52 protein-coding genes (2 of these 52 running past the window's edge) are annotated in these 57,145 nt (G+C 72.0%); 32 read left to right on the plus strand and 20 right to left on the minus strand.

Features of this window, described 5'->3' with window-relative positions; all coding sequences use genetic code 11:
- A protein-coding gene (locus Plo01_RS04630; RefSeq protein ID WP_203889215.1) for a bifunctional phosphoglucose/phosphomannose isomerase crosses the window boundary here: on the plus strand, positions 1-798 show its 3' portion. 309 nt of this gene lie to the left of the window's left edge; the window shows 798 of its 1,107 coding nt (coding positions 310-1,107); the start codon falls outside the window, past its left edge; its stop codon occupies positions 796-798.
- A gap of 44 nt (positions 799-842) precedes the next feature.
- Positions 843-1,781: a cation diffusion facilitator family transporter gene (locus Plo01_RS04635; protein WP_203889216.1), complete on the plus strand. Its 939-nt coding sequence runs from the start codon at positions 843-845 to the stop codon at positions 1,779-1,781.
- 75 nt (positions 1,782-1,856) lie between these two features.
- Here Plo01_RS04635 and Plo01_RS04640 read toward each other — a convergent pair whose 3' ends face one another.
- Genes Plo01_RS04640 through Plo01_RS04650 form a run of 3 tightly spaced genes read right to left on the minus strand, consistent with a single transcriptional unit; the run spans position 1,857 to position 4,218 of the window.
- On the minus strand, positions 1,857-2,537 hold the full coding sequence (locus Plo01_RS04640) for a response regulator (protein WP_203889282.1): 681 nt from the start codon (positions 2,535-2,537) through the stop codon (positions 1,857-1,859).
- A 53-nt stretch (positions 2,538-2,590) separates the two neighbouring features.
- The gene (locus Plo01_RS04645; protein ID WP_203889217.1) at positions 2,591-3,772 is read right to left on the minus strand and encodes an ATP-binding protein; all 1,182 of its coding nucleotides are present in this window, start codon (positions 3,770-3,772) and stop codon (positions 2,591-2,593) included.
- Between the two features lie 41 nt (positions 3,773-3,813).
- Positions 3,814-4,218, minus strand: a complete 405-nt coding sequence (locus Plo01_RS04650) for a MerR family DNA-binding transcriptional regulator (protein ID WP_239315880.1) — start codon at positions 4,216-4,218, stop codon at positions 3,814-3,816.
- Between the two features lie 102 nt (positions 4,219-4,320).
- On the opposite strand from Plo01_RS04650, the gene ahcY reads away from it, so the two are divergent.
- On the plus strand, positions 4,321-5,748 hold the full coding sequence (ahcY, locus tag Plo01_RS04655; RefSeq protein ID WP_203889218.1) for an adenosylhomocysteinase: 1,428 nt from the start codon (positions 4,321-4,323) through the stop codon (positions 5,746-5,748).
- Positions 5,749-5,941: 193 nt separating this feature from the next.
- A complete protein-coding gene (locus Plo01_RS04660) occupies positions 5,942-7,183 on the plus strand; it encodes an adenosylhomocysteinase (protein WP_203889219.1) in 1,242 nt (413 codons plus the stop codon).
- A 120-nt stretch (positions 7,184-7,303) separates the two neighbouring features.
- Here the strand turns inward: Plo01_RS04660 and Plo01_RS04665 are convergent, their stop codons facing one another.
- Positions 7,304-7,948: a DUF305 domain-containing protein gene (locus Plo01_RS04665; protein ID WP_203889220.1), complete on the minus strand. Its 645-nt coding sequence runs from the start codon at positions 7,946-7,948 to the stop codon at positions 7,304-7,306.
- 311 nt (positions 7,949-8,259) lie between these two features.
- On the opposite strand from Plo01_RS04665, the gene Plo01_RS04670 reads away from it, so the two are divergent.
- The gene (locus tag Plo01_RS04670; RefSeq protein ID WP_203889221.1) at positions 8,260-9,648 is read left to right on the plus strand and encodes an LVIVD repeat-containing protein; all 1,389 of its coding nucleotides are present in this window, start codon (positions 8,260-8,262) and stop codon (positions 9,646-9,648) included.
- A 64-nt stretch (positions 9,649-9,712) separates the two neighbouring features.
- Here the strand turns inward: Plo01_RS04670 and Plo01_RS04675 are convergent, their stop codons facing one another.
- Positions 9,713-10,579: an RDD family protein gene (locus Plo01_RS04675; protein ID WP_239315881.1), complete on the minus strand. Its 867-nt coding sequence runs from the start codon at positions 10,577-10,579 to the stop codon at positions 9,713-9,715.
- A 79-nt stretch (positions 10,580-10,658) separates the two neighbouring features.
- Here Plo01_RS04675 and Plo01_RS04680 point away from each other — a divergent pair, with 79 nt between their 5' ends.
- The gene (locus Plo01_RS04680) at positions 10,659-11,651 is read left to right on the plus strand and encodes a stage II sporulation protein M (RefSeq protein WP_203889223.1); all 993 of its coding nucleotides are present in this window, start codon (positions 10,659-10,661) and stop codon (positions 11,649-11,651) included.
- Between the two features lie 104 nt (positions 11,652-11,755).
- Here Plo01_RS04680 and Plo01_RS04685 read toward each other — a convergent pair whose 3' ends face one another.
- From Plo01_RS04685 to Plo01_RS04705, 5 genes are read right to left on the minus strand one after another with little or no spacing between them, the layout of a single operon-like run.
- Positions 11,756-13,078, minus strand: coding sequence for a DUF58 domain-containing protein (locus Plo01_RS04685; RefSeq protein WP_203889224.1), 1,323 nt, complete (start codon positions 13,076-13,078; stop codon positions 11,756-11,758).
- Positions 13,078-14,106, minus strand: coding sequence for an AAA family ATPase (locus Plo01_RS04690; protein ID WP_203889225.1), 1,029 nt, complete (start codon positions 14,104-14,106; stop codon positions 13,078-13,080). The genes Plo01_RS04685 and Plo01_RS04690 overlap by 1 nt, the downstream gene beginning before the upstream one ends.
- A 2-nt stretch (positions 14,107-14,108) precedes the next feature.
- Positions 14,109-15,356, minus strand: a complete 1,248-nt coding sequence (locus Plo01_RS04695; RefSeq protein ID WP_239315882.1) for a DUF4350 domain-containing protein — start codon at positions 15,354-15,356, stop codon at positions 14,109-14,111.
- On the minus strand, positions 15,353-15,982 hold the full coding sequence (locus tag Plo01_RS04700) for a DUF4129 domain-containing protein (protein ID WP_239315883.1): 630 nt from the start codon (positions 15,980-15,982) through the stop codon (positions 15,353-15,355). Before Plo01_RS04700 ends, Plo01_RS04695 begins: the two co-directional genes overlap by 4 nt.
- Entirely contained in the window at positions 15,979-17,397 is a 1,419-nt protein-coding gene (locus tag Plo01_RS04705; RefSeq protein WP_203889226.1) for a DUF7847 domain-containing protein, read from the minus strand. The genes Plo01_RS04700 and Plo01_RS04705 overlap by 4 nt, the downstream gene beginning before the upstream one ends.
- A gap of 341 nt (positions 17,398-17,738) precedes the next feature.
- Here Plo01_RS04705 and mtrA point away from each other — a divergent pair, with 341 nt between their 5' ends.
- From mtrA to Plo01_RS04735, 6 genes are all read left to right on the plus strand, one after another.
- Positions 17,739-18,416, plus strand: coding sequence for an MtrAB system response regulator MtrA (mtrA, locus tag Plo01_RS04710; RefSeq protein WP_030509347.1), 678 nt, complete (start codon positions 17,739-17,741; stop codon positions 18,414-18,416).
- A gap of 31 nt (positions 18,417-18,447) precedes the next feature.
- Positions 18,448-20,187, plus strand: a complete 1,740-nt coding sequence (mtrB, locus tag Plo01_RS04715; protein ID WP_203889227.1) for an MtrAB system histidine kinase MtrB — start codon at positions 18,448-18,450, stop codon at positions 20,185-20,187.
- Positions 20,177-21,982, plus strand: a complete 1,806-nt coding sequence (locus Plo01_RS04720; protein ID WP_203889228.1) for an LpqB family beta-propeller domain-containing protein — start codon at positions 20,177-20,179, stop codon at positions 21,980-21,982. Before mtrB ends, Plo01_RS04720 begins: the two co-directional genes overlap by 11 nt.
- A 77-nt stretch (positions 21,983-22,059) precedes the next feature.
- Positions 22,060-22,764 (plus strand): ComF family protein, encoded by a 705-nt coding sequence (locus Plo01_RS04725; RefSeq protein ID WP_203889229.1) that lies wholly within the window; start codon positions 22,060-22,062, stop codon positions 22,762-22,764.
- A gap of 518 nt (positions 22,765-23,282) precedes the next feature.
- Complete coding sequence (gene hpf / locus Plo01_RS04730; protein WP_203889230.1) at positions 23,283-23,948, plus strand: ribosome hibernation-promoting factor, HPF/YfiA family; 666 nt, start codon at positions 23,283-23,285, stop codon at positions 23,946-23,948.
- A gap of 96 nt (positions 23,949-24,044) precedes the next feature.
- Positions 24,045-24,749: a response regulator gene (locus Plo01_RS04735; RefSeq protein WP_203889231.1), complete on the plus strand. Its 705-nt coding sequence runs from the start codon at positions 24,045-24,047 to the stop codon at positions 24,747-24,749.
- 117 nt (positions 24,750-24,866) lie between these two features.
- Here Plo01_RS04735 and Plo01_RS04740 read toward each other — a convergent pair whose 3' ends face one another.
- Both Plo01_RS04740 and Plo01_RS04745 read right to left on the minus strand, forming a co-directional pair.
- Positions 24,867-26,048, minus strand: coding sequence for a winged helix-turn-helix domain-containing protein (locus Plo01_RS04740; protein ID WP_203889232.1), 1,182 nt, complete (start codon positions 26,046-26,048; stop codon positions 24,867-24,869).
- Between the two features lie 193 nt (positions 26,049-26,241).
- A complete protein-coding gene (locus Plo01_RS04745; RefSeq protein WP_203889233.1) occupies positions 26,242-26,493 on the minus strand; it encodes an HGxxPAAW family protein in 252 nt (83 codons plus the stop codon).
- Positions 26,494-26,748: 255 nt separating this feature from the next.
- On the opposite strand from Plo01_RS04745, the gene secA reads away from it, so the two are divergent.
- A complete protein-coding gene (secA, locus tag Plo01_RS04750; protein ID WP_203889234.1) occupies positions 26,749-29,547 on the plus strand; it encodes a preprotein translocase subunit SecA in 2,799 nt (932 codons plus the stop codon).
- A gap of 184 nt (positions 29,548-29,731) precedes the next feature.
- Here secA and Plo01_RS04755 read toward each other — a convergent pair whose 3' ends face one another.
- The 3 genes from Plo01_RS04755 to Plo01_RS04765 all read right to left on the minus strand — a co-directional run bounded on the left by Plo01_RS04755 (position 29,732) and on the right by Plo01_RS04765 (position 32,660).
- Complete coding sequence (locus Plo01_RS04755; RefSeq protein WP_239315884.1) at positions 29,732-30,313, minus strand: Rv3235 family protein; 582 nt, start codon at positions 30,311-30,313, stop codon at positions 29,732-29,734.
- Between the two features lie 233 nt (positions 30,314-30,546).
- Positions 30,547-31,884 carry a PTS transporter subunit EIIC gene (locus Plo01_RS04760; RefSeq protein WP_203889235.1) on the minus strand — a complete coding sequence of 446 codons (1,338 nt, stop codon included), beginning with the start codon at positions 31,882-31,884 and terminating at the stop codon, positions 30,547-30,549.
- 35 nt (positions 31,885-31,919) lie between these two features.
- Positions 31,920-32,660, minus strand: a complete 741-nt coding sequence (locus Plo01_RS04765; protein ID WP_068921462.1) for a GntR family transcriptional regulator — start codon at positions 32,658-32,660, stop codon at positions 31,920-31,922.
- A 161-nt stretch (positions 32,661-32,821) separates the two neighbouring features.
- On the opposite strand from Plo01_RS04765, the gene Plo01_RS04770 reads away from it, so the two are divergent.
- The 9 genes from Plo01_RS04770 (at position 32,822) to Plo01_RS04810 (ending at position 40,880) form a co-directional block, all read left to right on the plus strand.
- Positions 32,822-33,856 (plus strand): SIS domain-containing protein, encoded by a 1,035-nt coding sequence (locus Plo01_RS04770; protein ID WP_203889236.1) that lies wholly within the window; start codon positions 32,822-32,824, stop codon positions 33,854-33,856.
- 128 nt (positions 33,857-33,984) lie between these two features.
- Entirely contained in the window at positions 33,985-34,221 is a 237-nt protein-coding gene (locus Plo01_RS04775) for a PTS sugar transporter subunit IIB (RefSeq protein ID WP_203889237.1), read from the plus strand.
- A 43-nt stretch (positions 34,222-34,264) separates the two neighbouring features.
- Positions 34,265-34,711 (plus strand): PTS sugar transporter subunit IIA, encoded by a 447-nt coding sequence (locus tag Plo01_RS04780; protein WP_203889238.1) that lies wholly within the window; start codon positions 34,265-34,267, stop codon positions 34,709-34,711.
- A 254-nt stretch (positions 34,712-34,965) separates the two neighbouring features.
- Positions 34,966-35,223 (plus strand): HPr family phosphocarrier protein, encoded by a 258-nt coding sequence (locus Plo01_RS04785; RefSeq protein ID WP_203889239.1) that lies wholly within the window; start codon positions 34,966-34,968, stop codon positions 35,221-35,223.
- Complete coding sequence (ptsP, locus tag Plo01_RS04790; RefSeq protein WP_203889240.1) at positions 35,220-36,902, plus strand: phosphoenolpyruvate--protein phosphotransferase; 1,683 nt, start codon at positions 35,220-35,222, stop codon at positions 36,900-36,902. The genes Plo01_RS04785 and ptsP overlap by 4 nt, the downstream gene beginning before the upstream one ends.
- Positions 36,903-37,065: 163 nt before the next feature.
- Complete coding sequence (locus Plo01_RS04795; RefSeq protein ID WP_239315885.1) at positions 37,066-38,358, plus strand: glycoside hydrolase family 3 protein; 1,293 nt, start codon at positions 37,066-37,068, stop codon at positions 38,356-38,358.
- 101 nt (positions 38,359-38,459) lie between these two features.
- Positions 38,460-39,698: a sensor histidine kinase gene (locus tag Plo01_RS04800; protein WP_203889241.1), complete on the plus strand. Its 1,239-nt coding sequence runs from the start codon at positions 38,460-38,462 to the stop codon at positions 39,696-39,698.
- On the plus strand, positions 39,689-40,333 hold the full coding sequence (locus tag Plo01_RS04805; protein WP_203889242.1) for a response regulator transcription factor: 645 nt from the start codon (positions 39,689-39,691) through the stop codon (positions 40,331-40,333). Before Plo01_RS04800 ends, Plo01_RS04805 begins: the two co-directional genes overlap by 10 nt.
- 88 nt (positions 40,334-40,421) lie before the next feature.
- A complete protein-coding gene (locus Plo01_RS04810) occupies positions 40,422-40,880 on the plus strand; it encodes a hypothetical protein (RefSeq protein ID WP_203889243.1) in 459 nt (152 codons plus the stop codon).
- 26 nt (positions 40,881-40,906) lie between these two features.
- Here the strand turns inward: Plo01_RS04810 and Plo01_RS04815 are convergent, their stop codons facing one another.
- Positions 40,907-42,151, minus strand: a complete 1,245-nt coding sequence (locus tag Plo01_RS04815; protein ID WP_203889244.1) for a WD40 repeat domain-containing protein — start codon at positions 42,149-42,151, stop codon at positions 40,907-40,909.
- A gap of 50 nt (positions 42,152-42,201) precedes the next feature.
- Positions 42,202-43,404: an acyl-CoA dehydrogenase family protein gene (locus Plo01_RS04820; protein WP_203889245.1), complete on the minus strand. Its 1,203-nt coding sequence runs from the start codon at positions 43,402-43,404 to the stop codon at positions 42,202-42,204.
- Between the two features lie 82 nt (positions 43,405-43,486).
- On the opposite strand from Plo01_RS04820, the gene Plo01_RS04825 reads away from it, so the two are divergent.
- From Plo01_RS04825 to Plo01_RS04840, 4 genes are all read left to right on the plus strand, one after another.
- On the plus strand, positions 43,487-44,131 hold the full coding sequence (locus Plo01_RS04825; protein WP_203889246.1) for an HAD family hydrolase: 645 nt from the start codon (positions 43,487-43,489) through the stop codon (positions 44,129-44,131).
- A 214-nt stretch (positions 44,132-44,345) separates the two neighbouring features.
- Positions 44,346-44,852, plus strand: a complete 507-nt coding sequence (locus Plo01_RS04830) for a DUF6912 family protein (protein WP_203889247.1) — start codon at positions 44,346-44,348, stop codon at positions 44,850-44,852.
- 65 nt (positions 44,853-44,917) lie between these two features.
- Positions 44,918-45,553 (plus strand): HAD family hydrolase, encoded by a 636-nt coding sequence (locus Plo01_RS04835; protein WP_203889248.1) that lies wholly within the window; start codon positions 44,918-44,920, stop codon positions 45,551-45,553.
- 82 nt (positions 45,554-45,635) lie between these two features.
- Positions 45,636-46,352, plus strand: coding sequence for an HAD family hydrolase (locus Plo01_RS04840; protein ID WP_203889287.1), 717 nt, complete (start codon positions 45,636-45,638; stop codon positions 46,350-46,352).
- 119 nt (positions 46,353-46,471) lie between these two features.
- Here the strand turns inward: Plo01_RS04840 and Plo01_RS04845 are convergent, their stop codons facing one another.
- A complete protein-coding gene (locus tag Plo01_RS04845; RefSeq protein ID WP_203889249.1) occupies positions 46,472-47,353 on the minus strand; it encodes an NAD(P)H-binding protein in 882 nt (293 codons plus the stop codon).
- Between the two features lie 113 nt (positions 47,354-47,466).
- Between Plo01_RS04845 and Plo01_RS04850 the strand changes: the two genes are divergently transcribed.
- Positions 47,467-48,426, plus strand: coding sequence for an AraC family transcriptional regulator (locus Plo01_RS04850; RefSeq protein ID WP_203889250.1), 960 nt, complete (start codon positions 47,467-47,469; stop codon positions 48,424-48,426).
- A gap of 102 nt (positions 48,427-48,528) precedes the next feature.
- Here Plo01_RS04850 and Plo01_RS04855 read toward each other — a convergent pair whose 3' ends face one another.
- The gene (locus Plo01_RS04855) at positions 48,529-50,172 is read right to left on the minus strand and encodes a penicillin-binding transpeptidase domain-containing protein (RefSeq protein ID WP_203889251.1); all 1,644 of its coding nucleotides are present in this window, start codon (positions 50,170-50,172) and stop codon (positions 48,529-48,531) included.
- Positions 50,173-50,279: 107 nt separating this feature from the next.
- On the opposite strand from Plo01_RS04855, the gene Plo01_RS04860 reads away from it, so the two are divergent.
- From Plo01_RS04860 to Plo01_RS04875, 4 genes are all read left to right on the plus strand, one after another.
- On the plus strand, positions 50,280-51,275 hold the full coding sequence (locus Plo01_RS04860) for a LysR family transcriptional regulator (RefSeq protein WP_203889252.1): 996 nt from the start codon (positions 50,280-50,282) through the stop codon (positions 51,273-51,275).
- A 14-nt stretch (positions 51,276-51,289) separates the two neighbouring features.
- Positions 51,290-52,162 (plus strand): serine hydrolase, encoded by an 873-nt coding sequence (locus Plo01_RS04865; protein WP_239315886.1) that lies wholly within the window; start codon positions 51,290-51,292, stop codon positions 52,160-52,162.
- A 223-nt stretch (positions 52,163-52,385) separates the two neighbouring features.
- Complete coding sequence (locus Plo01_RS04870; RefSeq protein ID WP_203889254.1) at positions 52,386-54,416, plus strand: acetoacetate--CoA ligase; 2,031 nt, start codon at positions 52,386-52,388, stop codon at positions 54,414-54,416.
- A 65-nt stretch (positions 54,417-54,481) separates the two neighbouring features.
- Complete coding sequence (locus Plo01_RS04875) at positions 54,482-55,945, plus strand: AAA family ATPase (RefSeq protein WP_203889255.1); 1,464 nt, start codon at positions 54,482-54,484, stop codon at positions 55,943-55,945.
- A gap of 45 nt (positions 55,946-55,990) precedes the next feature.
- Here the strand turns inward: Plo01_RS04875 and Plo01_RS04880 are convergent, their stop codons facing one another.
- Positions 55,991-56,344 (minus strand): winged helix-turn-helix transcriptional regulator, encoded by a 354-nt coding sequence (locus Plo01_RS04880; RefSeq protein ID WP_203889256.1) that lies wholly within the window; start codon positions 56,342-56,344, stop codon positions 55,991-55,993.
- 89 nt (positions 56,345-56,433) lie between these two features.
- Here Plo01_RS04880 and Plo01_RS04885 point away from each other — a divergent pair, with 89 nt between their 5' ends.
- A protein-coding gene (locus tag Plo01_RS04885) for an NAD(P)H-binding protein (RefSeq protein WP_203889257.1) crosses the window boundary here: on the plus strand, positions 56,434-57,145 show its 5' portion. Its footprint extends 278 nt past the window's final position; 712 of the gene's 990 nt are visible here — the first part of the coding sequence; it begins with the start codon at positions 56,434-56,436; the stop codon falls past the right edge of the window.

The raw sequence follows: 57,145 nt of genomic DNA on the forward strand, positions 1-57,145 counted from the left end.
GCCGTGTCCTGCTCGGGGACCACCGAGGAGACGATCGCGATGGCGACCGACGCGGTGCGCCGCGGGTGCCGCCTGCTGGCGGTGGGAGCCGCCGGCTCGCCGCTGGAGGAGGTCGCCCGGCAGGCGGGCGCGTCCTTCGTGCCCATCGCGACCAACGGGCAGCCGCGCGCCGGGATGTGGGCGCTGTCGGTCCCGCTGATCGTGGCGGCCGCCGGCATGGGCCTGGTCGAGGCGGACGAGTCCGTGTTCGAGACGACGGCCGCGCGCCTGGAGGAGATCGCCCACCGCTGCCGCCCGGCGAGCGAGTCGTTCATCAACCCCGGCAAGTCGCTGGCCGCGGAGATGGCCGAGACGGTGCCGATGATCTGGGGGTCCTCCCGGCTGGCCGCGGTCGCGGCCTACCGCTGGGCCTGCCAGCTCAACGAGAACGCCAAATACCCGGCGATCTGGGGCGAGATCCCGGAGGCCAACCACAACCAGGTGGTGACCTTCGACGGGCCGCTGGCCGAGCGGGACATCTTCGCCGACGAGGCGGGGCGGACGCTCCGGCTGTTCGTCCTGCGCGACCTGGAGGAGCACCCGCAGGCCGCCCGGCGGCGCGAGGTGTCGGTGCGGCTGGCGCAGGATCGGGGCGTGCCGGTCACCGAGATCACCGCGGAGGGGCTGCACCCGCTGGAGCGGCTGGCCACGCTGATCGGGGTGGGCGACTACGCGAGTACGTACCTCGCCCTCGGGTACGGCATCGATCCGACCCCGGTATCAGCGATCAATGAACTCAAGGCCAGAATCTCCCAATAGGATCCTGTCTTGATTTTTCCTGAATTGATGGAGTGGAGGCTGCCGTGAGCGCGAGCGGCGGTACAAAGGCGATCGTCGCGGCATTGGCCGCAAACCTGTCAATCGCCGCGGCGAAGTTCGTGGCCTTCGTCTTCACCGGTTCGTCGTCGATGCTCGCGGAGTCCATCCACTCCGTGGCCGACTCGGGCAACCAGGCGCTGCTGCTGCTCGGCGGCAAGCGGGCGGCCCGCGAGCGCACCCCCGAGCACCCCTTCGGCTACGGTCGCGAGCGCTACTTCTACGCCTTCGTGGTGGCGGTGGTGCTGTTCACCATCGGTGCGGTGTTCTCGCTGTACGAGGGCTGGCACAAGATCTCCCACCCGGAGAACATCAAGTCTCCGCAGTGGGCCTTCGGCGTGCTGATCTTCGCGATCATCGCCGAGACCATCTCCTTCCGCACCGCGATCAAGGAGTCGAACGCGGTCCGCGGCAACCAGTCCTGGATCGCGTTCATCCGGCGGTCGAAGTCCCCCGAGCTGCCGGTCATCGTCCTGGAGGACCTCGGCGCGCTGCTCGGCCTGATCTTCGCGCTGTTCGGCGTGACCATGGCCGTCGTCACCGAGAACGGTGTGTGGGACGGCGTCGGCACCCTGATGATCGGTGTCCTGCTCGCGGTCATCGCGGTCATCCTGGCGATCGAGACCAAGTCGCTGCTCATCGGCGAGGGCGCCGGCCCCGAGGTCGAGAGGAAGATCTGCGACGCCCTGCAGGGCGCTCCCGAGATCACCCGGATCATCCACATGCGCACGCTGCACCTGGGCCCGGAGGAGATCCTGGTCGCCGCCAAGATCGCGGTGGAGCACGACGACACGGCCGCCGACATCGCCCGCGGCATCGACGAGGCCGAGCGCCGCGTCCGCGAGGCCGTGCCGGAGGCCCGCGTCATCTACCTGGAGCCCGACCTGTACCGGACCGGCGCCACCGCCGGCTCCGGCCCCGCCTGACCTCCGGATCCTTCCGGCCGGACGCCGTACCGCCCGCGGGTGGTACGGCGTCCGCCGTCGAGGGGCCGCGCCGGTTCAGGAACGCGGCAGGACGAGGCCCGTCTCGTAGGCGTGGATCACCGCCTGGGTGCGGTCGCGCAGGCCGAGCTTGGCCAGCAGCCGGGCGACGTGGGTCTTCACCGTGTGCTCGGTGACCACCAGCGCGGCGGCGATCTCGGCGTTGGACAGGCCCTGGGCGATCAGGCGGAGGACCTCGCTCTCACGCGGGGTCAGGGGGTCGCCGTCCGCCCGGGGCCGCCGCCGCTGCCGGGCGAACTCCGAGATCAGCCGCCGGGTGATCCTCGGGGCGAGCAGCGCGTCGCCCCGGGCCACCGTGCGGACCGCCTCGGCCAGGTCGTTCGCCCGGACGTCCTTGAGCAGGAACCCGCTCGCCCCCGCGGTGAGCGCGTCATACACGTAGTCGTCCAGGTCGAACGTAGTGATCATGATGATCCTGGTCGCCTCGGTCTCCAGGATCCTGCGGGCCGCCTCGATCCCGCCCATCTCCGGCATCCGGATGTCCAGCAGGGCGACGTCCGGACGGGTGTCCCGGGCCAGCAGCACGGCCTGCGCGCCGTCCGGGGCGGTGCCCACCACGGTGATGTCGGGCTGGGCGTCGAGCACCGCCGCGAACCCGCGCAGCACGATCGGCTGATCGTCGGCGACGAGCACGCGGATCGGCCCGGCCGGAGCCCCGGGCCCCGCGTCCGAGCTCATCCCGGAGGCCGGGCGGCCGGCGGCGGATCCGGCCGGAGAACGGTCGGCGGCGGTCATTCCAGGGGGAGTCCCGTCTGGATCAGGAAGCCGCCGTTCGGGCCCGCTCCGGCGGTGAACCAGCCGCCGAGGGCGAGCGCCCGCTCGCGCATCCCGACCAGCCCGTGCCCGCCGTCGGTCTCCCCGGCCTTCTCGGAGGGGCCGGGGCCGTTGTCGGCGATGCGCAGGACCAGCAGGCCGGGGCGGTAGACCAGCTCGATGGAGACGCGGGCCCCGGGCGCGTGGACGCGGGCGTTGGTCAGCGCCTCCTGGACGATCCGGTAGGCCGAGACGTCCACGGCCTGCGGCACCTCGACCTGCTCGCCGACCACGTCCAGGTCGACCTCGCCGTCGTGCTGCCCGATCAGCTCGGGCAGCCGCGCCAGCCCCGGTTGCGGCGCGGTCTCCGGGGCGGAGGGGATGTCGGCGCGGAGCACGCCGAGCAGGCGGCGCATCTCGGTGAGGGTGCCGCGGGCGCTCGCCGCGATCTCGGCGAACTCCTGCTTCGCCCGCTCGTCGAGGTCGGGGATGGTGTAGGGCGCGGTCTCGGCCTGGACGGCGACCATCGAGATCGAGTGGGCCACGATGTCGTGCATCTCCCGGGCGATCCTCGCCCGCTCGGCCATCGCCGCCTGCTCGCGCAGGGTCTCCAGGTTGTCCGCCCGCACCTCCTTGATCTCCGTACGGCTCCGCCGCACGTCCGCCACGAGCGCCGTCGCCAGGGTCACGCTCAGCAGGACGATCACCATGAAGCCCAGGTCCCGCAGGGACGAATACGAAGCCGAGGAGAAGAACACGAAAACCGCGACGGCGCCGAGGAGGAGCACGCCGACGCCCGCCGTCAGGGCCCAGGCGGCCCCGCGGCCGATCCGGCGCAGGATCGTGTAGAAGGAGAGAACACCCGCGATCACGACGGCGACGGGAGGCTCGCGCACGCCCGTCAGCACCAGCCCGGCGGCCCCGATGAGGGTCAGCGTGACGGCCAGCCACGGCTGGGGGCGGCGGATCGCCAGCGGGGCCGTGGCCAGCAGGGCGGGCAGCGTGGCCAGGGACGAGTGGTCCGCCGCGACCTCCAGGAACGCGGTCATCGCGAGGGCGGCGGCCACGACGAGGTCGGTGAGCGGTGACGAGACGACGCGCCCGATGTCGAAGGCGGCCACCTGCTCTTCGGCCCGGCTCAGCTTGGTGGTGACGTTCATGGGATGAATCCTCCTGATTCCCCCGGAGGCTGTCGTCACTCCTAGGAGCGATCTGGCAGGCGGCGGTCCACGTGGCCGGCGGGCTCGGCGCCGTAGCCGGGCCGGACGGGGCCGGTGCGGCCCTGGAGCAGGCGCAGGGCCTTCTCCTTCTCGAAGTCCAGGGCGCGGCGCGGAGCCTGCAGGCGGCCGATCCGCAGGCCCAGATCCCGTACGGCCTGCGCGACGGCGGGCTCGCTCAGCACGCGCAGGGCGAAGGCCAGCTCACCGGGGGAGATGTCGAAGCGCCGCTCCAGCTCCACGCCCTGGGCCACGGCGGACAGCTCCTCGGAGCCGAACCGGCGGTGCGCCCCCTGCTCCCGGACCGGGGGGAGCAGGCCCAGCGACTCGCGGTAGCGCAGCATCCTGGGGGACATGCCCAGCCGCTTCGCGGCCTCGGTGATTCGCATTCTGACAATTCTATGTCAGTTTAGGCACGGGAAAAGTGCGTCCGGTGGTCCAGCGAGTTTAGACTCGCATGCGTCGACTTCCGGGTAGAGGGGTAATCACACATGGACTTCAAGGTCGCCGACCTTTCGCTTGCGGCCTTCGGGCGCAGGGAGATTCAGCTCGCCGAGCACGAGATGCCCGGTCTGATGGCCATCCGCAAGGAGTACGCCGCCGCGCAGCCGCTGGCCGGGGCGAAGATCATGGGCTCGCTGCACATGACCATCCAGACCGCCGTGCTCATCGAGACGCTGGTCGCGCTCGGCGCCGAGGTCCGCTGGGTGAGCTGCAACATCTTCTCCACCCAGGACCACGCGGCCGCGGCCGTCGTCGTCGGTCCCGAGGGCACCCTCGACGACCCCAAGGGCGTCCCGGTCTTCGCCTGGAAGGGCGAGACCCTGGAGGAGTACTGGTGGTGCACCGAGCAGGCCCTGAACTGGCCCGGCGGTGACGGCCCCAACATGATCCTCGACGACGGCGGCGACGCCACCCTGCTCGTCCACAAGGGCGCCGAGTACGAGAAGGCCGGCGCCGTCCCCAGCGCCGCCGAGGACGACCCGGAGGAGTGGCGGATCATCCTCGATCTGCTCCGCCGTACCGTCACCGAAGAGAAGAAGTGGACCGAGATCGCCTCGCGCATCAAGGGCGTCACCGAGGAGACCACCACCGGCGTCCACCGCCTCTACGAGATGTTCAAGGCCGGCACGCTGCTCTTCCCGGCGATCAACGTCAACGACTCGGTGACCAAGTCGAAGTTCGACAACAAGTACGGCTGCCGCCACTCGGTCATCGACGGCCTCAACCGCGCCACCGACGTGCTGATCGGCGGCAAGGTCGCGGTCGTGTGCGGCTACGGCGACGTCGGCAAGGGCTGCGCCGACGCGCTGCGCGGCCAGGGCGCCCGCGTGATCGTCACCGAAATCGACCCGATCTGCGCGCTCCAGGCCGCCATGGACGGCTTCCAGGTCACCACCCTGGAGGACGTCGTCGGGATCGCCGACATCTTCGTCACCACGACCGGCAACTTCAACATCATCACGGCCGACCACATGGCCCGGATGAAGCACAACGCGATCGTGTCCAACATCGGCCACTTCGACAACGAGATCGACATGGCCGGCCTGGCGAAGATCCCCGGCATCGTCAAGCAGGAGGTCAAGCCGCAGGTCCACACCTGGACCTTCCCCGACGGCCACTCCATCATCGTGCTCGCCGAGGGCCGCCTGATGAACCTGGGCTGCGCCACCGGCCACCCGTCGTTCGTCATGTCCAACTCGTTCACCAACCAGGTGATCGCCCAGATCGAGCTGTTCACCAAGACCGAGGAGTACCCGGTCGGCGTCTACGTGCTGCCCAAGCACCTGGACGAGAAGGTGGCCCGCCTCCACCTCGACGCGCTGGGCGTGAAGCTCACCGAGCTCACCAAGGCCCAGGCCGACTACATCGGCGTCCCGGTCGAGGGCCCCTACAAGCCCGACCACTACCGCTACTAGGCCGTCAGGCCGTAGCCGACACGAGACCGAATGCGCCGGGGCCCTCGCAGACCTTGCGGGGGCCCTCGGCCCATCCGAGGCGCGCGGGGCCCCACGGCCCTTCCCGGGCCGTTGCGGACCGCCGTCCCGGCCCACGGGTCCACCGGGACGGCGCAGGGCTCACAGGGCCGTCGAGGGCTGTCAGGGGGAAGACGTGGACAACGCGCTGAGGGAGGCCGGGGAGCGCCGGATCGACTGGGCGACGCGGGCGATGCCGGTGCTCACCGCGATCGGGGCGCGGTTCGCGGCCGACCGGCCGCTGGAGGGCCTGCGGATCGCCGCGTGCCTGCACGTGACCGCGGAGACCGCGGTGCTGATGGGCGCCCTGCGGGCCGGGGGCGCGGAGATCGCGCTGGCGGCCTCGAACCCCCTGTCCACCCAGGACGACGTCGCCGAGGCGCTGGGTGAGTACGGGATCGCCGTCCACGCCCGGGCGGGGGTCGACCGGGACACCTACTACCGGCACATCCACCGGGCGCTCGACATCGCCCCGGAGATCGTCCTGGACGACGGCTGCGACCTGGTGAACATCCTGCACACCGAGCGGACCGAGCTGCTCGACGGGGTCGCCGGGGGATGCGAGGAGACCACGACCGGCATCATCAGGCTCCGGCAGATGGCCGCGGAGAAGGCGCTGCGGTTCCCGATGGTCGCGGTCAACGACACCCGCACCAAGCGGATGTTCGACAACCGGTACGGCACCGGCCAGTCCACCCTCGACGGCATCATGCGCGCCACGAACACCCTGCTGGCGGGCAAGACCGTGGTGGTCGCCGGGTTCGGCTACTGCGGCCGGGGCGTGGCCGAGCGGGCCAGGGGGCTGGGCGCCCGGGTGGTGGTCACCGAGATCGACCCGGTCAAGGCCCTGGACGCCTCGCTGCAGGGGTACGAGGTGCGGCCGATGGCCGGGGCCGCGCCCGTGGGGGACGTGTTCGTCACGGTCACCGGGAACCGGGACGTGATCAGGGGCGAGCACCTGGCCGCGATGAAGGACGGCGCGATCCTGGCCAACGCGGGCCACTTCGACGTCGAGATCGACGTGCGCGCCCTGGAGGAGCTGGCGCAGGCCGTCCACCACGGGGTGCGCCCGAACACCGACGAGTACGTCCTGGCCGACGGCCGCAGGCTCCTGCTGCTGGCCGAGGGGCGCCTGGTCAACCTGACGGCGGCGGAGGGGCATCCGGCCGCGGTCATGGACATGTCCTTCTCCGCGCAGGCGCTCGCGGTGGCGTGGCTGGCCCGGGAGCGCCCGCGGCTGGAGGCCGGGGTCTACGACGTCCCCGAGGAGGTGGACGTGGAGGTGGCGCGCCTGAAGCTGGCGGCGACCGGGATCGAGGTGGACGAGCTGACCGGCGAGCAGGAGCGGTATCTCCACTCCTGGCGGGCCGGATCCTAGGATCCGCCTCCCGGCTGGGACCCGGCCCCGCCCGGCCGAGGCTCGGCCTCCGGCGAGGACCCGGCCCGGGTCTGGGCCCGGTCTCCGGTCAGGACCCGGTCCCGGCCGCCCGCACGGGGCCTACGACGCTCCCTGGATCTTGAGCATGCGGCGGATCTCGGCGGCCTGCGTGGAGCTGACGTCGTTCGCGAGCTCCCAGATCTTGATGTCCGACCCGCCGCCGATGACCTGCTGGGACATCGTGATCGCCCCCTGGTGGTGGGCGATCATCAGCTGGAGGAAGAGCCGGTCGAAGTCCTCGCCCGAGGCGGACTTCAGGGCCTCCATCTGCTCGGGGGAGGCCATCCCGGGCATGCTCCCGTGCCCGACGTGGTGGCCGGGAACCCGCTGTCCCTGCTGCTGCAGCCAGGAGGTCATGAACTGGATCTCCGGCGCCTGGGCGTCCTTGATGCGCGAGGCGAGACCCTTCAGCTCCGCCGACCCGGCGCGGGAGGGGGCCAGCAGCGCCATGTCCAGGGCCTGCCGGTGATGGACGATCATGTCCTGGACGTACTTCACGTCCACGGCGTTGACGACCTGGGCGGGCACGAGCGTGGCGGCCTCCTCGGGGGCGGCCGTCCGGGCGGGCTCGCCGGGCCTGCCGGGGACGAGGATCGGCGCGGTCGACCCGGCGGCGGGCCGCCGCTCGGGCTCGGCGGTGCAGGCGGACAGGGACACGACGAGCGAGAGGGTGGCGATGGCCACGGGGATGAGCGCCGCGCGCACCCGGCCTCCTTCGGGGTGGGGTCCGTGCCCTGCAACCTAACCCCAGAGGATCCGGCGGGTAAAGACGGGCGGTCCAGAAGGTTCCCGCGGCGGGGCGCCGACGGCGGACGCGGGCTCTGCCAGGGCTTCCCACGCCGCTCGGAGATCATCGTGTCGCGCGGCCGTAAACCGTATAACTGTCAACTGCCAGGGTAAAGGTGTCAAAGTAGATGTTTCTCCTTACAGGGTGATGTCTGGTTCTTCTGACGGGTGAGGCTGACAATTTGGGTCGTTTCTGCGCGCTTTTTCTCCTTTCTCCCAGGAGGCCCCGAGTGCTCACCCTCCGAAGAACCGGCCGCGCCCTCGTGACGGCCGCGGCCGCCATCGCGTTACTCGCGCCCGCCGTGCCGGCCCAGGCGGCGGAGATCCCGCCGCCGGACCAGATCGTCACCAGCCCCAACGTCTCCCACGTGAAGACGGTGGCCAAGCCCGAGGGGCTGACGACCACCATCAACACCGACATCGCCTTCCAGGACGGTTACGCCTACGTCGGCAACTACGGCGGCTTCGCCATCTACGACGTCCGCGACCCGAAGCAGGCCAAGGTCGTCAGCACCGTCGTCTGCCCCGGCTCGCAGATGGACGTGTCGGTCTACGGCGACCTCCTCTTCAGCGCCGTCGACTCCTCCCGCAACAACGACTCCTGCAGCAGCACCGCGCAGGACGCGTCGATCAAGGAGTCGTGGGAGGGCGTCCGGATCTTCGACATCAGCGACAAGGCCAACCCGAGGTACATCAAGTCCGTCGAGACCAACTGCGGCTCGCACACCCTGACCCTGGTCCCGGGCAAGGGCTGGGACCGGCGGCGCAACGTCTACCTCTACGTCTCCTCCTACCGGCCGGCCGCCAACTTCCCGGACTGCCAGCCGCCGCATGACAAGATCTCCGTCATCAAGGTGCCGCTCAGGAACCCGGAGGCCGCCGCCGTCGCCGCCACCCCCGTGGTCTTCCCCGACGGCGGCAACGAGACCCAGCCGGGCCTGCTGCTGCCCACCAGCGGCTGCCACGACATCACCGTCTACGCCGAGAAGGACATCGCCGCGGGCGCCTGCATGGGCGACGGCGTGCTCTTCGACATCTCCGACCGGCTGAACCCGGTGGTGACGGCCCGGGTCACCGACCCGAACTTCGCGTTCTGGCACTCGGCGACGTTCAACAACTCGGCCACCAAGGTCGTCTTCACCGACGAGCTGGGCGGCGGCAGCGGAGCCACCTGCAACGAGGCCACCGGCCCGAACCGGGGCGCCGACGCCATCTACGACATCGTCAAGGGCCAGCTCGTCTTCAAGAGCTACTTCAAGATCTCCCGCCACCAGGCCGACAACGAGAACTGCGTCGCCCACAACGGCTCGCTGATCCCGGTCAAGGGCAAGGACATCATGGTCCAGGCCTGGTACCAGGGCGGCATCTCGATCTGGGACTTCACCGACTCGACCAGCCCGAGGGAGATCGGGTTCTTCGAGCGCGGGCCGGAGACCACCCCCGGCGGGGGCGGCATCTGGTCGGCCTACTACTACAACGGTTACATCTACGGCAGCGACTTCCACAAGGGACTCGACATCGTCTCGATCAAGGACAGGCTCACCGACCCGGCGCGCAGGGTCCGCGTGAACCGGCTGAACGTGCAGACGCAGGAGTCCTACCACGGCCACCACTGGTAACCGGCCGCGGCGGACATGAGGGGGCGGCGGGCATCCCGCCGCCCCCTCGGCGTGCTCGCGGGTCTCAGGCGGGCGGCGCGAAACCCCCGCCCGCGGGGCCGTGCGGCCGGGCGGGCCGCCCGGGCACGGCGGCGTAGGACGGCTGGACGGGGAGGTACGGCGCCGCGGCGGCGGTGCGAGCGGAGGCGCGGCGCAGCAGCCGCTGCAGATGACGCTCGCGGCGCTCGGCCAGGACGGCCGAGATGTAGGCGTGCGGCGGCACACCCGGCGGCGGGGGCGGGGAGACGAAGGCGGCCATCCGGGCCGCGACCCGCGTCCCCATCTCGTGCTGGACGGCGGGGGAGAGATCGCGCTGGCGCGCGAGGTACTGCCGGGCGGTGTGGATCAGGTCCTCCGGCAGCTGGGACAGCTCCAGCCGCGCCGCCCACCCGGCCAGCTGCGGCGGCATCTGCGGGGGCGGGCCCGCGTTCCGCGGGCCGCGCTCGGAGATCACCATCGTCCCGGCGAAGACGTCGCCGAGCCGCTTGCCCTTGGGGGAGACGAGCGAGCAGATGACGGCCGGGCCGCCGCTCAGGGTGTAGACCTCGACGAATCCCGCCAGCGCCCGGAAGAGCGCCTGCCGGAACAGCTCGGGGCTGCCGTCGTCTCCCACCACCCGCAGCCCGAAGGCGAGCTTGCCCAGGGTGCGCCCGCGGGTCAGCGTCTCCGTCAGCACCGGGTATCCGACGAACACCAGCACCGTGAACAGGATCAGGAGCGCCGTCAGCAGCGCGGAGTCCACGACGGTGATGGTGCTGGACAGGAGGAAGTAGACGGCGATCATCGCCACCGTCTGGACGAGGAAGTCGAGCAGGAATGCCGCCACCCTGATCGGCAACTGCGCGATCTGCACATCGACGACGACCGCGTCACCAGTTACCAGATCGGACACACCGTCGACCTTACCGTCTGCCGCGAACCGCGGAGATGCCGCGTGGCGGTTTCCGGAGCGCGGACAATAGGCTCGGAACGTGGACATCGATGCATTCGTGACCGCCCATCAGCCGACATGGGACCGCCTGGAGCAGCTGGTGAAGCGGCGCCGGTCCCTCGACGGGGCCGAGATCGACGAGCTGGTCGAGCTCTACCAGCGGGTCGCGACGCACCTGTCCATCGTGCGCTCGTCGTCACGCGACCCTCTGCTGGTCGGGCGGCTCTCGTCCCTGGTCGCCAGGGCCCGCTCGGCCGTCACGGGGGCGCACGCCCCCGCCTGGCGGGAGTTCGCCAGGTTCTGGACGGTCTCCTTCCCGGTCGTCGCCTACCGGGCCTGGCGCTGGTGGCTGGGGGCGACGCTCGTCTCGACGGCGATCGCCGTGATCATGGGGGCGTGGGTGGTGAGCAGCCCCGAGGTGCAGGCGGCCGTCGGCACCCCCGAGGAGATCCGCCAGCTCGTCGAGCACGACTTCGCCGACTACTACAGCGAGAACCCCGCGGGCTCCTTCGCCGCGCAGGTGTGGGTGAACAACGCCTGGGTGGCGGCGCAGTGCATCGCGTTCTCCGTCCTGCTGGGCGTCCCCATCCTGTACGTCCTGCTGATGAACGCGCTCAACGTCGGGGTCACCGGAGGCGTGATGATCGCGGCGGGCAAGGGCGACGTCTTCTTCGGGCTGATCACCCCGCACGGACTGCTGGAGCTCACCGCCGTGTTCCTCGCGGCCGGGGTGGGCCTGCGGCTCGGCTGGACCGCGATCGATCCGGGACCGCGACCGCGCGGGCAGGCGCTGGGCGAGCAGGGGCGCGCGGTCGTGAGCGCCGCGCTCGGCCTGGTCGTCGTGCTGCTCGTCTCGGGCCTGATCGAGGCGCTGGTCACACCCTCCCCGCTGCCCACCTGGGCGCGCATCGGCATCGGGGTGGCCGCCGAGGTCGTCTTCATCGCCTACATCGTGTACTTCGGGCGCCGGGCCGCCCGCGAGGGGGAGAGCGGCGACGTCGAGCGAGCCCCGGACGTCGCCCCCGCGTCCTGATCGCGTCGTCCTCCGAGCATCAGCGCTTCAGAGCCGTCCCGCGGCCTGGCCGCGTCGTCCCCGACCTCGGCCGTCCCGCGGCGGACCACGTCGTCCCCCGGGCTTCAGAGCCGTCCCGCGGCCTTCAGCGCCAGGTAGGCGTCGGCGAGGGCGGGGGCGAGCTGCTCGGGGAGGGCGTCGACGACCTCGACGCCGTGCTGCCGCAGCCGCGCCGTCATCCGCCGCCGGCCGCTCCGCAGGTACTCGGCGGCGGCCGCGTCGTAGACCTCCTCCAGCGTCCCCCTGCCCTCGGCCATCGCGGCGACCCGCGGGTCGGAGACCGCGGCCAGCAGGACCAGGTGCCGGGAGGCCAGCTGCGGGAGCACCGGGAGCAGGCCCTCCTCCAGCGCCGCCGGGTTCAGGTCGGTGAGCACCACCACCAGGCAGCGGTGCGCCGCCCTGGCGATGATCGCCGCGACCATGTCCTCGGCGTCGGCCTCGACCAGCTCCGCCTCGATCGGCGCCATGGCGTTCACCATGACCGACAGCAGCTCGGTCCGGGACGCCCCGGAAACCCAGGAGCGGACGGTCCGGTCGTGGGCGAGGAAGTCCACCCGGTCCCCGGCCCGGGCCGCCAGCGCGGCCAGCAGCAGGGCGGCGTCCATCGACCAGTCGAGCCGCGGCCAGCCGGACGGGTCGCCGGAGGCCGGGTCCACCCCGACGCGCCCCGCCGAGGTGCGGCTGGTGTCGAGCACGATCAGCACGCGCCGGTCCCGCTCCGGACGCCAGGTCCGCACCACGACGTCGTTGCGCCTGGCCGTCGCCCGCCAGTCGATGGAGCGTACGTCGTCACCCGCCACGTACTCTCGCAGCGAGTCGAACTCGGTGCCCTGCCCGCGGATCAGGACGGGGTTGCGACCCTCCAGCTCGCGCAGCCGGGAGAGCTTGGCGGGCAGGTGGGTGCGGCTCAGGAACGGCGGCAGCACCCGGATCGTCCACGGCACGGCGTGCGAGCCCTGCCGCGCGGCCAGGCCCAGCGGGCCCACCGAGCGCACGGTGACCCCGGCGGACTCCCGGTCGCCCCGCCGCGACGGGGTCAGCGTGGTGACCACCCTGCGGCGCTCGCCGGCGGGGACGTCCAGGGCCTGCCGCCGGGGCTGCGCGCGGGCGCTGGGCGGCCAGGCGTCCCTGATGAGCCCGCGCACCCGCCGGCGCCCCGGGTTCGCCACGGTCAGCGTCACCTGGACCGCGTCGCCGAGCCGTACCCTGCTCTCTCCCGAGCGCTCCAGCCGCAGCTCGCGGACGCTCCCGGCGAGCAGCAGGTCCACCACGACCAGAGCCGCCAGGAGCAGCAGCAGTCCGGCCACGGCCAGGCCCGGCTCCGGGGCGAACAGCACCACGATCGCGCTCAGGGCCGCCAGCAGCCCCGTGCGTCCGGTGAGCGCCATCAGCGGGGGACGGCGACGGCGGCGAGGATGCCGTCGAGGATGCCGTCGGTGGTGGCTCCCTCCAGCTCCGCCTCGGGGCGGAGCTGGATCCGGTGCCGGAGGGCGGGCAGGACCAGCGCCTTGATGTCGTCCGGGGTGACGTAGCCGCGACCGGAGAGCCAGGCCCAGGCGCGGGCGGCGGCCAGCAGCGCGGTGGCGCCACGCGGGGAGACGCCCATGCGCAGCGACGGCGACTGGCGGGTGGCCCGGGCGATGTCCACCACGTAGCCGAGGACCTCCGGGCCCACGTGGACCTGGGCGACCGCGGCGCGGCCCACGGCCAGATCCTCGGCCGAGGTCACCGCCTCGACCCGGGACAGGTCCCTGGGGTCGAACCCGAGGGCGTGCCGCTCCAGCACCGCGATCTCCTGCTCGCGCGAGGGCAGCGGCACGGTGAGCTTCAGCAGGAACCGGTCGAGCTGGGCCTCGGGCAGCTGGTAGGTGCCCTCGTACTCGATCGGGTTCTGGGTGGCGGCCACGATGAACGGGTCGGGCAGCTTGCGGGCGGCGCCCTCGACGCTGACCTGCCGCTCCTCCATGGCCTCCAGCAGGGCGGCCTGCGTCTTGGGCGGGGTGCGGTTGATCTCGTCGGCGAGCAGCAGGTTGGTGAAGACCGGCCCCTGGTGGAACTCGAACTCCGCGGTCTTCGCGTCGTAGACCAGCGAACCGGTCACGTCGCCCGGCATCAGGTCCGGGGTGAACTGCACGCGTTTGAAGTCCATGGACAGCGCGGCGGCCATCGTGCGCACCAGCAGGGTCTTGGCGACGCCGGGGACGCCTTCGAGCAGCACGTGCCCCCGGCAGAGCAGGGCGATCACCAGGCCGGTGACCACGGCGTCCTGGCCGACGACGGCCTTGGCGACCTCGGCGCGCAACGCCCCGAGCGAGGCGCGGGCCGCGTCGCCGGCCGAGTTCCGCTCCGCGCCGGGCACGCGGCCGGGATACGCGATGGTCTGCTGGGGGCTCGGCTCAGCCCCCGGGCCGGGCATGCTCACGAGTCTCGTACCTGCCTTTCGAGGATGTCGAGGTCTCCGGCCAGTGCCACGAGCCCCGCGTCGTCCAGGGGCGCCGCACCGTACAGTACGGCTCCCGCCTGCTGAGCATCTTGCCCCGTCCGCATGGCGACGGCCGCCACGACCCCCGCGGGCGTGACCTCTCCCGCCAGCCCGAGGCGCGGCACGATCCGCTCCAGCGCCGCGGTCCGCAGGGCCGCCGCCGCCCGGTCGCGGGCCTTGCGGGACCGGTAGAGGCGTCCCCGCCCCTCCGCGGTCTCGGACGCGCGCACGACGACCGGGAGCCGCTCGGCCACCACCGGGCCGAGCCTGCGGCCCCGCCAGAGCGCCACCAGGAAGGCGGCGACGAGCAGGTGCAGGGCGGCCCACTTGACCCCGGCCGGGATCAGGTCCTGCAAGGAGGCCTGTTCTCCGTCCCACTGGAACTGCGGCGCCGAGGGCACCAGCCAGACCACCGCCGGCCGGCTCCCGGCCAGGTTCATGGCGAGGGCGGCGTCGCCGTCCTCGGCCAGCCGCCGGTTGGTCATGAACTCGCCGGAGCCCAGGACGGTGACCGTCCTGCCGTCGGCGGCGCCGGAGATCAGGCTGCCGTTGTAGCAGCCGGTCCAGCCCCGGGGCGGGTTGTAGGAGGTTCCGCCGATCATGACGGTGCCCGCCTTCACGGCGGCCGGGACCTCGCACTCCGGCGCCCGGGACTTCACGTCCGTCAGCGCGCCCGCCGAGACGCCGGGGGCGAGCTCCTGCAACGCCTGGGTCACGGGCTCGACGAGCAGCCGGTCGCCGGGCAGCGAGTCGATCTCCCGCAGCAGGTTCTCGTCGGCGAGGAACTCGGTCCGGCCCACCAGCAGCAGCGAGCCGGGCACGGCCAGGGCGCGGGCCTCGCCGACGGTGCGCGCGGGCCGTACGTCGACTCCCTGGTCACGCAGGAGCTGGACCAGCGCGTGCGCGCCGCCCGGCGCCGTGGCCTCGGGGTCGAGGTAGCCGCCGGGACGCGGCTGGGAGAGCACGACGGTCGCCGTGACGAAAACGATCATGACGGCCAGGACGCCCAGCGTCCCCCGCCAGCGCCGCCAGATGTCGGCCGCGCGCGGGGACGTGGACGCGCTCGCCGCGCCGCCGGCCGGCGGCGGGACGGGGGCGCCCGGCACGGCGGGGGAGGCCGAGGCGCCGGTCACAGGGGAGGCGGAGCCGGTCGCGGGGGAGGGCGCGGGCGCGTCCGGGGTCACGCGGGTCCTCCCGACAGCACGGGCTTGGCCTGGCGGAGGCGTCCGTCGAGGTCGGTCAGGTATCCGTACCCCTCGGCGGTGCCGGGAAGGTCGCCGTAGGTGACGTCGTCGAAGAGCCGGGCGCCCCGCAGCAGCTCGCCCGCGAAGGCGGGCAGCGCCCGGCCGGCCTCGGCCGCCAGCTCGTCCGCGGTGCGGCCGGGCAGCTGCTCGACGACGGCCCGGTCTTCCAGGTCGCGCGCGATCGCCCGCAGGCGCTCCCTGATCGCCTCGGCCCACTCCTGCCGCGCGGCGTGGGCCTCGGCGGCCGCGCGGTGCTCGGCGGCCGTGCGGATCCGCGCGCCGAACAGCTCGCCGGCCCGCCCGCCCGCGCGCGCCCGGGTGGCCCTGCGCGCCATCGTCAGGACGGGTACGGCCACGCCGGCGATGAGAAGCGCCAGCAGCAGGATCGAGAACCATCCGCCCGGCAGCCCGGAGGCGGCGTTGATCAGGTCGTCCACCCACTGCCGGACGTTCTCCAGGAGCCGGTCCCACCACGACTCCTTCGGGTAGATCGGCTTGGCCAGCTCGCGGGCCGCCGCCTCCCTGGCGGCGTCCCGCGCGATGTCGACCGGGACGTCGGAGATCACTGCGGCCAGGCTCCGGGGCCGTGGGGCGGGTAGCCGTAGCCGTGGGGGTGACCGCCCGCGGCGTGGGAGGGGTGCCACAGGTCTCCCGGGGCCGTGCCGTGGACGCCGCGCTGGCGGTCCGTGGCGGCCGTCTGGAGCACGAGGTCGAACGCCTCGGCGCGCATCCGGCGGTCGGTGTAGAGCAGCGCGGTGACGCCGGCGGAGAAGGGGTTGGTGATCGTTCCGGAGATGATGCCGCCCAGTCCGCTCACGATGAGGGAGACCGCGAGCCCCGACTGGACCGTCGTGAGGTCGGTGGGGTCGGCGAACAGGTTGCCCACGAGGGAGAACGGGACGCCCACGGCGAAGCCGATCACCCCGGTGACGATCGCGGTGAGGAGCAGGATGCCGAAGACCCGCCAGAAGTCGCCCTTGACGAGCCGGAACGATCGGTTGATGGCAGTGAACACGCCCGCGCGCTCCAGCACGATCACCGGTCCGGCGAGGCTGAGCTTGGTGTAGACGAACACCCCGCCGACGATGCCGCCGATGATGAGGACGAAGCTCGCCAGGGCGATGAGCTCGCCGGGCGCGCCGACCACGCCGAGGAGCACGATCAGGGCGATCGCGGCGACCATGAAGCCGAAGACCATGATCACTTGCAGGATCGCCAGGCCGAGCAGCGGAAGGATCCGGTTCGAGGTGAGCCGCCACGCCTGCCCGATCGAGATGGACTCGCCGAACACGGCGCTGCCCAGCACGCTGGTCAGCATGCCGCTCAGCACCACGATCGCGATCATCTGGAAGATGACGCCGAGGGCGGTGGTCGCCAGGAAGGCGCTGACGGCTCCGAGGAGCTGCGAGGGGTCGCTCGCCAGGTTCGGCGAGAGCGCGGTGTCGACGAACACGCCGAGGGCCGGGATCTGGATGGCCAGGCTGATGGCCTGGGCGATCAGGGTCACCGCGGCCGACAGGCCGAGCGTGGCCGCCGGGTTGCCCCGGATGAACTGGACCGCGCCGTTGTAGATGTCGCCGAGGGTGAGCGGCCGCAGCGGGATGACGCCGGGCTTGAGCGCGGGCGGGCCGCCGTAGGACGGGGCGGCGTAGCCGTAGGGGCCGGGCTGTTGCCCGTAGGGCTGCTGGCCGTAGGAACCAGGCTGTTGCCCGTAGGGTTGCTGGCCGTAGGAACCAGGCTGTTGCCCGTAGGGGCCGGGCTGCTGGCCATGGGGTTGCTGTCCGTAGGGGCCGGGCGGGGTGCCGTAGGGCTGCTGGCCGTAGGGGCCGGGCTGCTGGCCGTGGGGCTGCTGGGGGGAGCCGGGAGGAGGCGTCCCTCCGGGGCCGGGCGCGGCCCACGGAGCCGGTCCGCCGTACGACGGAGGCTGATCGGACGCCCAGCCGGGCGGTGTGTCGGGGCTGGAACCGTGGCCGTCTGACATATCCCAATCCTGGCATGAGAGCGCGCCGATCGGGCTGTTCGGGGAGGCATGTCAGGGTTTCACGGGCGGTGACAGACGGAAGATCTGGGTGGGGATGGCCGGAACGCCGCTGTTTACCGCAGACTGGACGGTGGCCGCCTTTCGCCCGGAGCCTCGACCGCCGAGGCCGGAAGCGGCCATTCGGGGGCGTCGCCGCATGTTCGACGGCGTGCGGGCCTAAAATTCGGCACCCGAGCGCCGATCACAGGAGTGTGTCATCCGGTGGTCGAGCAAGGGTAACCTTCAGTAATCATGCGGTTTGCCGTAAAAAATCCCTAGCTGCGTAAAACGAATGAGGGGCCATGAAAGGACGCGTGCTGGTCGTCGACGACGACGCCGCTCTCGCCGAGATGCTCGGCATCGTGCTGCGCGGAGAGGGCTTCGAACCTTCCTTCGTGTCCGACGGGGACAAGGCGCTGGACGCGTTCCGCGACACCCGGCCGGACCTGGTCCTGCTCGACCTGATGCTGCCCGGCGCCGACGGCATCGACGTGTGCCGCAGGATCCGCGCCGAGTCCGGCGTCCCCATCGTCATGCTGACGGCCAAGAGCGACACCATCGACGTGGTGCTCGGCCTGGAGTCCGGGGCCGACGACTACATCGTCAAGCCGTTCAAGCCGAAGGAGCTCGTGGCCCGGGTACGCGCCCGGCTGCGCCGCACCGACGAGCCGACGCCCGAGATCCTGCAGATCGGCGACATCACCATCGACGTCGCCGGGCACTCGGTCAAGCGGGGCGAGGAGACCATCAACCTCACCCCGCTGGAGTTCGACCTGCTGGTCGCGCTCGCGCGCAAGCCCCGCCAGGTCTTCACCCGCGAGGTCCTGCTGGAGCAGGTCTGGGGCTACCGGCACGCGGCCGACACGCGTCTGGTCAACGTGCACGTCCAGCGGCTCCGCGCCAAGATCGAGAAGGACCCGGAGCACCCGGAGATCGTGGTGACGGTCCGCGGTGTGGGCTACAAGGCCGGACCGGCCTGAGCTCGCCCGACCCCTCCCCCCGGAAACCGACATGCCTCCTGCGAAGAATCGTCGCCGTACCCCGCGCCAGGTGGTGCGGGGAGTACGGCGACGGACCCGGCGCGCGGCCGGTCGGTTGCGCCGGGCCTTCTGGCGCTCCCTCCAGCTCCGCGTGGTCACCAGCACCATGGTCGTCTCCATGGCGGTGGTCGCGGTGCTGGGCGTCTTCCTCGACCAGCAGATCAACACCTCCGTGCTGAACGCCCGGCTGCGGGCCGCGACGAGCGAGGCGCAGGCCGACCGCATCGCGGTGCTCGGCTTCCTGAGCCAGCCGGACGGCGAGGCCGCCAAGCAGTCCGGCGACTCCGGCAAGTCCCTGCAGAACGGCGGCGACAGCCCGCTCAGCCAGGCGACCACCGCCCTGGCGAACCGGGCGGGCTCCGCCAGCCGCTACTCGGTGATCATCTGTAACCGGAGACTGCCGGGCGCGTGCTTCGGCACCACGAACGTCGACGAGCGCAGCGTGACGGAGAAGATGCGCGCCGACGTGGTGAAGCAGGATGCGGGCAAGAACAGCCTCTGGTACGGCGACCTCTACTACAAGGACAGCTCCGAGCCGGTCCCCGGCCTGGTGCTCGGCGCGCGCCTGGACACCACCGGCGCCCCCCAGGTCGACAGCGACTACGAGATCTACCACCTGATCCCGCTGGACAAGGAGGAGAAGACCCTCAACGCCGTCCGGCAGATGCTCGTCGTCGTCGGCGTCGCCCTGGTGCTGCTGCTGGCCGCGATCGCCTCGCTGGTCACCCGCCAGGTGGTCACCCCGGTGCGGCTGACGCGGCAGGCCGCCGAGCGGCTGGCCGCCGGGCGCCTGGACGAGCGGCTCAAGGTGCGCGGCGAGGACGACCTCGCCCGCCTGGCCGCCTCCTTCAACGAGATGGCCGCCAACCTGGCGCTGAAGATCCACCAGCTGGAGGAGCTCTCCCAGGTCCAGCGGCAGTTCGTCTCCGACGTCTCGCACGAGCTGCGCACCCCGCTGACCACCGTCAGGATGGCCGCCGACCTGCTCTACGACGCCCGCGAGGACTTCGACCCGATGGCCGCGCGCTCGGCGGAGCTGATGCAGAACCAGCTGGAGAGGTTCGAGTCGATGCTCGCCGACCTGCTGGAGATCAGCCGCTACGACGCGGGCGCCGCGACGCTCGACATCGACTCGATCGACATCAGGGACGTGGTGCTGCGCGCGGTCGCCGACTCGGAGGCGCTGGCCGAGCGCCACTCCACCCGCTTCGACCTGCGACTGCCGGGCGAGCCGTGCATGGCCGAGATAGACAGCCGCCGGGTCGAGCGCATCCTGCGCAACCTGCTGTTCAACGCGATCGAGCACGGTGAGGGCAGGGACATCGTCGTCTCGGTCGGCGCGGACCGGGACGCGGTGGCGGTGGCCGTACGGGACCACGGGGTCGGCCTGAAGCCCGGCGAGGAGAACATGGTCTTCGACCGGTTCTGGCGGGCCGATCCGTCCCGGGCGCGGACGATCGGCGGGACCGGCCTGGGCCTGGCGATCTCGCGCGAGGACGCGATGCTGCACGGCGGCTGGCTCCAGGCGTGGGGAATGCCGGGCGAGGGATCGCAGTTCAGGCTCTCGCTGCCCCGGGTGGCCGGAACGGAGCTGCGCGGCTCGCCGCTGCCGCTGGTGCCGCCGGAGGTGGAGATGCGGCGGACATGGCGGGGGCAGATGACGCCGGTGCTGACACCGGCGGCGGCCGACGGGGGACACGATGCGGAGTAGGACGACACGGGGCGTGCGGGCCGCGGGCCTGGCCCTCGTGCTGGTCTGTTCCGGCACGGCCTGCTCGGTCATCCCGACCGGGGCCAGCCGGGCGGTGGCGGTGGAGGACGTGGGCCGGGGAGACCCGCTCGACCCGCCGTACGCCCGCGTGATCGCCATGCCGCCGAACCCCGAATGGACTCCCGAGCAGGTCGTCATGGGCTTCCGGGCGGCGATGGCGAGCGTCGACGACACCTCGTACGCGGTCGCGCGCCAGTACCTCACCGGCGCCTACGCCAAGGAGTGGAACCCCGGCAGCGGCGTGACGGTCTACCAGCAGAGCACGACCGACGACGAGGTCGAGCCCGTCGACGAGGGCGACACGGAGGTCCGGGTCACGCTCAAGGGCGCCGTGATCGCGACGATCAACGACCGCGGCCTGTACCGGCCGAGCGGCGGCCCGCTGGACGAGCCCTTCACCCTCGTCAAGGAGGGGGACAAGGGGTGGCGGATCAGCGCGGGCCCGGACGGGCTCCTGCTGTCCGAGCCCGACGTCAAGCGCGCCTACCGCCTGGTCGACCTGTACTTCCTGGACTCCCGGCGGGAGGGCCTGGTGATCGAGCAGGTCCAGGTGCCGCTCAACCCGGCCTCGACCTTCGCCAAGGCGATCGTCGAGCGGCTGCTCGAAGGCCCGAGCGCCTCCCTGCAGGGCGCCGTCCACACCGCCTTCGCGCCGGGGACCGGGCTCATCGACGTGACCACCGAGAACAACCGCGTCATCGTCAACCTGAGGAAGGGCGTGTCCTCCGACAACGTCGCGGCGATGTCGGCCCAGCTCGCGGGGACGCTCTCCGGGATCGCCGGGGGGTCGAGCTTCGAGGTGCGGATCCAGGGCGAGCCGTACCACTCCGACCGCCCGCTGGAGATCGACGCCCAGCAGCAGCTGAAGTTCGACCCGTGGATGACCCCGGGCAACATCCGCCCGTTCTACATGCAGGACGGCCTCCTGCGGCAGCTGGGCAAGGACAACGTCGGCGTGGCGGTGCCCGGCGAGGCCGGCGGGAAGAACGGCTCGTTCACCCACCCGGCGATCAGCGGGCACGACCTGCGGCAGGTGGCGGCGCTGTCCAGGAACAGGGACGGCATCTCCGTCGCCCCGCTCGTTCCCGACGGCAAGTGGCAGCAGTGGGTCACGGGCAAGGACCTCACGCCGCCCTCCTGGGACCGCTACCACTCGATGTGGACCGTGAGCCGGCCCTCCCCGCAGACCTCGGTGGTGCTGCGGCACTACTACGACGAGATCAAGCACGAGGTCAGGCAGTTCCGGGTGGCCGCCTCCGAGCTGAACGCGGTCGACGTCACCGCGCTCAAGATCGCCCGGGACGGCGTGCACGTCGCGGTGGCGACCCGGAACGCGCGGGGCGAGGAGGAAGTCAAGATCGGCACCGTCATCGGCACGGGGGGCGGCAGCCGCATCGACAACCTGCAGACGGTGGTCCACTCCGAGGACAAGCGGCAGATCAAGGACATCGCCTGGAAGAACGGGAAGACCCTGTACGTCCTCACCGGCAAGTCCGAGCTGCTGGAGGCCTCGCTGACCGCCGCGCCCACGTCGCAGGTCGCCTACCCCCGCCTGCAGAGCATCACCGTCCTGGACGACTACCTGCTCGCCGGGGCCAAGGACGACGAGGACAACCAGCAGGTCCTCTACTGGAACGCGACCGCGGCCAAGTGGGAGCCCTGGATCAGGGACGAGAGCGGCGCGGTGACCTTCACCGCCGGAGGCCCCTCCTTCCCCGTCTTCCCCCTGGGCTGAGGCGCCGGATCCCGCCCGGGCGGGATCCCCGCGGCCGATCGCCGGTGTTTGTCGGTGGTACCTGGCATTTTGGATTTGTGACGACCGCTCTGCTCGATCTGGTCCTGCCGCCTCGCTGCGCCGGATGCGACATGCCCGGCGCGCTCGTCTGCGCCCCGTGCGCGGCGGAGCTCCGCGGCGAGCCCGCCTGCCGGACGCCGTCGCCGGCCCCGCCCGGGCTGCCCGAGTGCTGGTCCGCCGCCGACTACGACGGCGTCGCGCGCCGGGCGATCATCGCCTACAAGGAGCGCGGCCGCACGGCCCTCGCGCACCCGCTGGCGGGAGCGCTGGCGCTGACGGCCGGCATCGCGGTGGGCGGCCACCCCGTCGTGCTCGTTCCCGTCCCGGGCGCGCGCCAGGCCCTGCGGCGGCGCGGGCACGACCCGGTGGCCCGCCTGGCGGTGCTGGCGGCGGGCTACCTCCGGGCCGCCGGCTGGCCGGCGACCGTGGCGCGGGCGATCGTCCCGCGCCGCCGTACGGCCGACCAGGCGGGGCTGAGCTCGCCGGAGAGGGCCCTGAACCTCTCCTCGGCGTTCAGGGCCGTGCCGGGGGCCGCCGGCGCCGTACGGAGCCCGTGGGGTGGCGAGGGGGTGGTCGTGCTCGTCGACGACGTCGTGACCACCGGCGCCACGCTCGCCGAGGCCGCCCGGGCCCTGCGGTCGGCGGGGGTCGAGGCTCCCCTGGCGGTGACGATCGCCGCGACACGCCGGAGGAGCCGTCCGCCCGATGATTACGGAGAGTAAAAATCGGGTAAGATATCGGTCTCACTGCGGGGCCACATCTTGATGTCCCAATCAGTACCCTGGAGGCGCTCCGGGGACGCGAGAACCCTTCACATAAGGGATAGGGCATCTCCAAAGCGGTCATCCCGGACTCCGTCCGATCCGGGAGAAAATAACGCAAAGTGATCCCTTGGCCGATCGCCAGGCTGACATTCGGCCGCGATGCGGATAGCGTCAGAGCATGGCACCCGCTCGGGTCCGTGGTTGCGCCGGATCGACCCCCTTCCGGGGGCCGGTCTGGCTAGCCGATGCCAGCCGCAGGCGAAACGGTCCACGTAAGACGACTCTTTGTCGGTCGATCACGGTGCGGCTTAGAGGTAAGACCTGCCTTCCCGAGGAGCCAGATGTTCCTCGCCAGAAGAGAAGGGCATTAGTGGCAAAGAGCTGCGAGACCCTCAGCAGGCGGATGTGGGGACGAAGACCAGGTCGGCCGAGCGGGTGCCGCAGCATCACAGTCGAGAGCCGAAGGGGGGCTGTGCATGGACATCATCGTCAAGGGTCGGCACACCGGAGTGAGTGACCGATTCCGCGACCATGTGACGACCAAGCTGGCCAGGATCGAGCGTCTGGACCACAAGCTCATCCGCGTTGACGTGGAGGTGTCCAAAGAGCGCAACCCGCGCATCCCCGACCAGCGCGAGCGGGTCGAGCTCACGATCCACTCCCGTGGTCCGGCGGTCCGGGCGGAGGCCTCCGCCGAAGACCGCTTCGCAGCACTCGACCTGGCACTCGGCAAGCTCGAAGGAAGACTCCGGCGCATCGCCGACCGGCGCAAGGTCCACCACGGCAACCACTGCCCCCCGTCCGTTGCCGAGCTGACCGCCTCCGCGCTGGCCCAGTCCCTGGAGAACGAGCCCGCCCGGGTCCTCGTCAAGCCCGCGGAGCCGGAGTACGAGATGGAGGTCGACGTCGACCTCCCCGAAGACCAGACGATCGTCCCGATCGAGATGGAGGGCGACGGGCCACTGGTGGTCCGCGAGAAGTTCCACAAGGCCGAGCCGATGACCATCGACCAGGCGCTCCTGGAGATGGAGCTCATCGGGCACGACTTCTACCTGTTCCGCGACAAGGAAAGCGGGCAGCCGAGCGTCGTTTACCTGCGGCGAGGCTACGATTACGGCGTGTTGCGGCTCGTTGAGCCCTGACCGTCCGACGGAAAGACCCTCTCCGGCCAGCCCGAGAACCCTGGAAGCCGTGTAATCATGGCGGTTCAACGGCTCTGGCCCCCCCGAGGAGGAGGCGTGACGGAACCCGACGAGGCGACCCGCACTGCCGGGCGCGGCGACCCGATCCGTGTGCTGATCGTTGACGATCACGCGCTGATCCGCCGCAGTCTGGAGATGGTGCTGGCCGCGGAGGCGGACATCGAGGTGGTCGGCGAGGCGAGCGACGGTCAGGAGGCCGTCGAGCTCGCCGACCGCCTGACACCGGACGTCGTGCTCATGGACGTCCGCATGCCCCGGCAGAGCGGCATCGAGGCCACGCGAGAGATCAAGGCCGCGGCGCCGAGCGTCCGGATCATCATGCTGACGGTGAGCGACGAGGAGGAGGACCTCTTCGAGGCGATCAAGGCGGGAGCCACCGGTTACCTGCTGAAGAACGTGCAGCTGGACGAGGTCCCCGAGGTCGTGCGCGGCGTCCACGAAGGGCAGTCGCTGATCAACCCGGCCATGGCCGCCAAACTCATCACCGAGTTCGCATCGATGAGCCGGAAGGAGGCCGAGCGTCCCCCGCAACTGCCGGTTCCCCGGCTGACGGAGCGGGAGATGGAGGTGCTCCGCCTGGTGGCCAAGGGGATGAACAACCGCGAGATCGCCAAGCAGCTGTTCATCTCCGAGAACACCGTGAAGAACCACGTCCGAAACATCCTGGACAAGCTTCAGCTGCACTCCCGGATGGAGGCCGTGGTCTACGCGGTCCGCGAGCGGATGCTCGAGATCACCTGACCCCTGCGGCCCCGGCCCGCCGACACGGCGGGCCGCCGCCCCCCGGTACGGCGCCGCCGCCCCGCTCCGCCTTCCCGTACGGGAGGCGGGAGCGGCCTCGCCGTACGGGGCGCGGGGTCATCGCATGGCGGCGGCGAGGGCCTCGTGGAGGGAGGGGTCGGCGCGTTCGACGCGGACGCTGTCGCAGCCGACCCAGTCCGCCGCCTCGTGGAGCGCCTCGGCCAGGGGCCCGGCGGCCTTGTGCGGGCTGATCCCCGGTTCGAGGCCGATCTGGCGGGCGACCAGGGTGGAGCCCTCCCGGGCGGGGTCGACGCGGCCGATCAGGCGGCCGCCGGCGAGGAGGGGCATCGTGAAGTAGCCGTGGACGCGCTTGGCCTTGGGGACGTACGCCTCCAGGCGGTGGTTGAAGCCGAACACGCGGGCGGTGCGGGCGCGGTCCCAGATGAGGGAGTCGAACGGGGACAGCAGGGTGGTGCGGTGGCGGCCGCGGGGAGCGGTCTCCAGCGCGGCGGGGTCGGCCCAGGCGGTCGCGGAGCGGTCGGGCCAGCCGGAGACGTGGACGGGGACGAGGCCCGTGCCGCCGTCGCGCAGGGCGGCGTCCAGGAGCGCGGAGTGGGCGGCGCCGAGCCGGAGGAAGTCGACGAGGTCGGCACGGGTGGCGACGCCGAGGGCGCGTCCGGCGATGCGGGCCAGGCGGGTGACGCACTCGGCGTCGGTGGGGTCTTCGCCCAGGAGGTGGGCGGGGACGGCGCGTTCGGCCAGGTCGTAGACGCGGCGCCAGCCGACGCGGCGGGTGCAGACGACCTCGCCGGTGTCCAGCAGCCACTCGATGGCGATCTTGGAGTCGGACCAGTCCCACCAGGGGCCGCCGTTCTTGGCCCCGCCGATGTCGGCGGTCGTGACCGGGCCGTTCTCCCGGACCTGCTCCAGGACCTTGTCCACGGTGGGCGGGACCTCGTGCCAGCGGAATCTCCGGGTGCGGAAAGCGCGGCGCCGGAAGGCGTAGAGCGGCCAGTCCTCGATGGGCAGGACGCAGGCGGCGTGGCACCAGTATTCGAAGGCTCGGGCCGGGGCGTCCCAGTAGGCCAGCTCGACCTTCCGCCTGCCGACGGCGCCGAGGCGCGCGTAGGCGACGAGTTCGTGGGAGCGGGCCAGCACGGAGATCGTGTCGAGCTGCACGGCGCCCAGGCGGCGCAGGGTGGCGGGCGCGCCGCCGCGGCGGGCTTCGGCGCCGAGGAAGCCCTGGGCGCGCAGGATGATCCGGCGGGCCTCGTCGGCCGAGAGAGTGATGGGGGTCATCGCCGCTCCAGGGAGGACTCCGGAAGGAACTCCGAGGGGGAACGGCTCGTCGTCACACGGCACGTCAGCATGAGCTGAGGCTAGCGGCTTACACCGACGAAAACGCTACACCGGTGTTGCGGGGGCGGGCATCCCGGCGGCTCGGCGGCGTACGCGTTCAGGCGAGGGCACGCGTCCGGATGAGGGCGCGCGTTCAGTCGAGTACGCCTCCGCTTCGCTCGAAGGGGACGCGAGGGGTGTCGAGGACGACGTCCTTGAAGACGCCGAAGACCAGGAGCAGGATCATCCCCAGCGCGCAGACGGCCGCGCCGATCCAGAACAGGAACCAGTTGGGCCCGGCGGTCAGCCCGATCCCGCCGATGGTGAAGCCCAGCACGCTCACGGTGACGGCCAGCCAGGACGAGGCTCTACCCCCATGGCTGGTTTCGGGTGCGGTCTCCGTCATGGTCGTGTCTCCTCGCGGGACGGTGACGCGCTTGCCGCGTTTTCGCCATCAGATGTGATAATGCGCGATATACCCCTATAGCCTGCCCTGTACTCGTGGAAAGCGGGGCCCGGGGAACCTTCGGAGCGCCAAGACCGTCGTGCATGGTGGCTGTGTCTGGTGGTGGAACCGCCTACGATGGCAGCGGAGAACTATGTCTCGTCCTCATCCGGGCCCCGGAAGGCCGCGGAAGACCTGCGAGGAGCTTTACCTAAAGTGCCAGCCTTTCTCGACAAGATTCTTCGCGCAGGCGAAGGCAAGCTTCTGCGTAAGCTCAAGCGGATCGCCGACCAGGTCAACTCCATCGAGGACGACTTCACGAGCCTGACCGACGCCGAGCTGCGCGCGCTCACCGACGAGTACAAGCAGCGCTACGCCGACGGCGAGTCCCTCGACGATCTGCTTCCCGAAGCCTTCGCCACCGTCCGTGAGGCAGCCCGCCGGGTGCTGGGCATGCGCCACTTCGACGTGCAGATCATGGGCGGCGCCAACCTGCACATGGGCAACATCTCGGAGATGCGCACCGGTGAGGGCAAGACCCTGACCTGTACGCTCCCCTCCTACCTCAACGCCATCGCGGGCAAGGGCGTCCACGTCATCACGACGAACGACTACCTGGCCAAGCGCGACGCCGAGGAGATGGGCCGGGTCCACCGCTTCCTGGGCCTCAAGGTCGGCGTGATCCTGGCCAACATGGCGCCGGACGACCGCCGCAAGCAGTACAACGCGGACATCACCTACGGCACGAACAACGAGTTCGGCTTCGACTACCTGCGTGACAACATGGCGCAGTCGCTGGAGGAGTGCGTCCAGCGCGGTCACAACTACGCCATCGTCGACGAGGTCGACTCGATCCTCATCGACGAGGCCAGGACGCCGCTGATCATCTCCGGTCCCGGCGAGCAGTCCGGCAAGTGGTACGCCGAGTTCGCCAAGATCGTCCCCCGGCTCCGCAGGGGCACCGAGGGCAAGGACGGCGAGGAGAGCACCGGCGACTACGTCGTCGACGAGAAGAAGCGCACGGTCGGCATCCTGGAGTCGGGCGTCGAGAAGGTCGAGGACTGGCTCGGCATCGACAACCTCTACAAGCCCGAGCACACCCACCTGGTCGGCTTCCTGAACAACGCGCTGAAGGCCAAGGAGCTCTACAAGAAGGACAAGGACTACATCGTCGTCGACGGCGAGGTCCTGATCGTCGACGAGTTCACCGGTCGCGTCCTGCACGGCCGCCGCTACAACGAGGGCATGCACCAGGCCATCGAGGCGAAGGAAGGCGTCAAGATCAAGGACGAGAACCAGACTCTCGCCACGATCACGCTGCAGAACTACTTCCGCCTCTACGAGAAGCTCGCCGGCATGACCGGAACCGCGGCCACCGAGGCCAACGAGTTCCACCAGACCTACAAGCTCGGCGTCGTCCCGATCCCGACCAACAAGCCGATGATCCGCATGGACCAGGCGGACGTGGTCTACAAGACCGAGGACGCCAAGTTCATGGCGGTCGTCGACGACATCAGCGAGCGCTACGAGAAGGGCCAGCCGGTCCTGGTCGGCACCACGAGCGTGGAGAAGTCCGAGCGCCTGTCCAAGGAGCTCAAGCGCAGGGGTGTCAAGCACGAGGTGCTCAACGCCAAGAACCACGCCCGTGAGGCCGCGATCATCGCCGAGGCGGGCCGCAAGCACGCCGTCACGGTCGCCACCAACATGGCCGGCCGAGGCACCGACATCAAGCTCGGCGGCAGCACCGAGTTCCGTGCCGACGTGGAGCTGCGCAACCGCGGTCTCGACCCGGTCGAGACCCCGGACGAATACGAGAAGGCCTGGCCCGAGGCGCTGGAGAAGGCCAAGGACGCCGTCCAGAACGAGCACGAGGAGGTCGTCCGGATCGGCGGGCTCTACGTGCTGGGCACCGAGCGGCACGAGTCGCGCCGCATCGACAACCAGCTCCGCGGCCGTTCCGGTCGGCAGGGCGACCCGGGCGAGTCGCGGTTCTACCTCTCGCTCGAGGACGACCTCATGCGCCTGTTCAACTCGGCCCGGGTCGAGATGATCATGACGCGGCTGAACATCCCGGACGACGTCCCGATCGAGTCGGGCATGGTCTCCAAGGCGATCGCCTCGGCCCAGCACCAGGTCGAGCAGCAGCACTTCGAGACCCGTAAGAACGTCCTGAAGTACGACGAGGTCATGAACCGCCAGCGCAAGGTGATCTACGCCGAGCGCCAGCGGGTGCTGGAGGGCGCCGACCTGCACGAGCAGGTCCGGGGGTTCATCGGCGACGTCGTCGACGACTACGTCAACGGGGCCACGGCCGAGGGCTTCTCCGAGGAGTGGGACCTCGACAAGCTCTGGAAGGCGCTGGGCCAGCTCTACCCGATCAGCCTCGACATCGAGGACGTCGTGGGGAAGGCCGGCGGCCGCGAGGAGCTCTCCGCCGACTCCCTCAAGGAGGCGGTGAAGGCCGACGCCCTGGCGGCCTACGACCGTCGCGAGGAGGAGCTCGGCCCGGAGGCGACGCGCGAGCTGGAGCGCCGGGTCATCCTGGCGGTCCTCGACCGCAAGTGGCGCGAGCACCTCTACGAGATGGACTATCTCCAGGAGGGCATCGGCATGCGCGCCTACGCCCAGAAGGACCCGCTGATCGAGTACCAGCGCGAGGGCTTCGACATGTTCGCGCAGATGCTCGACGGCATCAAGGAGGAGTCGGTCGGCTACCTGTTCAACCTCGAGGTCGAGGTGCAGACCAGCCCGATCGTCGAGGAGTCGGAGGAGGGCGAGGACGCCGCGGTCGCGGAGGCCCGCTCCATCATCGCCCGCGGCCTGCAGGGCCCGAAGCGCCCCTCCGAGCTGGAGTACACCGCGCCCGGGGAGACCGGCGAGATCGAGCACACCCGGGTCAGCACCCGCGCGCAGCGTGACGCCTACGGCAACGTCGAGCGCAACGCCCCGTGCCCCTGCGGCTCGGGCAAGAAGTACAAGCGCTGCCACGGCGACCCGAAGAACACCGAGGCCTGACACCGGCCCGGCGTCGGAGGCCCGCACCCTCGGGGTGCGGGCCTCCTCGCGTTTCACCGGGTCCGTGGGTCTCCCGGGTCTGTGGGTCCTTCCGGGGCCGCGCGTTTCTCCGGGTCCGCGGGTCTCACCGAGCCGGTGCGTCCACCGGGCCTCCGCGGGGCTCAGCGGGCCGTACGGCGTGCGGTCAGGGCGTCGTCTCGAAGTCGGTGCACAACCACTGCACTCCCGTCCGCTCCAGCCGTAACGCCAGCCCGCGATACCGCTCGCCGCAGCGCACGAGCACGCACATCTCCACCACCCCGTCCCGGGGCTGGGAGAGGTGGAGCCTGCCGGCCATCGGGGGACGGGGGCAGTCGAAGACCTTTCCCGCCCGGAGCAGCTCGGCCTGGACCTGCCCGGTCGTCTGGCGGGAGACGGTGGACGGCGACCGCCTCCCGGACAGGATCTCGGCGAACGCCTGCCCCAGGGCACGCAGCCGCCGCGCGTCCGGAGCGGCTCCGGGCGGCCCCCAGATCAGCGGTCGCCGGACCCGGGGGCCGGCGGAGTCGCGCGGGCCGGGCTCGTAGGGTGCGGGGTCGAAAGGCACGGGCTCGTAGGGTGCGGGCTCGTAGGCTGCGGGGTCGTAGGCGAGGGCGAGCGTCCCCTGCACGTACGGGGTGTCCCGGGGAGGGGGCTCGTCGTCGGGCGGCTCGGCCGGGGGAAGGGACACGATCCGGGGGAGCGTCACCGGCCGGGGAGGGTGCGACATGGTGGTTCCGATTCTCACGGGGTCCTGACACATCTAGGAGTTTCCGGCCCTCCGCGCAGATACGTGCCGCGCCAACTTTTCGGGAGACGACGCGATTTCGCTCCGGTAAAGGGGTGAAAGTCCTCCCGAGCTGGAGTGGCGCCCAAGTCGGAAGAGCCCGGTTACGGAGCCGCTCATGGCTCTTTACGGGCAGCCGGAACCGCCGGCCCGGGGCTGCGTCCGTCCCCGTTCCCGTCCGCCGGCCGGGCGTCTCAGGCGGGCTTGGCGGGGGCGGCGGCCTCGCCGGAGTCCACGTCCGGTTCGGGCTCGCGGCCCGGGGTCATGATGTTCAGCCGTCTGATCATGAAGCTGAACACGGCGTAGTAGATCGCCGCGTAGACCAGGCCCATGGCGATGATGATCGGGATCCCGCGGGCGTTGGCGGCGGTGCCGTACAGGCCCAGGTCGATCAGGCCGGAGGAGAAGCTGAAGGCGAGCTTGGCGCCCAGGGCCGAGGCGAGCGCCATGGAGATCCCGGTCAGGACGATGTGCACCACGAACAGCACCGGGGCGACGAAGATGAAGGCGAACTCGATCGGCTCGGTGATGCCGGTGAGGAACGCGGTGAAGGCGGCCGAGATCATGATGGAGCCGACGGCGGTACGGCGGTGCGCGGGGGCCGCCCGCCAGATGGCGAGCGCCGCGGCCGGCAGGCCGAACATCAGGACCGGGTAGAACCCGGCCTCGAAGCCGCCGTAGCCCTGCACGCCGTTGTTGAAGCAGATCAGGTCGCCGGCGAGCTGCTTGCCGGTGCTCGTCACGCACTCGGGGACCTGGGTCCACACGACGTTGTTGACGATGTGGTGCAGGCCGAGCGGAATCAGGGCGCGGTTGACCATGCCGTAGATCCCGGCGCCCAGCGTGCTGTTCTCGGCGAGCCAGACGCCGAAGGCGCGGACCCAGCCGCCCAGGACCGGCCAGACGAACCCGAGGAACACCCCGATCACGAGCCCGGCGAAGGCGGTGATGATCGGCACCAGCCGGCGGCCGCTGAAGAAGGCCAGCCAGGTCGGGAGCTTGGTGCGGTAGAACCGCTGCCAGAGCAGCGCGGAGACGACGCCCATGACGATCCCGCCGAGGACCCGGGTCGGGTTCTGCGCGCCGAGGTTGAGCACCACGGTGGGGACGCCGGGGTTGGCCGGGTCGAAGACCTGCGTGGTGATCGACCCCTTCAGTGTCTCGTCGAACAGCCTGAAGAACATGTTCATGCTGACCGCGTGGAAGACGAGGTAGCCGACCAGCGCGGCCAGCGCGGTGGAGCCGTCGGCCTTGCGGGCGAAGCCGATCGCCACGCCGATCGCGAACAGGATCGGCAGGTTGTCGAAGAGCGAGCCGCCCGCGGTGGCGAGCACGTGGGCGACGTCGTCGAGGAAGGCGTTGTCCGTACGGCCCAGCAGGTCGTCCTGGCCGAGCCGGAGCAGCAGCCCGGCTGCGGGCAGGACGGCGATCGGGAGCATGAGGGAGCGGCCCAGTCGTTGCAGCACGCTCATCACGGCGGAGCCGGACGGGGACGGGGCGGGGAGACCCGCGTCCGCTGAGGCTGAACTCATCGGACATTCCTCCAGGAAGTGAGTGCGGGAGGAGGTCAGGTACGGCGCGCAGGTGTCTCCAGGATCGTACGCAGCTGGTAGCGGTCGGCGCGGTAGGTCGAGATGCCGAGTTCGGCGCAGACGCCGCCGGCGAACGAGCGCTGCTGGAGCAGGAGCACGGCCCCGCCGCGCGGCAGCTTCAGCAGGTCGGCGTCGTCGGGGTCGGCGATCCCGGCGTCGATGGTGAGCTCGCCCGCGTCGAGCATCAGGCCGTAGTGGGCCTCCAGGAGCTCGTAGAGGGAGCCGCCCGTCAGGTCGTGGTCGCCGAGGTCGGGCGCGAGGGCGACGGGGATGTGCGATCGCTCGATGCACATGGGCTCGCCGGCCGCGGTGCGCAGCCGCTCGATGAAGTGCACCTCGTCGCCCGGCTGGATGCCGAGCTCGCGGGCGAGGTGGGCGCTGGCCCGGATCACCCGGCGGTCCAGGTCGCGGGAGCCGGGCTCCATGCCCCGGGAGCGCATCTCGTCGCTGAAGGAGGTCAGCCGGAGCGCCATCTCTATCTTGGGGCGGGCCACGAAGGTGCCCTTGCCCGGGACGCGCTGCAGCCTTCCCTCGGAGACGAGGTGGTCGACCGCCTGCCGTACCGTCATCCGTGACAGCCCGAAGCGCTGGCAGAGCTCCCGTTCGGACGGGATCGCGGTGCCTACTGCCAGCTCATGGCTCTCGATGAGGTCGAGCAGGATCTCCCGGAGCTGAAAGTACTTCGGCACGGGGCTGTCCGGATCGATCTGGGCCAACGGGGTCCTCCCCTCTCGATTCCACTATGTCCGATGGGTTATGGTTTGGACTGGTCTAGTCCGGACTAGACCACAGGCCGGAAAAGGGTGTCAACGTGCGGACCGGCGGCGGATCGATAACGGCCCGATCTCGTCTGTCCCGATTGAAGGATGAGCGAGATATGACGACCAAGATGCGCAGCGAGATCGCCGAGCAGCCCGCCGCGCTGCAGGCCACGCTGGACGCCCTCCTCCCCCGGGTCGGGGAGGTGGAGCGCCTGGCGGGGCAGACACGTCAGCTGCTGTTCATCGCGCGTGGCACCTCCGACAACGCCGCAGTCTACGGCCGTTACCTCGTCGAGGCACACACGGGACGGCTGTCCACCCTCGCCGCGCCGTCGATCGCGACCACCTACCGCCGCAAGCTGGACCTGGACGGCGTGCTGGCCGTCGGCCTGTCCCAGTCCGGCCGGACGGAGGAGATCGTCGAGACCCTGGCCTGGGCCGGGGAGTGCGGCGCGAAGACCGTCGCGATCACCAACGGCGGCGAGGGGAGCCCGCTGGCCCAGGCCGCGGATCTCGCCCTGTGCACGCTCGCGGGCGAGGAGAAGGCCGTCCCGGCCACCAAGACCTACACCACGCAGCTCGCCGCGCTGGCCGTGCTCGCCCTCGGCCTGGGCGCCGACGTGGACCCCGCCGACCTGCGGCGCGTCCCCGAGGCCGTGGACAAGCTGATCGGCGACCCGGGCGACCTGGACGCGGTCGTCGAGGGCCTGGCCGACAAGCCGGGCGTCGTGGTCTCCGGCCGCGGCCTGGCCTTCTCCACCGCGCTGGAGACCGCGCTCAAGCTCAAGGAGGCCTGTTACCTGCACGCCATGGGCCTGTCCTACGCCGACCTGCTGCACGGTCCGATCGCCGTGGTCGACGAGGACACTCCGGCCATCCTGGTCGCGGCGGGCGAGGGCCCGACCCTGGCCGGGACGGTGGCGCTGGCCGAGCGCGTCGTCGGCGCCGGCGCCGCGGCCTTCACCGTCGGCGGCGGCACCGCGCTCGCGGCGGCCGGCACGGCCGCGCTGAACGGCCCCGACCTGCCCGAGTGGGTCGCCCCGCTCGGCCTGGTCGTCCCCGGGCAGCTGCTGACCGAGGCCCTCGCCCGCAGGCTGGGGATCGACCCCGACGCGCCGCGCGGCCTCAACAAGGTCACCCAGACGGACTGAGTGGACGGGGTTCGTTCAGCCTGGTCAGAAGCTTTCCGAGGGTCTCCGCTCCCGTGCGTGACGGGAGGGCGGAGCCCATGACAGGCTCGTGACCCTGAACGTGGGACCGATGACGTCAGGAGGACGACATGGCGGCAGACGCTGACGCGATCATCGCGGGTCTCGGGGGTGCGGAGAACATCATCGAGATCGAACCGTGCATCACCCGGCTCCGGACCGAGGTGCGCGACGCCTCCAAGGTCGACCAGGCGGCGCTCAAGGCGGCCGGTGTCCACGGCGTCATGGCCGCGGGGAACGTCGTCCAGGTGGTCGTGGGCCCCGAGGCCGACACGCTCGCCAGCGACATCGAGGACATCATCGGCTGAGGCCGGCGGTCCCCGCCCGGGCGGGGACCGCCGAGGGGGTGTGATGACAACAGTTCTGGCTCCGGTCGCGGGGGCGGCCGTGAGCCTGGAGTCGGTGCCCGATCCGGTGTTCTCCGGGGGGATGGTCGGCCCCGGGGCGGCGATCGACCCGGCCAGGGAGCCCGGCCGGGCGATCTCGCCGATCGCGGGGAAGATCGTCAAACTGCATCCGCACGCCTTCGTCGTCGTGGGGGACGACGGCCGGGGGGTCCTCGTCCATCTGGGCATCGACACCGTGCAACTGCGGGGCGAGGGGTTCGAGCTGCTGGCGGCCGAGGGTGACCGGGTGCGTGCGGGACAGCCCGTGGTGGCCTGGAACCCGGCCGAGATCGAGGCGGGCGGACGGTGCCCGGTCTGCCCGGTGGTGGCGCTGGACGCGCCGGAGGGCGCCGTGACGGGGATGGCGGAGGGCGCGGTGAGCGCGGGCGACGAGCTGTTCCAGTGGAGATGACCCGTCCCGGCGGGCACCGTCCGCGGGAACGAGGGGGCCGGTGATCTCGATGACCGGGGCGGAGGCAGACTGGTCTGGGGCCGTGATCGCCGGAGTCGAGACCGGGGCAGCGGGTATGAGGTGCCTGGGCACCGTGGCCGCCCGCTCCGGAGGGGATCCGGTGGCGGCGGTCCCGGCGGAACCGGCCGGTCCCGCCGACGATCCGACGCGCCGGGCGGTCTAGACCGCCCGGCCGATCCTGCTAGGAGGAGTCCGTGGCCGAGCGCCAAGTCACCGTCAAGGCCGAGGTCGGCCTGCACGCCCGCCCCGCGGCGACTTTCGTGCAGACCGCGGCCAAGGCGGCCCTGGACGTCACCGTCGCCAAGGCCGGCGGCCGTCCGGTGAACGCCAAGAGCATCCTGGGGGTCCTGTCGCTCGACGTCCGTCAGGGCGACACGGTGGTGATCAGCGCGGACGGGGAGGGCGCCGAGGAACTCCTCGACAGGCTTGCGGAAATCGCCTCGGCCCCATGAACCGCCTCACCGGGGTGGGCGTGAGTCCGGGCGTCGGTTTCGGGACCGGTTACGTCCTCGTCCACGAGATCCCGGTGCCCGCGGCGGACGCCCGGCACGGCGGCGACGCCGAACTGGAGCGCATCAGAGCCGTGAACGCCCTGGAGCAGGTCGCCGGAGACCTGGAGGGACGGGGGGTCCGGGCGGGCGGTGAAGGGCAGCAGGTCCTGGACGCCCAGGCGATGATGGCCCGCGACCCCGGTCTGGCGGCGGGGGTGGCCGAGCTGGTCGCCGAGGGCCGGAGCGCGTCCCGGGCGGTCTACGAGGCCTTCGGGCGCTACCGGGAGATGCTGGCCGGCGCCGGGGGATACCTGGGCGCCCGCGTCGCCGATCTCGACGACGTCAGGGATCGGACGATCGCGGCCCTGGAGGGCCTGTCCCTGCCGGGCGTGCCGGTCCAGGCGGCGGAGCCGTACGTGCTCGTGGCCCGCGACCTGGCCCCGGCCGACACCGCGCTGCTCTCGCCCGGCGTGGTGGCCGCGTTCGTCACCGAGGAGGGCGGCCCGACCAGCCACACCGCGATCATCGCCCGCGCGCTGGGCGTGCCGGCCGTGGTGGCCTGCCCGGGCGCCACCGCCATCCCCGCGGGCACGCCGGTGCTCGTCGACGGCACGTCGGGCCTGGTACGGCTCTCGCCGTCCGGCGAGGAGGTGGACGCCGTCCGCAGGGCCGCCGCTGCCCGCGCGGCCGTGCTCGCGGCCAGCACCGGCGTCGGGACGACCGCCGACGGCCACGCCGTGCCGCTGCTGGCCAACATCGGCGGGCCGGGCGACGTGGACGCCGCGCTGGAGTACGGCGCGGAGGGCGTCGGGCTCTACCGCACCGAGTTCCTCTTCCTGGGCAGGAAGGAGGCGCCGTCCGCGGAGGAGCAGGAGGCGGCCTATCTGGAGGTGCTGAAGGCGTTCCCCGGCGGGCAGGTCGTGGTGCGGACGCTGGACGCCGGCGCGGACAAGCCGCTGGCCTTCCTGCCCCCGGCGGGCGAGGAGCCGAACCCGGCGCTGGGAGAGCGCGGGTCACGACTTTTCCGGATTCATCCGGAGTTGATGGCCGAGCAGCTGACCGCCCTGGCGCGCGCCGCCTCCCAGGTCTCCGCGCGGATCCAGGTGATGGCCCCGATGGTGGCCACCGCCGAGGAGGCGGCCCGCTTCGCGACCGCGTGCCGGGAGGCCGGGCTGCCGTCCGCGGGCGTCATGGTCGAGATTCCGTCCGCCGCCCTGCGCGCCTCCGACCTGGCCGCGGAGGTCGCCTTCTTCTCGATCGGCACCAACGACCTGGCCCAGTACGCCTTCGCCGCCGACCGCCAGCTGGGCGCGCTGGCCGCGCTCCAGGACGCCTGGCAGCCGGCGCTGCTCGACCTGGTCGCCATGGCCGCGGCCGGGGCCGCCCGGTACGGCAGGCCGTGCGGAGTCTGCGGGGAGGCGGCCGGAGACCCGGTCCTCGCCTGCGTCCTGGTCGGCCTGGGCGTCACCTCGTTGTCGATGGCCCCGCCGTCGCTGCCCGCCGTACGGGCCGCGCTCGCCCGCCACACGCAGCAGCAGTGCCTGCTCGCCGCCCAGGCCGCGCGGGCGGCCGTCTCGCCGGACCGGGCCCGCGCCGCGGCCCGGTCGCACCTGCCGGGCCTGGTCGAGCTGGCACTGTGAAACACCGGCGCCGTGGGACCGGCCCGCACCGGCCGGGCCCGGCCCTGTGAGGCCCGCCCGTGGGCGGCCGGGCCTCGCGACACGCCGGGAAGCGGAGCGCGCGGTCGTCCGCGCGGATAGCGTGGTCCGCATGGTTCGGTGCGTGCGTGCGGCTGCTCTTGTGATGATCGCGACGATGGCGGCCGGGTGCGCCGGCTCGGGGGCCGCGGAGCCCGCGGCCGGCCGCGCGGGCACGGCGCCCGCCGCCTCCCGGCCCGCGGAGAGCGCCACGGCCACCCCCGCCCGCGCCACGGACGCCTCCGCGTCGTCCCGGGTGGACGCGGTGCTGGCGAAGATGAGCGTCGAGGAGAAGGTCGGCCAGCTCTTCATGCCGGTCCTGTACGGCCCGGCGGCCGACACGGTCTCGGGGGAGAACCAGGCGCGCTTCGGCGTGGGCACCCCCGCCAAGATGATCGCGAAGTACCGCCCCGGCGGCGTGATCCTGTTCCCCTGGGCCCAGAACGTCAAGAACGTCCGCCAGGTCGTCGCCCTGACCAACGGCCTGCAGGCGGCCTCCCCGCGGATCCCGCTGCTCGTCGGCGCCGACCAGGAGAACGGGCTGGTCTCCCGGCTCGCGCCGCTGGTCACCAAGTTCCCCGGCGCGTCGGTGATCGGCTCCACCGGCGACCCGTCGCTGGCGCGCAGGGCCGCCGAGGCGACGGGCGCCGAGCTGCGGGCGCTCGGCGTCAACCTCGACTTCGCCCCCGTCGCCGATGTGAACATCAACCCGCGCAACCCGGTGATCGGCCCGCGCGCCTACGGCTCCGATCCGAAGAAGGTCGCGCCGATGGTCGCCGCGGCGGTCCGCGGCTTCCACGACGCCGGGATCGCGGCCACCGCCAAGCACTTCCCCGGCCACGGAGACACCGGCGTGGACAGCCACACCGGCCTGCCGGTGATCAGGCACTCCCGCGCCCAGTGGGACCGGCTGGACGCCCCGCCCTTCGCCGCCGCCATCCGCGAGGACGTGGACATGATCATGAGCGCGCACGTTGTCATGCCCAAGCTCGACCCGTCCGGTGACCCGGCCACCCTCTCCAAGCCCATCCTGACCGGCCTGCTCCGCCAGCGGCTCGGCTTCGAGGGGGTCGTCTCCACCGACGCGCTGGACATGGCGGGGGTGCGCAAGAAGTACGGCGACGGCGAGGTGGCCGTCCGGGCGATCCTGGCCGGGGCGGACCTGCTGCTGATGCCGCCGGACTACCGCAAGGCGCACGCGGCGGTGCTGGCCGCGGTGGAGTCCGGCCGGATCCCCGCCGAGCGGCTCGACGAGTCCGTGCGCCGGCTGCTGACGCTGAAGGCCGGGCGGGGCATCCTGGAGCGGGCCCCGGCCGCCGACCCCGCCGAGGCGGAGCGGACTCTGCGCTCGGCCGAGCACCGCGAGCTCGCCTCGCTGATCAGCCGCAAGGCCCGCTGACCCCTGGCGCGCGGGCCTCCGGGCATGGTGGGGACAACCCCACCTTTTTCCGTGATGCTGCACCCATGTTCCCGGGGGACCGTGATCTCTACGGTGGTCCTATGACCGACTCCGAGCTGACCACCCCGTGGGACCGGATCCGGGTCCACTGGTCGGCACAGGCATGGTTGCGCACCTTCCACGTGGTGACCGGCGTGCCGATCGCGCTGCTGGCCGGGGCGGTGACCCTGGCCCTGATCGTGCTCTCGACGATGTTCGTCTGGACCGTGCTGGTCCCGGTCGTGGGGGTCCCCCTGCTCATGTGGGTCATACCGGCCTTCACCCGGCTGCAGCGGGCCCGGTTCGCCGCCTTCCTGCAGGTCGAGATCCCCCCGCCGCCGAGCCGCCCCGCCGTCCGGAACCCGCTGCGGCGGCTGCTGGGCGCGGTGCGGGCGCGGAGCACCTGGCGGCAGCTCGCCTACCACCTGCTCGCCCCGCTGATCAGCGGGCTCGGGTTCGCCGTGGTGGCCGGGGTCTGGGCCGGAGGCCTGGCGGCGGGCACCGCCGCCGTCCGGATCTCGGAGTGGTCGGAGGGCTGGCTCATCACCGTGCTCGCCGTCCTCGCGGTGGTCCTGCTCACGGTCGGGCCGTGGGCGGCGCGCCTGATGGCCGCCCTGGACCTGATGGCGGCCGAGGCGCTTCTCGCCCCCAGCCGGAACGAGGAGCTGGCCCAGCGGGTGGAGACCCTCCAGGAGAGCCGCGCCGACGTGATCGACGCCGCGGACGCCGAGCGCCGCCGGATCGAGCGCGACCTGCACGACGGCACGCAGCAGCGGCTGGTGTCGCTGGCGATGAAGCTCGGCATGGCCCGCGCCGCCCTCGCCGACGCGCCGGAGCCCGCCCGCAAGACGATCGAGCAGGCGCACGAGGAGGCCAAGCAGGCCCTGCGGGAGCTGCGCGACTTCGTGCGGGGACTGCACCCGGCGGTGCTCAACGACCAGGGCCTGGATGCGGCGCTGTCCGGTCTCGCCGCGCAGGCCCCGTTCCCGGTGCGGCTCCGCGTGGACACGCCCGCACGGGCGTCCGCCGCGGTCGAGGCCGTGGCGTTCTTCGTGGTCTCCGAGGCGCTGACCAACATCGCCAAGCACGCCGGGGCGTCCGCGGCCGAGGTCACGGTCGAGGGCCACGACGGCCTGCTCCGCCTGGCCGTGCACGACGACGGCCGGGGCGGCGCGGATCCCGGGCTGGGCAGCGGCCTGCGCGGCCTGGCCCAGCGGGTCGGCTCGGTGGACGGGAGACTGGACATCGACAGCCCGGCGGGCGGTCCGACGACGATCAAGGTGGAGTTGCCGTGCGCGTAGTGCTCGCCGAGGATTCCGTCCTCCTGCGGGAAGGGCTGGTCTGGATGCTCGGCTCCGGGGGCATGGAGGTCGTCGCGGCGGTGGCCGACGCCGAGGGGCTGCTGCGCGCCGTGGAGGAGCACGAGCCCGACCTCGTGGTCACCGACGTGCGGATGCCGCCCTCGCACACCGACGAGGGCCTGCGCGCGGCGCTCGTGCTGCGCCGCAGCCATCGGGGGCTGCCGATCGTCGTGCTCTCCCAGTACGTCGAGGAGCGCTACGCCACCCGGTTGCTGTCCACCGAGACCAGCGGCATCGGCTACCTGCTGAAGGACCGGGTGGCCGACGTCGCGGAGTTCCTCGACGCCCTGCGCCGGGTCGCCGGCGGGGGCACCGCCCTGGACCCCGAGGTCGTCGCCCAGCTGCTGATCCGCAGATACAGCGACCCGCTCGACCTGCTGACCCCGCGCGAGCACGAGGTGCTGGCGCTGATCGCGGAGGGCCGGTCCAACACCGGCATCGCCACGGCGCTGACGGTCTCGGAGGGCGCGGTCGGCAAGCACATCAACAACATCTTCACCAAGCTCGGCCTGACCGGCGCCGACGACAAGGACCACCGCCGGGTGCTGGCCGTACTGCGCTTCCTGAAGATCTGACCGGGCTTCCGGAAGATCCGGCGGCGCTTCCCGGAAGTCTGACGGTCCGAGAGTTTCCCGACGATGCCGGGAGGAGGGATGTGTCCCGATGCGAAGAGGTGTGCGAACCGCCTGGATCGCGGTGGGCGCGGTGCTCACCGCGATCACCGTCGTGCTGCCGCCGCTGGCGGTGTGGCACGACCTGAGGCGGCCAGGAAGCTTCCGCGACGCGGCGCTCACCTTCTCCAACGGCTCCGAGACCTCCCGGCGGGTCTACCGGCTCCCCTATCCGACGCTCGTCGTGCGGCTCCCCCGGGATGCGAGGGTGCGGGTCGTGACCGGTCCGCAGGGATGGCTCTCCGTGGAGCGGAAGGTCACCTGGTCAGGGAGGCGGCCCGACGTCTTCGAGGCGTGGGACGGCATGACGCTGGTCGACGAGGTGTCCTGCTCCGCGTTCGGCTTCTCGCCCGGGGACGACTGCGAGGCGGAGTACGTCCTGGGCGTGCCCGCCGGCACCGGGATCGAGGGGATCCCGTCCGAGCCCCCGCCCGGCCCGAGCCCGCGGTGAACCCCGCCCCCCTCACCCGCCGGGTGTCAGGTCCATACCCGTACCGTGTTGTCGGCGCCGCCGGAGACGACGAAGAGTTCGCCGTTCAGCTGTCCGACAGCGACGGTGGTGACGTCGTCGGTGTGGCCGGTGAGCGGCCGGCCGATTTGCTTGCCGGTGGCCGGGTCCCAGAGCCGTACCGTCTTGTCGCGGGACCCGGAGACGATGATCGGACTGCCGTTCAGCCGTCCGACAGCGACGGTGGTGACGTCGTCGGTGTGGCCGGTGAGCGGCCGGCCGATCTGCTTGCCGGTGGCCGGGTCGAAGAGCCGTACCGCGTCGACGTCGTCGATGGACGCGGAGACGAGGACCGCCCTGCCGTTCAGTTCTCCGAGCGCGACCGTGTCGGCCCATTTTCTGAGACCGGCGATCGGCAGGAGGTCCTCGAACGGTCTGGTCTGCGGGTCCGAGGGCGGCGGGTACCGGAACCGCACCATGCGGACGATGTCACCGGAGGCGATGACCGGCCTGCCGACCGGCTGGCCGGTCACGACGCTGCCGTCGGTGTGGCCGGTGAGCGGCTGGGCGGCCTGGCTGTCCCGGCGTGGGGACCACCCCGGTATCAAATCGTGGACGGGGCGGACGGCGATGATCGGCGGGACGGCCTGTCTGCCCGTGGCCGGGTCCCAGAGCCGTATCGCGTTGTCGTCGATGGAGGCGGAGGCGATGACCGTTCTGCCGTTCAGTTCTCCGAACGTGACCGCGTCGGCCCAGCTTCCAGGGTCGGTGAGCGGCCGGCCGATCTGCCTGCCCGTCTCCGGATCCCAGAGCCGTATCGTGCGGTCACGGGATCCGGAGGCGATGACGGGTCTGCCGTCCAGCTGTCCGGCTGCGACGGCCGTGACCTCATGGGTGTGGCCGGTGAGCGGCCGCCCGATCTGCTTGCCGGTGGCCGGGTCCCAGAGCCGTACCGTCTTGTCGAAGAACCCGGATCCGGAGGCGATGACGGGTCTGCCGTCCAGCTGTCCGGCTGCGACGGCCGTGACGTCGTCGGTGTGTCCGGTGAGCGGCCGGCCGATCTGCCTGCCCGTCTCCGGATCCCAGAGCCGCACCGTATCGTCGCCGGCCCCGGAGACGATGACCGGTTCGCCGCCCAGCCGGACCACCGCCACCTCGCTGACCCATCCCCGGTGACCGGTCAGCGAGATGTACGGCGGGTCCGGCCAGGACGCGATGACGGTGGGGACGACGGCAGCCATGGCGAGGAAGACCGGCACCGCGATGCGGCTCACCCGCGGAGGAAGCGCTTTCAGATCCATCTGGAGACCGGCGCCCCATCGTGTCAGGACAGGTACGGCTTGAGCTCCCGGCGGGCGACGGTGCGGATGTGCACCTCGTCGGGACCGTCGAAGATGCGCATCGCGCGGGCCTGGGCGTACATCATCGCCAGCGGGACGTCGTCGCTGACCCCCATCCCGCCGTGGACCTGGATGGCCCGGTCGATGACCTGGCAGGCCATGCGGGGGGCGACGACCTTGATGGCGGAGATCTCGGAGGCGGCGGCCTGCGCGCCCACGGTGTCGATCATCCAGGCCGCCTTCAGGGTGAGCAGCCGGGCCTGCTCGATGGCCAGCCGGGACTCGGCGATCTGCTGCTGGACGACGCCCTGCTGGGCGAGGGTCTGGCCGAAGGCCACGCGGCTCACCGCGCGGGCGCACATCAGCTCCAGCGCGCGCTCGGCCATGCCGACGGCCCGCATGCAGTGGTGGATGCGGCCGGGGCCGAGGCGGGCCTGAGCGATCTTGAACCCGTCCCCCTCCTCGCCGATCAGGTTCTCGGCGGGCACGCGGACGTCGGTGAAGACGATCTCTGAGTGGCCGTGCTGCTCCTGGTAGCCGAAGAGCGGCAGGTGACGGACGATCTCGACGCCGGGGGCGTCCATCGGGACCAGGACCATCGACTGCTGGCGGTGGGGCGGGCCGTCCGGGTCGGTCTTGCCCATCACGATCATGATCTGGCAGCGCGGGTCGGCCGCGCCGGTGATGAACCACTTCCGGCCGTTGATCACGTATTCGGAGCCGTCGAGCCTGATGGAGGTGGTGATGTTGGTGGCGTCGCTGGAGGCCACCGCGGGCTCGGTCATCGCGAACGCCGAGCGGATCTCGCCGTCGAGCAGGGGGCGCAGCCAGCGCTCCCGCTGCCCGGACGTGCCGAACATGTGCAGGACCTCCATGTTCCCGGTGTCGGGGGCGGCGCAGTTCAGCGCCTCGGGAGCGAGGTCGGGAGAGCGGCCGGTGACCTCGGCCAGGGTCGCGTAGTCGAGGACGGACAGGCCCGACTCGGCGGGCAGGAACAGGTTCCACAATCCGCGGGAGCGGGCTTCGGCCTTGAGCCCCTCGACCACCGGGGGCAGCCGGTGGTCGTCGTGCCCCTGGGCGGCCCGCCACTCGTGGTAGACCGGTTCCGCCGGATAGACGTGGGAGGTCATGAAGTCGGTCAGGTTGGCGAGGTACTCCTCCGCCTTCGAGCTGAGCGCGAAATCCATACCGGTCAGTTTGGCATCACCCTTTTTCCGGCTCTCCACCGGCTGCGCCTACTCTGTAACCGGTTTCATAAGAGGAGGCGGAATGCTCAAGGGTGTGCTGATCGACTGGGGCGGCGTTCTCACCACCGGCCTGCACGAGGCGATCGAGGCCTGGATCACCGAGGAGCGCATCGACGCGGCCCTCTACCGCGATGTCATGCGCGATCTGGTCATGCGCGCCTACGACGACGCCGGGGGCGGGGAGAACGTCATCCACGCGCTGGAGCGGGGCGAGATCTCCGCCCTGGACTTCGAGCGGGACCTGGCCGCGCGGCTGCTCACGCTGGACGGCGTGCCGCCGGTCGCCGAGGGATTGCTGGCCAGGATGTTCGCCGGGTTCCAGCCGGTCCAGCCGATGTACGACATGTTGAGCGCCGCCCGCGCCGCCGGGTTCAAGACCTGCCTGCTCTCCAACTCGTGGGCCAACGAGTACCCCCGTGACTCCTGGGACGGGATCTTCGACGAGATCGTCATCTCCGGCGAGGTCGGCATGCGCAAGCCCGAGCCCCGGATCTTCGAGCACGCCCTCGGGCTGGTCGGGCTCTCCGGGGCCGAGTGCGTGTTCATCGACGACATCGAGGCCAACGTCACCGCCGCCCGCGCGCTGGGCATCGTCGGCCTGCACCACCGGGACCCCGAGGCCACCATCGCCGAGATGGAATCCCTGTTCGGGGTCTCGCTGCGCTGAGGGACGTCCGGCCGCCCGCGGCGCGGTGAGGCGCCGCGGAATGCGTCCGAGACCGCCGCGGAATGCGTCCGAGGGCGCCGCGGGAGGTGTCCGGGGGCACGCCGCCGCGGCGCCGTACCTCGCGGCGAGGGCGCCGGGACTGGCAGACTCGTCGTCTGACGCTCGGCGCCGGTCCGGCGCCGTCCCTTTTCGAAAGACACAGATCGAGGCATTGATGCGCGTCTACCTGCCGTGCACCCTCCCGGCGCTGGCCCGCGTGGTCGCCGCCAGGGAGTTCGGCCCGGCCCCGCTGACCGGTTACGCGGTGACCCCCGCGCTGACCGAGTGGTACGCCTCGGGGGACACCGAGGAACTGGAGTACGTCGCCCTGACGGAGGCGGCCAGGGCGTCGCTGCGCATGCTGGCCGCCGACCGCGCCGACGGGGTGAAGGTGGCCGCGCGGCGGGTGGTGGTCGCCGCCGACGTGCCGGACGAGGACGTGACCGCGGGGGTCGACCTGCGGGAGCGGGCCCGGGTGCGGCTGGCGCGGGCCGTCCCGATGGAGAAGCTCGCCGCGGTGCACGTGGACGATCCGTCGGCGGTCGAGGACGTCGAGGCCGCCGTCGCCGCGCTGCCCGCGGCCGACGACGGCGACGGCGACGCCCGCTTCACCGTGGACGGCGCCGAGGCCCACGAGCTCATGTGGTACGCCACCCAGGAGATCCCCGACCTGATCGGCTGAGGGGCCGCCCACCTGCGTTTATCCACATGCCTCAGATCGGGTGGGCTGGATACGATGAGTGCGATATGAGACACATCGTTTGGGACTGGAACGGCACGCTCTTCCACGACATCGACGCCGTGGTGGCGGCGACGAACGCGGTCTTCGAGCCGTACGGCAAGGGCGACTACGACGCCGACGGCTTCCGGGAGGTCTACACCCGGCCGATCTGGACGGCCTACGAGCGCATGCTCGGCCGTCCGCTCGAGGACGGCGAGTGGGAGCGGATGGACCACGCCTTCCACGAGCACTACCACCGGCTGATGCTCGAATGCGGCCTCACGGCCGACGCGCTCTCCACGCTGCGGAGCTGGGAGCGGGAGGGCGGCACCCAGTCGCTGCTGTCGATGTGGCGGCACGAGATGCTGGTCGCCAAGATCGCCGAGTACGGCATCGACCGGCACTTCACCCGCGTCGACGGGCTGCTGGACACCTTCTCGGGCGGGCACAAGGCCGAGTCCATGGTCAGGCACCTCACGGCGCTGGGAGTGGCCCCGGAGAACGTGCTCGTGATCGGCGACAGTGTGGACGACGCCCACGCGGCCCAGCACGTCGGGGCCCGGGCGGTGCTCTACACCGGCGGCATGACCAGCCGCAGGGACCTGGAGGCGTGCGGGGTCCCGGTCGTGGACACCCTCGCGAACGCCATCGACTACGCATAACCGGACGATTTCGGCATCTGTGGCGGTCAGGGTGCGGCGGTGGCCGTACCCTGGCATCCCGACCCAGTCTCCGGAGGCCACGATCAACCGCCTCGTTCTCTGGAACGTCGACCTCACCCTCGTCGACGTGGCCATCGTCACCCGTGACGCGTACGCCGACGCCTTCCGCCGGGTCACCGGGCGGCCCCTGATGAAGTTGACGCAGCACAACGGGCGTCCGGACTCGGAGATCATCTTCGAGATGCTGGCGATCAACGGGATCGTCGCCGAGGACGAGCACCTCCCGAAGTTCCTCGACGCCCTGGCCGACGCCTTCACCGCCCGCCGCGGGCGCCTGACCGCCGAGGGGCGGGCGATGCCCGGCGCGAAGGACGCCCTGAAGGCCGTCTCCAAGCTCCGCGGCACCGTCCAGTCGGTGCTCACCGGCACGATCAAGAGCAACGCCGTGCACAAGCTGACCGCCTTCGGCCTCCACAAGCACATGGACTTCGAGGTGGGCGGCTACGGCGAGGAGGTCTACCCCAAGGCCACCCTGCTCCAGGTGGCGCAGAGCCGGGCGGGGCGCAAGCACGGCGCGGTCTTCGACCGCGGCAACACCGTGCTGATCGGCGACTCCGTCCGGGACGTCCAGGCCGCCAGGATCGCCGGGGCCGCGATGATCGCCGTCGCCACCGGCCGCTCCCTGCCGGCCGAGCTCCACGAGGCGGGCGCCGACGTGGTCCTGCCCGGACTGGCCAACCCCTCGGAGGTCGTCGCGGCCGTGGCCCGGCTCGCCTCACCGGCCCGCCAGGCCGGCTGAGCGCCCGCCCCGGAGTCCCGCGTGACGGCGCGGGCTCAGCCCGGCGGGCCGACGAGCCCGGCGCCGTCGTTCCAGAGCGCCCGCGCCAGTCCGTTCGCCGGCGGCCGCGGGGCCGGATGTCAGGCGCCGGGATGCGCAGGGGCGGCCGTCACGAGCCGGCGCAGCGTCTCGCCCATCCCGGTCGCGCACGTGAGCCGCCTGTCGCCGACGGGCCGCAGGAGACCGCGATGCTCGGCGTCGTGCAGGCCGGCGAGCTCCTCGGCGAGCCGCGGCGGAACGCCGGCGTCCACCATGGCGCCGACCCATCCCGGCCGCGGGATGCTCACCACCTCGAGCGGCCTGCCGAGGACGGCCGCCAGCTCCCCGGCCACCTGCCGCTCGGTGTACCGGTGACCGTCCAGATCGATGACCTCGCCGGCCGGGGGAGGCGTCAGAAGGGCCTCGGCGACCACCCCGCCGATGTCGCGTGTCGCGATCATCGGGATCGGTGTGTCGGCCGAGTCACCGAAGACCGGGTAGACGCCGGCCCCGAGAGCGGCGCCGAGCAGCGTTTCGACCTTCTCCTGGAAGTGCGCCGAGCGGATCGCGGTCAGGAGCACGCCCGTCTCGCGCAGCCGGTTCTCCAGATGGTGGAGCCATCGGATGGGGCCGGTGCCCTCGGGCAGCTCTGCCCCGATCGAGGACAGCATCACCACGTACGGGACGCCGCTGTCCAGGACCGCCCCGGCGATCGAGTCCGCCAGCCGGCGGTGGCCGGCGTCGGGGTCGGCCAGCGCCGGATCGGTCGGCAGCAGGACGAACGCCGCGCGGCAGCCGCGGAACGCCTCCGCCAGCGCCGCCCTGTCGCCGAGATCGGCGACGACGACCTCCGCCCCGGCCTCGGTCCAGGCTCCGCCCCTGGCGGCGTCGCGGACCACGGCCCGCACCGGTTCCCCCTCGGCCAGAAGCTTCCGGGCCGCCGCGCCGCCGACGTGGCCCGTCACTCCCGTGATCGCGTACATCGGATGCCTCCTGTGGGTCGTCGTCGTGTGTCATGACCCAGTGAACGGCCCTGCGGAGAGACGATCCATATTCCAGAAGCTTGTTTCCATTTCTGTCCGTCTATGCTGGGGTGGTGGACCCGCTGGCCGACCTTCTCGACGGCGTCCGCGCCCGCAGCGCGGCGTTCTGCCGGGTGATCCTCGAACCGCCGTGGGCGCTGCGGATCGCCGACCGGGCGGCGCTCGCCCTGGCCACCACGCTGCGCGGGCACGCCTGGATCGTGCCCGACGAGGGTGAGCCGGTGCTGATGCGCACCGGGGACGTGGCCATCATCAAGGGGCCGGAGCCGTACACGATCAGCGACGCCCCGGCCACCGCGCCGCAGTTCGTCGTCCACGAGGGCAATCGTCTGACCACCGTGGGCGACGCCGACATCACCGACGACTCGCGGCTCGGGCCGCGCACGAGCGGGCCCGTCCCCGACGGGGCGGCGATCGTGGCCAGCGGGACCTACCAGGTCAGCGGAGACGTGAGCGAGCGGCTCCTGAACGCCCTGCCGGAGATCGTGCTCGTGCCGAGGCCGAGCGCGCAGACCCCGGTCATGGAACTGCTGGCCCAGGAGGTCAGCGGCGAAGGCCCCGGCCAGCAGGTCGTCCTCGACCGGCTCCTGGACCTGGCGCTGATCGCGACCCTGCGCTCCTGGTTCGCCCGTCCCGAGGCCCAGGCGCCCGGCTGGTACCGGGCGCAGAGCGATCCGCTGATCGGACCGGCGTTGCGGCTGATCCACGACGACCCGGCCCGCCCGTGGACGGTGGCCCTGCTGGCCGTGAAGGTGGGCGCCTCGCGCGCGGCGTTCGCACGCCGGTTCGCCTCCCTCGTGGGAGAGCCGCCCATGGCGTACCTCACCGGCTGGCGGATGGCGCTCGCGGCCGATCTCCTGCGTTCGTCCGAGGCCACGGTCGACTCGGTCGCCCGGCACGTCGGCTACGCCAACGCGTTCGCCTTGAGCGTGGCCTTCAAACGGGTCCGCGGTGTGTCACCGAGCCGCCATCGCGCGGGCGGTCGGACCGGTCCGGCCGGCGGCCCCACCTGACCGGTCCGCCCGTCGGGCCGGTCAGCGGCCCGTCCGCCCGTCGGGGCGGTCAGCGATCCGTCTCCCGGTCAGGCCGGCTGGCGGCCCGTCCACCCGTCCGCCTCACCCGCCCGTCAGGTCCGCCAGGCCCGTCAGGAACCGGGCCGCGATCGGCGCCGCGGTCTCGGAGCCCGAGCCGCCGTCCTCGACGACCACCGCGAAGGCCAGATCTCCCCGGTAGCCGATGAACCAGGCGTGCGAGGGCGGCTCCTCGCCGGAGCCGTACTCCGCGGTGCCGGTCTTGCCCGCCGTACCGGAGGGGAAGGAGACCGTGCTCGCCGTGCCCTCCACGACCACGGCGGGCATCAGCGTGCGCAGGGCCCGCACCACTCCGGGCTCCAGCTTCCGCGGCCGGCCCGGCGGGAGAAGGGACGCGTCCACCAGGCGGGGCGGGCGCCAGGAGCCGTCGGCGATGGCCGCCGCCACGGTGGCCATGTTGAGCGGGCTGGTCAGCACGCGGCCCTGGCCGATCGAGGCGGCGGCGAGATCGGTGTCGTCCTTCGGGGCGGGGAACTTCGCCCGTACGGCCGGCACCCCGGGCTCCACCGGAGCCTCGAACCCGAAGGCCCCGGCGACCTCCCCCAGCCGCCGCCCGCCGAGCCGGTCCACGGACAGCCGCCCGAACGTGGTGTTGCACGAGTGCGCGAACGCCTCCCGCAGCGAGGGCGTGCCGTAGTCCTTGAAACCGGCGTTGTGGAACGGGAAGCCGCCGATGTTCTGCTCGGCGGGACAGGACACCCGCTCCCCGGCGGTCATGCCGTCGGCGACCAGGGCCGAGGCGGTGACCACCTTGAACGTCGACCCCGGCGGGTAGTGGCCGAGCAGCGCCCGGTTGAACCCGCCCGGCTTGTTGGCCGCCGCCAGGATCTCGCCGGTCGAGGGACGGAGCGCGACCAGGGAGGCGGGCTTGTCCACGTCCCGCAGGGCGTCGGCCGCGGCCCGGTGGACCCGGAGGTCGATGGTGGTCCGCAGCTCCTCGCCGGGCTTCGCCTCGGCGGTGGCGAGGGTGGCGAGCGTGGTGTTCCCCCTCACCAGCTCGATCCGTGCCGAGGAGGTGCCGGTGAGGCGGTCGCGGTAGGTCTTCTTCAGCTCCTCGACCAGCTGCTGCACCGAGCCGGGGGCCGAGGCGGCGTCGATCCGGGCGCCGTCGGCGGCCAGGACGGGCGCCTGGTCGGCCTCGACGGTCACGGCCTTGATGCGCCTGCCCTCGCGGAGGCCGGGATGGACGGCGGCCGGAGTCCAGCTCACCCGCCAGGTCCGCTCGTGCTCGACCAGGGTCAGCGATCCGTCGTAGGTCCAGTCCACGGGTCCCTCCAGCCGGGCGCGGAAGCGCACCGCGGTGCCGTCCCCGGTGTCGGCCGCGCTGCCGCCCGTTGCGTCTGCCGCAGGGCCGTCCTTCGGGCCGTCCTTCGGGTCGTCCTTCGGGTCGGCCTCCGGGCCGTTCCCGGTGCCGGCCGTCCCGGTGACCTCGAAACGGGCCCCCGAGAGCTTCAGGTCGCTCCGGAACCGCCGGTACCAGCGCTCGAAGTCGTCCGGAGGGCCGGCGGCGAGCGCCCGCATCGCCGGGTAGTCCTGCCGGGACCAGGCGGCCAGGAAGTCGCGGGCGGTCTCCTCGGGCGAGCCCTCGGTGCGCAGCGCCCAGGCGATCCCGCCGATCGTCGCGGCCGGAACCAGCACCGCCACGGCGGCCAGCGTCTTCAATCTCATGCGCGTCCCCCTTGTCTTCGCCAGTCGAGAAGACCAGAGGGATAGCTTTAGTGTCCAATACTGATATTGATCTCCTATTTATACAAAAAATGATATGATCCCTGCTCATGGACCTGGTGAAGCACCTGCGCTACTTCACCGTCGTCGCGGAGGAACTGCACTTCGGCAACGCGGCGGTCCGGCTCGGCATGGCGCAGCCACCCCTCAGCCAGGGCATCCGGCGGCTGGAGGAGGAGCTGGGCGTGCGGCTGTTCGACCGCTCCAGCCGTCAGGTCCGGCTGACCGAGGCGGGGCGGGCGGTCCTGGCCGAGGCGGGGGAGATCCTCGCCCGGGTCGACCGGCTGCGCGCCCTCGCCGGACGGGAGGAGGGCGAGGTCCTGCGGGTCGGGGTCCCGCCCGACCTGGGCTCGGCGGTGATCGCGGCGCTGATCGCCGGGTTCGAGGAGGCGTGCCGGGAGACGGCCGCCCCCGAGGCGGCGCATCACCCGGCGACGGGCCGTGCGAAGGCGGGCGCCGAGAGGGCCGGGGGCGGAGTGCGGCTCGTGCCCGCGGAGATGTGGAGCGCCGACCAGGCCGCCGCCCTGACCGCCGGCGCTCTGGACGTGGGCGTGCTCCGCCACCCGATCGCCGCCCCCGGCCTGGTCTTCGGGCCGACGCTCGTCCAGCACCCCGGCGTCGTGCTCGCCGAGTCGGATCCGCTCGCGCGGCTGTCCTCGGTCCACCTGGCCGACCTGGCCGGGCGGCGACTCGTGCTGTTCCCCGGGGAGCCGGGGCTGCACGAGGAGACGCTCGCGGAGTGCCGCCGCCACGGGTTCGTCCCGCAGGAGGTGCACCACGCGCAGACGCTCGGCCTGGTCATGGCCGGTACGGCCGTCGCCTTCGGCCCCCGGGTGGAACTGCCCGGCCTGTGCTGGAGGACGCTGGTGGGCGCCCCGCTGGCCTGGCGGATCTCGGCCGCGTGGCGCGGTGAGGCGGGGCCGGCGGCCGAGGCGTTCGGCGCGGTGGCCGTACGGGTGCTGAAGGAGAATGCGGGGATGACGGAAGACGGTGCGGCGCCGGTGCGGCGGGTGCGGTCCCGGCCCGCCTCGGGGTTCCTGGCATGACGGGCGGCGGGGGCGTGAGGGAGCCCGACGAGGAGTTCGGCGGGCTGTTCCGCGCGGCGGGCGTGATCGGCTTCCTGCACGCCGTGGACGTGGACACCGGCGCCGAGGTCGCCTACGGCGCGGACGAGCCCGTGGTCCTGGCGTCGGTGTTCAAGATCGCACTCCTGGTGGAGTTCTTCCGGCAGGCGGACCGGGGGGCGCTGGACCCGGCCGAGCGGGTCACCGTTATGGCGGACCGCCACACCCCGGGGCCCACCGGAGTGTCGGCGATGGCCGACGACGTGACGGTGTCCCTGCGCGACCTGGCCTACCTGATGATCGCGGTGAGCGACAACACCGCCGCCGACACCTTGATCGGCAGGGTCGGCCTGGCGGCGGTCAACACCATGCTCGACGGGTTCGGACTGGTCCGGACGAGAGTGGAGCACGACTGCGCGACGCTGTTCACGAGCGTCGTGGAGGACTCCGGCCAGGAGGACATGCCGACCGACCCGGCGGTGGTCTCCCGGCTGCGCGTGCTCGACCCGGCCCGCACCAACCGCGGCACGCCGCGCGAGACGGCCCGGCTGCTCGCCATGATCTGGCGGGACGAGGCGGCCTCGCCCGAGTCCTGCGCGTGGATGCGCCGCCTGCTCGGCCTGCAGGTCTGGCCGCACCGGCTGGCCTCGGGCTTCCCCTACGACGACGTCGCGGTCAGCGGCAAGACCGGCACGCTGCCCACACTCCGCAACGAGGCCGGTGTGGTGGAGTACCCCGACGGCGGGTGCTACGCCGTCGCCGTCTTCACCCGCTCGTACGGCACCGCCCAGAACCAGCCGCGCGCCGACGCGGTGATCGGCACCGCGGCCCGGGCCGCCGTGGAGCGCCTGCGCTCCCGGCCCGCGTGACCGGCGCGCGGTTCACGGGACGTTCCGAGGCCCGGCGCCCGCGTGACCGGCGCGCGGCTCGTGGGGCGGTCTGAGGCCCGGCTCGTGCGACGGTCTGAGGCCCGTCCGGGGGCGGGGTCCACGCGGCCCCCGGGGCGGCTACGTGGCCTGGTCACATATCGCCCGCCGCCGTATGTGGGCACCCGGGGATGACATCCCGGCGGGGCACGGCGAGGATGGGGCCATGGTTGAGGAAGGTACGCGGCTCTGGGAACCCACGCCGGAGATCGTGCGGGATGCCAAGGTCACCCGCTACATGGAGTGGCTCGGGCGGCCGGTTGACTATCAGGCTCTCTGGCAGTGGTCAGTAGACGCTCCGGCGGAGTTCTGGACGTCGGTCTGGGACTATTTCGAGGTCGCCGGAGCGCGTGGTGACGGGCCCGTCATATCTGGGACGATGCCGGGCGTCGAATGGTTCACCGGATCGACGGTGAACTACGCGGAGAACGCGTTGCGTCGCGCCGCGTCAGAACCCGGCCGGCTCGCGGTGATCTTCCGCGACGAGTCGGGGGCACGGCGCACGCTCACGCTCGGCGAGCTGGCCGGGGAGGTCGCCCGGGTCCGCGCCGGTCTGGCCCGGCTCGGAGTCGGCAGGGGCGACCGGGTCGCGGCCTACGCGCCGAACGTGCCCGAGACGCTGGTCGCCTTCCTCGCGACCGCCTCCCTGGGCGCGATCTGGTCCTCCTGCTCGCCGGACTTCGGCGCCCCCAGCGTGATCGACCGCTTCACCCAGATCGAGCCCAAGGTGCTCATCACGGTGGACGGCTACGACTACAACGGCAAGCACTTCGACCGGGCCGGGGTGGCCGACGACATCGCCGCCCGGCTCCCGTCCCTCGTCGCCCGGGTGCGCATGCCCGCCGGAGGCTCCACGGAGACGGCGGGCGCCGGGGATCCGACGGTCTCGACGAGTCCGGGAGGCACGGCGGGCACGGCCGGCGCGTCGGCGGCCGCCCCCGCGGGCCGGGCGCAGGACGCCCCGGAGGCCGGTCACTCCATCGTGAGCTGGGCGGAACTGCGCTCGGCCGAGGAACCCCTGGCCTTCGATCCGGTCCCGTTCGGCCACCCCCTGTGGATCGTCTACTCCTCCGGCACCACCGGCCTGCCCAAGCCGATCGTGCACGGCCACGGCGGCGTCGTCCTGGAGCACCTCAAGGCGCTCTCCTTCCACCAGGACCTCGGTCCCGACGACGTCTTCTTCTGGTACACCACGACCGGCTGGATGATGTGGAACTACCTCATCGGCGGCCTGCTGGTCGGCGCCGCCGTGGTGCTCTACGACGGGTCGGCGACCCACCCCGGGACCGACGCGCTGTGGCGGCTGGCCGCCGAGGAGGGCGTCACCTACTTCGGCGCGGGCGCGCCGTACATCATCGCCTCCATGAAGGCGGGCCTGAAGCCCGCCGGGCTGGAGAGGCTGCGCGGCCTGGGATCGACCGGCTCGCCGCTCCCGCCGGAGGGCTTCGCCTGGGTGCACGAGACGCTGCCGGAGATCCAGCTCGGCTCGTTCTCCGGCGGCACCGACGTGTGCACCGGCTTCGTCGGCGCGGTGCCGCTGCTCCCGGTGGACGCCGGGGTCATCCCGTGCCGCTGCCTGGGCGCGAAGGTGGAGTCGCTCGACCCCTCGGGCGAGCCCGTGACGGGCGAGGTGGGGGAGCTGGTGCTGACCCAGCCGATGCCGTCCATGCCGGTCATGTTCTGGAACGACCCCGACGGCTCGCGCTACCGGGAGAGCTACTTCGCCGACTACCCCGGCATCTGGCGGCACGGCGACTGGATCAAGATCCTCGCCGACGGCGGCTGCGTGATCTACGGCCGGTCCGACTCCACGCTGAACCGCGGCGGCGTGCGCATGGGCACCAGCGAGTTCTACCGGGTGGTGGAGCGCTTCGAAGAGATCGCCGACAGCCTGGTGATCGACACCGGCCAGCTCGGCCAGGAGGGGCGCCTGCTGCTCTACGTCACCATGGCCGAGGGGGCCGAGCTCACCGACGATCTGGTCATGCGCCTGCGTACGGCGCTGCGCGACGAGCTGTCCCCGCGGCACGTCCCCAACGAGATCACCGAGGTCCCCGGCATCCCGCGCACCCTGAGCGGCAAGAAGCTTGAGGTCCCGGTCCGCAAGATCCTCCTCGGGACGCCCCCGGATAAGGCCGCCAACCTCGACGCCATGGCCAACCCCGAGGTGCTCTCCCACTTCATGCCCGAATCCTGAGACCGGCCGCAGATCACTGAAGTACAGTCCTGTGAACTGTGCTTCAGTGATCTGCGGGGTTGCCCATGGTCGTGAAACCCGGCTACGTCTTCGGCCGTGATCGGGAGTGGGAGGCGCTGTCCTCCTTCGCCGGGGGGACGCGGGCCGAGATGGCGTTCGGGGTGGTCAGCGGGCGACCCAGGCAGGGCAAGACGTTCCTGCTCAGGGCGCTGGCCGAGGCGACGGGCGGCTTCTACTTCGGGGCGACCGAGGGGACGAAGATCGACCTGCTCCGGCTGTTCGGCGCGGCCCTGGCCCGGCACCTCGGTTCCCCGGTGGGTTACTCCTTCGTGGGGTGGCGGGACGCGATGGAGTTCTTCTTCTCGCTCCCGAAGGACCGGCCGCTCCCCCTGATCATCGACGAGTTCCCGTACCTGCTGAAGGCCGAACCGGCCCTGTCCTCGATCCTCAAGCAGGAGATCGGCATGCTCGGCCGGCCCTACTGGGGAAGCAGTCCCGCCCGGGTCCTGATCTGCGGGTCCGCGGTCTCCGTGATGGGGGAGATCCTGTCCGGTCAGGCCCCGCCCCGCGGGCGGACCTGGCTGGAACTCCTGGTCCAGCCGCTGGACTTCCGTGAGGCCGCGCGGTTCTGGGGGATCTCCGACCCCCGGCTGGCCGCGCTGGTGCACGCCGTGGTGGGCGGGACCCCCGCCTATCGGGACGAGTTGACGGCCGGTGGCCTCCCAGCCTCCCTGGAGGACTTCGACGGCTGGGTGGTCCGCACGGTCCTCAACCGCCACACCTCCCTCTTCCGCGAGGGGCGCTACCTCCTCGCAGAGGAGAGCGACATCCGGGACTGCGCGCTCTATCACTCGGTGCTGGCCGCGGTCGCCGGGGGGAGCAGAACCCGGGGCGAGATCGCGGGTCACATCGGTCACGAATTCTCCGACCTCGCCCATCCGATCAGCGTGCTGGAGGACTGCGGGCTTCTGGTCAAGGAGAAGGACGCCTTCGAGTCCGTCTCGCGGTACCGGATCACCGAACCCCTGATCTCCTTCTACCAGGCGGTCATGCGTCCCGAGTGGACCGATCTCGGCATGGGCCGTGCCCGGGAGGCGTGGGAACGGTCCCGGCAGCGTTTCCTGTCCATGATCATGGAATCGCACTTCCAGACCCTGTGCCGGGAGTTCGCGCTGCGCCACGCGAGCGAGGCGTTCACGGGGAGTGTGGGCGAGGTCGCGCCGGGCACGGTCGCGATCCCGTCCAGCCGCAAGCGGATCCAGGTGGACGTCGCCGTCCTCGGTCCCGCCTCCCCGAACGAGCCGCGTGCGGTCAGGTCGCTCGGGGAGGCGAAGTGGGACGAGGTCCTGGGGATCGGACATCTCCAGCGCCTGCGGCGCGCTCGCGACCTGCTCGCCGCGAAGGGATACGACACCTCCCGCACGGTCCTGGCCTGCTACAGCGGCGCCGGTTTCGATGAGCGCCTTCAGGCCGAGGCGCGGAAGGACTCCCGAGTCCTCCTGGTGGACCTGCCCACCCTGTACGGCTGACGCTGGGCCGGTCGAAGGCCCGGAGGGTTCCCGCCGGTGGCGTGGTCAGCCGCCGACGGCCGACTCGCGGGCGGCCATGACCTCGTTCACGTGCTCCTCGGCCCAGTCGGTGACGGCCCGGATGGGGGCCTGGAGCGACTGTCCGAGCGGGGTCAGCTCGTACTCCACGCGGGGCGGGACCTCGGCGAAGACGTGCCGGGTCAGCAGGCCGTCGGCGGCCATGGCGCGCAGGGTCTGGGTGAGGACCTTGGGGGTGACACCGCCGATCATGGTGCGCAGCTCGGTGAAGCGCCGGGGGCCGTCGCGCAGGCCCAGCACGACCAGCACCGACCACTTGTCGCCGATGCGGTCGAGGACCAGGCGGGTGGGGCACTCGGGGTTGAACGCGTCTCCGTCCATCACAGTTTCCAGAGGGTACCAAGAGTACGTTGAAGTAACCAGTATCTGATGGATACTGTCGGCCGCGACGACTTCCCAGGAGGTGTTTCATGAGGATTCTGCTGATCGGGGCCGGGGGCATGATCGGGAGCCGGATCGCGGCCGAGGCGCGGGAGCGGGGGCACGAGGTCACCGGGGCGACCCGCGGCGGTGCCGGCGGGACGCGGATCGTGGACGCGGCCGACGCCCCGGCCGTGGCCGCGCTCGCCGCCGGCCACGACGCCGTGGTGCTGGCGATCGCCCCGCCGCGGGACGGTTCGGAGCCGTCCGGCCCGCTGCTGGCGGCCGGACGCGGTGTGCTGGAGGGGATGCGCGCGGCCGGGGTGCGGCGGCTGGTGATCGTCGGGGGAGCGGGCAGCCTGGAGGCGGCCCCGGGCGTGCGGCTCGTCGACACCCCCGGGTTCCCCGATCTCTACAAGGCCGAGGCCCTGTCCCAGGCCGCGCTGCTGGACTTCGTCCGCGAGCAGGCCGGTGACCTGGACTGGACCTACGTCTCACCGCCGGCCCAGATCATGCCGGGCGAGCGCACGGGGGACTACCGCCTGGGCGGCGACCGGTTGCTCACCGACGCCGACGGCGGGAGCTTCATCAGCGCCGAGGACTACGCCGTCGCCCTGACCGACGAACTGGAGACGGGCCGCTCCACCGGCCGTCGCATCACTGTCGCCCGCGCCGATCTCGCCTCGAACAAGGCGCTGGTGGAGGAGTTCTGCCAGGTCTTCTACAACGACAAGGACTTCGAGCGCGCCCGGACGCTGCTGA

The organism is Planobispora longispora (assembly GCF_016863135.1).
In the GTDB taxonomy this organism is placed as follows: domain Bacteria; phylum Actinomycetota; class Actinomycetes; order Streptosporangiales; family Streptosporangiaceae; genus Planobispora; species Planobispora longispora.

Bases quoted from the DNA above. Each gene is read 5' to 3' on its own strand.
- Plo01_RS04770 (WP_203889236.1), top strand. From the start codon at position 32,822: ATGACGACCAAGATGCGCAGCGAGATCGCCGAGCAGCCCGCCGCGCTG.
- Plo01_RS04855 (WP_203889251.1), bottom strand. From the start codon at position 50,172: ATGAGATTGAAGACGCTGGCCGCCGTGGCGGTGCTGGTTCCGGCCGCG.
- hpf (WP_203889230.1), top strand. From the start codon at position 23,283: ATGGACATCATCGTCAAGGGTCGGCACACCGGAGTGAGTGACCGATTC.
- Plo01_RS04795 (WP_239315885.1), top strand. From the start codon at position 37,066: ATGATCGCGACGATGGCGGCCGGGTGCGCCGGCTCGGGGGCCGCGGAG.
- Plo01_RS04860 (WP_203889252.1), top strand. From the start codon at position 50,280: ATGGACCTGGTGAAGCACCTGCGCTACTTCACCGTCGTCGCGGAGGAA.
- Plo01_RS04825 (WP_203889246.1), top strand. From the start codon at position 43,487: ATGCTCAAGGGTGTGCTGATCGACTGGGGCGGCGTTCTCACCACCGGC.
- Plo01_RS04800 (WP_203889241.1), top strand. From the start codon at position 38,460: ATGACCGACTCCGAGCTGACCACCCCGTGGGACCGGATCCGGGTCCAC.
- Plo01_RS04835 (WP_203889248.1), top strand. From the start codon at position 44,918: ATGAGACACATCGTTTGGGACTGGAACGGCACGCTCTTCCACGACATC.
- Plo01_RS04820 (WP_203889245.1), bottom strand. From the start codon at position 43,404: ATGGATTTCGCGCTCAGCTCGAAGGCGGAGGAGTACCTCGCCAACCTG.
- Plo01_RS04875 (WP_203889255.1), top strand. From the start codon at position 54,482: ATGGTCGTGAAACCCGGCTACGTCTTCGGCCGTGATCGGGAGTGGGAG.
- Plo01_RS04685 (WP_203889224.1), bottom strand. From the start codon at position 13,078: ATGGCGCTCACCGGACGCACGGGGCTGCTGGCGGCCCTGAGCGCGATC.
- Plo01_RS04780 (WP_203889238.1), top strand. From the start codon at position 34,265: ATGACAACAGTTCTGGCTCCGGTCGCGGGGGCGGCCGTGAGCCTGGAG.
- Plo01_RS04830 (WP_203889247.1), top strand. From the start codon at position 44,346: ATGCGCGTCTACCTGCCGTGCACCCTCCCGGCGCTGGCCCGCGTGGTC.
- Plo01_RS04845 (WP_203889249.1), bottom strand. From the start codon at position 47,353: ATGTACGCGATCACGGGAGTGACGGGCCACGTCGGCGGCGCGGCGGCC.
- Plo01_RS04740 (WP_203889232.1), bottom strand. From the start codon at position 26,048: ATGACCCCCATCACTCTCTCGGCCGACGAGGCCCGCCGGATCATCCTG.
- ahcY (WP_203889218.1), top strand. From the start codon at position 4,321: ATGGACTTCAAGGTCGCCGACCTTTCGCTTGCGGCCTTCGGGCGCAGG.
- Plo01_RS04650 (WP_239315880.1), bottom strand. From the start codon at position 4,218: ATGCGAATCACCGAGGCCGCGAAGCGGCTGGGCATGTCCCCCAGGATG.
- Plo01_RS04720 (WP_203889228.1), top strand. From the start codon at position 20,177: ATGCGGAGTAGGACGACACGGGGCGTGCGGGCCGCGGGCCTGGCCCTC.
- ptsP (WP_203889240.1), top strand. From the start codon at position 35,220: ATGAACCGCCTCACCGGGGTGGGCGTGAGTCCGGGCGTCGGTTTCGGG.
- mtrB (WP_203889227.1), top strand. From the start codon at position 18,448: ATGCCTCCTGCGAAGAATCGTCGCCGTACCCCGCGCCAGGTGGTGCGG.
- Plo01_RS04640 (WP_203889282.1), bottom strand. From the start codon at position 2,537: ATGAGCTCGGACGCGGGGCCCGGGGCTCCGGCCGGGCCGATCCGCGTG.
- Plo01_RS04690 (WP_203889225.1), bottom strand. From the start codon at position 14,106: ATGCCCGGCCCGGGGGCTGAGCCGAGCCCCCAGCAGACCATCGCGTAT.
- Plo01_RS04760 (WP_203889235.1), bottom strand. From the start codon at position 31,884: ATGAGTTCAGCCTCAGCGGACGCGGGTCTCCCCGCCCCGTCCCCGTCC.
- Plo01_RS04745 (WP_203889233.1), bottom strand. From the start codon at position 26,493: ATGACGGAGACCGCACCCGAAACCAGCCATGGGGGTAGAGCCTCGTCC.
- Plo01_RS04810 (WP_203889243.1), top strand. From the start codon at position 40,422: ATGCGAAGAGGTGTGCGAACCGCCTGGATCGCGGTGGGCGCGGTGCTC.
- mtrA (WP_030509347.1), top strand. From the start codon at position 17,739: ATGAAAGGACGCGTGCTGGTCGTCGACGACGACGCCGCTCTCGCCGAG.
- Plo01_RS04705 (WP_203889226.1), bottom strand. From the start codon at position 17,397: ATGTCAGACGGCCACGGTTCCAGCCCCGACACACCGCCCGGCTGGGCG.
- Plo01_RS04880 (WP_203889256.1), bottom strand. From the start codon at position 56,344: ATGGACGGAGACGCGTTCAACCCCGAGTGCCCCACCCGCCTGGTCCTC.
- Plo01_RS04645 (WP_203889217.1), bottom strand. From the start codon at position 3,772: ATGAACGTCACCACCAAGCTGAGCCGGGCCGAAGAGCAGGTGGCCGCC.
- Plo01_RS04870 (WP_203889254.1), top strand. From the start codon at position 52,386: ATGGTTGAGGAAGGTACGCGGCTCTGGGAACCCACGCCGGAGATCGTG.
- Plo01_RS04775 (WP_203889237.1), top strand. From the start codon at position 33,985: ATGGCGGCAGACGCTGACGCGATCATCGCGGGTCTCGGGGGTGCGGAG.